We start from the raw sequence: 57,671 nt of genomic DNA, 5'->3' as shown, positions 1-57,671 counted from the left end.
GTGTGGGCAGGATTGGCAACGCTGGTGGTGCTTGAGCTAGTATTAGGCATCGACAACCTGGTCTTCATTGCGATTCTTGCTGAAAAGCTGCCGGAAAAACTGCGGGACAAGGCTCGTGTTGTCGGTTTATTACTGGCACTGCTGATGCGGTTCATCCTGCTCTCCTCTATATCCTGGCTAGTTTCCCTTACTAATCCGCTGGTTACAGCGCTGGATCACGCTTTCAGCGCCCGCGATATTATCATGCTGGTCGGGGGACTGTTCCTGTTGTTCAAGGCTACGATGGAGCTTAACGAAAGGCTGGAAGGCAAGGATCAGGGACAGCAGACTCAACACAAGGGCGCACGTTTCTGGCCGGTTGTCGCACAAATTGTCATTCTGGACGCTATTTTCTCTCTGGATTCAGTTATCACCGCCGTAGGGATGACAGAGCATCTGCTGGTTATGATGGCAGCCGTCACCATTGCTATCGGCTTAATGTTACTGGCCAGCAAACCACTGACTCGCTTTGTCAATGCGCATCCGACCATCGTCATTTTATGCTTGAGTTTCCTACTGATGATTGGTTTCAGTCTGGTGGCCGACGCTTTTGGTTATCATATTCCTAAAGGCTATCTCTATGCAGCCATCGGCTTCTCCGTGATGATTGAAATGCTCAATCAGATTGCGCAGTTTAACCATAAACGTTTCCTCTCTTTGTCTCTGCCGTTGCGTCAACGAACAGCGGAAGCGGTACTACGAATGCTACGGGGCGAACATAAAGATGCCGAACTGGATAACCAGACATCAGCCATGATTGCGGACAACACCGGCTCTGCCAGTCAATCAGTTTTCAACCGACAGGAACAACGGATGATTGAGCGGGTGTTGGGCATGGCTCAACGTTCAGTGAGTAGCATTATGACCTCGCGGCACGATATAGAAAATGTAGATATCGACACCGAAACTGAACATTTCCCTGCTTTGATGGAAAAAAATCAGCATACCCGGCTGGTAGTGACAGACAAAAATGTATCGAATGAACCACTCGGTGTCGTGCACATTATCGATTTGTTACGCCAACAGCTTAATTGCCAGCCTCTGGATCTGCGCAAGCTGATCCGTCAGCCGCTGATTTTTCCAGAACAGCTATCGTTGTTGTCAGCACTCGAACAGTTTCGTGAAGCCCATACACACTTTGCTTTCGTGGTGGATGAATTCGGCTCGGTAGAAGGGATTGTTACATTAAGCGACGTCATGGAGACCATTGCCGGGAACCTTCCATTGGAAGGTGAAGAGTTGGATGCTCGCCATGATATTCAGGAAAATGAAGATGGTACGCTGACCGCTAACGGTTATCTTCCCGTAGAAGATTTGATGATGTATGTCCCGTTACAATTGGATGAAAAGCGTGAATATCATACTCTGGCCGGATTGCTAATGGAGTACTCACAAAAAATCCCACAAGAAGGTGATGAAATCGTCATTGATGGATATCGTTTCAATGTGCTGACGGTCGAAAGTCACCGCATACTCAAAGTGTTAATTATTCAGGATACGCCACAGTCCGATTACGAGGTTTGAAATACAGCGTTTTAAATACACGATGGTGGCAAGTTAAACGGTCAATATGACTCTGCAGGCGTATATATCGCCTGCAGAGTTAATCACAACCCCTGCATCAGTTGCTTGATATCTTTATTCTTCTGGTACTGCTTATTTTTGCCTATCCATTCATTTAGTCGTTTCTTCATTTCATCTTGCAGACGATTGCGTAGAATTTGATCAACCTGAAGTTGGTAATTAAGGTTATGCCAAGAACCATACAAACGGAACGGTATCACGATATCCTGAAGCATCTGTACAACGTTTTTGTCACCTTGCCATCCTTGAGTGACCTTCACACCCAGGTTGACATCACAGCGCTGTGCTGGGAGGTCAAATGTACCCTCACCGGTCAGTGACAATATGTCGGAACGACCATCCAACGCCTGTAGCTGTAATTTACCCGCGCTAAGACGAGCTTTAGCGGTCATCTGCCGCACTTCGGTATAACGTTCATAATTGCCTTGGCTGTGGACGCTGCTGTTATTACGCTCAACCGCCTGCTGAATCATCTGTTGAATATTCAGGCCATTCAGCCGCAGACCCGTCGCCTGCAACGCGGCATTGCCATGCCACTGTGACATAACTGCGGCGGCAGAAAGTGAATTGCCACTCATATCCCCTTGCAGACTAAGCTTGCCACTTAGGGTTTCCGGCAAACCAAAAGCGTGTAGCAGTGGTGATAACGCTATATTTCGAAGATCCGGTTGTACGGTAATAGAGGGAGACGCATCTATATTCATCGATCCTGGCAACGAAAAACGCCCATCGCCTAAGGTACCCACTAAGGTGGGCACCGATAGTACCCCGCGTTGATTGGTCGCCTGTAGTGCAAACTGGGTAACATGCAAGCCGTGATAAATTAGCTCATCGGCATCAATGGCAACATGGGCGGTAAAACCTCTCAACACTTCATTATCTTTTTGACCTGTCACATCTTTAGAAATCACTGGTTTGGCTGCAATGGCTTTATCTGCCGGCGCATCGCTATCCTGGAACTGTGCCAGTCCCAGTAATTCGTCCAGATCCAGTCGCGTAGATTTCAGACTCAGTATGTAGTCAGGAACACTACCCAGTACTGCCGTCGCTGAGCCTGTCAACTGACTGTTATTAGCGCTCAAGGCAAATTGACTAATGGTCATTTTTTCTGGTTGCTGTTGGTAACTGGCATTCAGACTGCCTTTACCACTGATACCGGTCACCGGAATCCCAGCGCCCTGCAGCTGATAATCAAACTTTTCAATACTGGCGCTGACTTGTTGTGGGAAATGCTGCATGTCCATGCTGGCTGCCAACGTAAACGATAAGTCACGCTGATCACGGTTAATACGACTGGACAGCTCCAGCCGTAGCTGATTGGCGCTGTCACGCACAACTTTCAGATTAATGTCACGGACATTAATCAAATCATTATTAGTACGCTGGAAGACTAACAGGCTGTCGGCCACTTCTATACGGTTAATATCAAAGCGCCAGCCCGTTTCTTCTCCTGGTTCTGAAGGCCCAGGAGGAGCAATAGGTGCTCGACTCATCCGTTTAGCGGCACTTTCCGGTGTGAAGCGAATTACCGCACCTTTGAGCATCACCTGTTTTACTTCCAGCCGGTGGGAGAGCAGAGGCCATAACTTGACATCCAGGCGCATATTTTCTGCGCTGACCAGTGGTATCTCTGCCCCTGGAGCACTCAACGACATACTGCTGGAAAGAATGCTCAACTCCGGCCATACATGCCAGCGCAATTCGCCATCAAGCTTCAGTTTGTAACCACTGCGTGCTGCCACCTGATGCACCATATAATCACGGAAGTCGTTAGGATTGATCAGTACAATCAGCGAGGTCATTCCCACGACCAGCACCACCAGCAGAATAACCAGCGCTGTTAGAAATCTTCTCATGCCATCCTCATTACAATAGGCATACAGCAAACTGTCGGGAAGCTAGTCTTCATCAATCCGGCTTGCGACAGCACCTTTTTGATCTTTATATTTAGCGTCCTGACGACGATTATAAGGCCTTGCTGCCGGACCGGATAATGGTTCAAAACTCAGGGCACCAATCATCATGCCGGGGCGTAATGCCAACGGCAACTTACCTGAATTATAGAACTCCAGCACGATGAGTCCCTGCCAACCAGGATCAATACGGTGTGCCGTAACATGAACCATCAACCCCAAACGCGCCAGTGAGGAGCGGCCATCCAACCATCCAACCAGATTATCTGGCAGTGTTACCGACTCCAGCGTCACAGCTAACGCCAATTCTCCCGGATGTAGGAAAAAAGCTTCTTTTTCGGTCAGATTGATTTCGTCACTCATCACGCGATCCAACGCAGCACTGACTTCGTCTTTCGGACCACTTAAATCAATGAAAGGCGCCGTATGTCCACAAAATACGCGAAATTGATGGCCTAATCGGACATCCACTGTGGCACCATTAATTCGCTCTTGAGGGGGGCGAGGCGTAATCACCAATCGGCCATCATCCAGCCACCTTTCAATATCACGATCACACAGTCTCATTATTTTCTCCACTCAAGCAAGGTACCCACTAAAACGGCCACAGCCAGCCAAAAATCACCATGCCGACAATATATCCGTCATCTTTCAGGTGCAGGTGTGTTGGCATCATTCAACTCTGCCCCGACAGACTCATCATTCGAGCCATCTACTGATGTAGGCTTATCGGGATTTATTCTTTCACCGTCGTTCTGCATCTTGAAATCTATTGGGTCTACATACAATAATAAAAAAACAAATTATTCAAAGAATTGACTAATTTTTGCTTTCAAGATATCAATCGCAATCCGATTTTTTCCGCCCCGCGGGACAATAATATCGGCATACTGCTTGGATGGTTCGATAAATTGCAAAAACATCGGACGAACGGTTTTCTGATACTGCTCCATTACCGAATCCATCGAACGCCCGCGCTCATTAACATCACGGCGCATGCGACGCAGCAAGCAGATATCTAACGGTGTATCGACAAAAATAGAAAAATTCAGCTCTTCCCGTAACCGGGCATCCGTTAATAACAGAATGCCTTCCAGAATAATCACTTTCTTTGGTTCAAGCCGTACCGTTTCCTTTAGCCGGGTATGTTCCACATAGCTATACCGGGGCAATTCAATTGGCTGCCCTACCTTCAGCATTTTCAGATGCTGCAGCAGCAAACCATGATCCATCGCGCCAGGATGGTCATAATTAGTTTTAACCCGAGTTTCCATGGTCAGATGAGTCTGGTCCTTGTAATAACTGTCTTCCGACACGACACCAATATGTTCATTGCCAACCTGATCACGTAACTCACGGTAAAGCGTACTGGATATAAGACTTTTGCCAGATGCAGATGCTCCGGCAATCCCGATGATGACACACTGATGAGATTTATCAGTCATGGTAATAAAGACCTGATTCACAAAATAAAGGAGGGGATGCATCGCCAGGATGCCCTGGCGCAGGCAATTATAGGGAGTTAGCACAGTTCATGCCAGCGTTTCGCGGAAACATGGCATTCGGATGGTGGGTTTCCGCGCCCTCTGCCGATGACGCGGAATGATGTGATGCCAATTACAATGAGCGAACGGCTATCTCGGTGGGAATAACTTCACCCTGCCAGTACAGTTGAGCGGCCACACGATCGGCCAACTCACGATAAAGTGATGTAAACTCACTATCCGGGTGGCTGACCACTGTCGGCTCACCACGATCCAGATCCTCGCGCAAAGAAATGTGCAACGGCAACTGTCCCAATAGAACACAGTGATATTTATCTACCAGTTTCTGCGCACCACCGGTGCCAAAAATGGGCTCCAGATGACCACAGTTGCTGCAAATATGCACACTCATGTTTTCTACAACCCCCAATACCGGCACGTTAACCTTCTCAAACATGACGATACCTTTCATTGCATCCACCAAGGCAATATCCTGCGGCGTGGTGACTACGACAGCCCCCGTGACGGGCACGCTCTGTGCCAGTGTGAGCTGAATGTCTCCGGTTCCCGGCGGCATATCCAGCACCAGATAATCCAGATCCGGCCACAACGTATCCTGTAGCAGTTGCAGCAAGGCTTTACTGGCCATCGGTCCGCGCCACACCATAGCATTATCATCAGTAACCAGATAGCCAATTGAATTGGTTGCCAACCCATGTGCCATGATCGGTGCCATATGCTGACCGTCAGGTGACGTAGGACGTTCGTTGACCGCGCCCAGCATCGTCGGTATCGAAGGACCATAGATATCGGCATCCAAAATACCGACGCTGGCACCTTCCGCCGCCAGTGCCAGCGCCATATTCACCGCGGTGCTGGACTTCCCTACTCCACCCTTGCCGGAACTGACGGCAATAATATTTTTAACGCCTTTGATTCCTGGCTGGTCGTTCACCCGGCGCAACGTCGCAATATTATGTGATAACCGCCATTCCACTACTGTGGCACCACTCAAACGCAGCAATTCGGCGCTAACCGTTTCCTTTAATACTTCCAGGCCACTCAACCAGACAAACGGCATGGTCAGTTCAATATGTAATACGCCATCCAGCAACGCACAATGATGCAGTGCATTAAGTGTCGTCAGGTTATTTTTGAGTGTTGGATGCTTAAAAGTAGACAGCACTCCGGTAACCATAGCACGCAACGCATCAGGGCTCTGCTCGGAGAGTTTATCGTTCATCCCGGCTCCTTGAAATTTGGTTATTTACCGATAAAAGACCGCTATAGCATATCAGAACGCCACGGTCCTGATGTACTGAAGGTCAAAAAACCAGGAGATAAACGAAAACGTGTTCCGGGCACGGTGGCCACCACGGGGAGACGTATTCTCTTTGCCCCAATCTTCGTTTACACACACCAGCGGTTTACGTGCCAAGGCGCTATCGGTTAACATCAACACTTCGTCTCAATCACCATACAAAAAGCAAGTTCCCCACTATGACTCAAGTCGCAAAGAAAATATTGGTAACGTGCGCGCTACCTTACGCTAACGGTTCTATTCACCTCGGCCATATGCTTGAACACATTCAGGCAGATATCTGGGTTCGTTACCAGCGAATGCGCGGCAATCAAGTCAATTTCATCTGTGCAGATGATGCCCACGGCACCCCGATCATGCTGAAAGCACAACAACTGGGCATTACGCCCGAGCAGATGATTGCGGAGATGAGTCAGGAACATCAGCAGGATTTTGCTGGCTTTAATATCAGCTACGACAACTATCACTCGACACACAGCGAGGAGAATCGTGAGATTTCCAGCCTGATCTACCATCGGCTGAAAGAGAATGGTTTTATCAAAACCCGGACTATTTCCCAATTGTACGATCCAGAAAAAGGCATGTTTTTGCCGGATCGTTTTGTAAAAGGTACCTGTCCAAAATGCAAGTCACCGGATCAATATGGCGACAATTGCGAAGTCTGCGGTGCCACTTATAGCCCGACTGAACTTATCAACCCAAAATCAGCGGTTTCCGGTGCCACACCGGTGATGCGTGAATCTGAGCACTTCTTCTTCGACCTGCCGGCTTTCAGTGACATGTTACAGAGCTGGACCCGTTCCGGTGCGTTGCAAGAACAAGTCGCCAACAAAATGCAGGAGTGGTTTGATGCGGGGCTGCAACAGTGGGATATCACTCGCGACGCGCCTTACTTTGGCTTTGAAGTACCTGATGCTCCGGGAAAATACTTTTACGTTTGGCTGGATGCACCTATCGGCTACATGGGCTCCTTTAAAAACCTGTGTGATAAACGCGATGATCTGAATTTCGATGAATACTGGCACAAAGACGCCACTACCGATCTCTATCACTTCATCGGTAAGGATATTGTGTATTTCCACAGTCTGTTCTGGCCGGCGATGCTGGAAGGCAGTAACTTCCGTAAACCAACCAATCTGTTTGTTCATGGTTATGTGACGGTCAACGGCGCGAAAATGTCCAAATCGCGCGGCACGTTCATCAAGGCAAGTACCTACCTGAAACACCTGGACGCCGATTGTCTGCGTTACTACTACGCTGCCAAACTCTCCTCCCGTATTGATGACATCGACCTTAATCTGGAAGACTTCATACAGCGCGTAAATGCCGATATTGTTAATAAAGTAGTAAATCTGGCCTCACGTAACGCGGGCTTCATCAATAAGCGTTTTGGTGGCCAGTTGGCAGATCAATTGGCTGATCCGGCGCTGTATAAAACCTTTACCGATGCGGCGCAAAACATTGCCGATGCCTATAATAACCGGGAATCCGGGAAAGCAATTCGCGAAATCATGACACTGGCGGATATGGCCAACCGTTATGTAGACGAGCAGGCTCCGTGGGTGGTGGCAAAACAGGAAGGGCGTGACGCTGACCTGCAAGCGATCTGCTCAATGGGCATTAATCTGTTCCGTGTGCTGATGACCTACCTGAAACCGGTATTGCCCAAGCTGACCGAACGTGCAGAAACTTTCCTGAACACGGAGTTGACCTGGGATGCGATCGCCCAACCGCTGACCCACCACTCAATCAATGCGTTTAAGGCACTGTTTAATCGTATTGAATTGCCACAAGTACAATCGATGATTGACGCGTCTAAAGAAGATATTGCAGCAGCGTCTAACTCCGTAACGGGTCCACTGGCGGATAACCCGATTCAAGACGTTATCGGGTTTGATGACTTTGACAAAGTGGATATGCGTGTAGCGCTGATCACGGCAGCCGAACTGGTTGATGGTTCGGACAAATTGCTGCGTCTGACCCTGGACATCGGCGGTGAAACCCGTCAGGTATTCTCCGGTATCCGGGCCGCCTACCCAGACCCGGCCAAACTGGAAGGCCGACTGACGGTAATGGTGGCTAATCTGGCGCCTCGTAAAATGCGCTTTGGCGTTTCCGAAGGTATGGTCATGGCAGCCGGCCCGGGCGGGAAAGATATTTTCCTGTTAAGCCCAGATAGCGGTGCCCAGCCAGGTATGCAGATAAAATAGTACTGTCTCGGGCCGGAAAATATTCCGGCCCGTACTTTTCATTGGCCACTAGATTGGAATTGCGGCAATTGTTTTTTCCCCGACGCACTCCCCACGACGACGCTGCTTTTCCCTATATTGCCTTGGTATAGCAGATTCTCACTTCACGATTAGTCCAGTTGCAGAATGGAAACCCACATCGGGCCCTGACCAACCGCATAGCGCGCCAACGGATGCAACTCACCAGTTTGCTGATTGATGCGGTAAACCTCAATATGATGAGATTTCTGACCGGAAGAAATCAGGAAATTCCCGCTATGGTCAATATTGAAACCTCTTGGCTGGGCTTCTGTCGGCTGGTGGCCGGCTAACGTCAATACACTCCCTTCTTCCGAGACCTGGAAAAGACTCAACAGATTGGCAGTACGATCAGAGGTATAGAGATAACGGCCATCCGGTGTTATATGGATATCCGCTGCCCAACGGGTATCAGTAAAATCGGCAGGCATAGCATCCAGTGTCTGTACCCGAAGGATCTGACCATTGACAGTATGGCGCTGAAATACATCCACCGTGCTATTCAGTTCATTAACACAGTAGGCAAATTCGCAGTTTGGGTGGTAGGACATATGTCGAGGACCCGCACCGGTGACAGCCATCAACGCAGGTGGGTTATGTTCACTTAGCTTTCCGTCATCACCCAAATCATACAGTCGGATGCGATCTTCCTTCAGGCAGGGTGCCCACAGTACCTGATTGTCCGGGTCAATATTAGTAGAATGACAACCTTCCAGACCGTCAAGTTGCTGAATCGGCGCTTCCACCACACCACTGGCACCAATCAGGCTGACGCTGATACAGGCATTACTGTAAGACGCACTAAACAGAAAACGTCCGCACCGATCGGTAGAAAGATGTGTCGGACTACCCGGTAATGGTGCAGAACCGGCTTCAGACAGCAATCCTTGTGCATCAATACGATAGCTGATCACCCTGAACTCAGGACGAACGCCAACATACAGATGACGCTTATCCGGCGCAATTACCATCGGCTGTACTTGTCCAGGAACATCCACTACTTGCAAGAGCGTTAGCGCACCTTCAATACCCAACTGCCAAACATGGATCTGCTGGCTTTCCGGACTAGCGATATAAACAACTTGCTGCATGAGATTCTCCTTGTTACGCAAATTATGCGGCTGGACACCGACTCCAATGGGTGAATGGGGGTGTGCTCTGTTTGGCCGCAGCTCCGACTTGAAATGGCAAATAAAACAACCCTATTGGGATAGGTGAACATACAGTGTACCATCTGCTGAAAGACGACTTTATAACCTGATGAGATAATTATGACCTATCGTGTAATCGCGCTTGATCTAGATGGTACTTTACTGAACCAACAGAAAAAGATCTTGCCGGAATCACTAGCAGCACTGGCATTAGCTCGACAAGCCGGAATAACCGTACTGATTGTGACAGGTCGCCATCACTCGGCTATCCATCCCTTTTATCAGGCGCTACAGTTGGATACACCCGCAATCTGCTGCAATGGCACGTATCTGTATAATTATCAGACCAAACAAACGTCGGAAACCAACCCACTGACTGCCACACAAGCTAAAAACGTGCTACACCTGCTTGATCAGTTTGATATTCACGGCCTGATGTATGCTGACGACGCCATGTTGTATCAACATTCTACCGGCCATGTCACCCGATCACTGGCCTGGGCGGAAACACTACCCGAGCTGCAACGTCCTACATTTACCTATGTCAAAAACCTGTTCACCGCCGCAGATGATGCGCGCGCTATCTGGAAATTTGCTACATCACATGCGGACAGTACCGAACTGAATAAGCTTGCTGAATTGATAGAAAAAGAGCTGGGATTAACCTGCGAGTGGTCATGGCAGGATCAGGTCGATATCGCTCAGGCGGGCAACAGTAAAGGAAAGCTATTGCAGAAGTGGGTGGAATCACAGGGTATCGACATGAAAGAGGTGATTGCCTTTGGTGATAATTTTAATGATATCAGTATGCTATCAGTATCTGGGCTGGGTATTGCCATGGGGAACAGTGCCGATGAAGTGAAAGCGCACGCCGACCTGGTAATTGGTCATAATGAGCAGCCTGGGATCGCGGAAACGATCATGAAGCGGGTGTTGGCATAGAAAGGTTGATTCCTGCCTGAACACGCAGGCAGGAAAGGAAATCACCAGGACTACGGTGTTATCGATACACTTTTTATCTGTGCATACAGCCATTGATAAGGATGTAGTGCCAATTCATCCCGTGCCCAAGGGGTAATACGGGCCCACAGCACCTGATCACCGATCGACAGCTTAACCTCCACCTGCTCACCAACATCAATGCATTCCAGCACTTTGGCCGCCAATACGTTACGAATACTGCTGACCTTTGGTCGTTCCGTCACCAGTGATACATCGGCAGCATTGATACGGATACGCTGCTTCACATTCAGTGGCGAATCAATTTTACCCACCCACAGATGCTGTTCACCCAGTGACAATGCGGTCATTGCATAGCGAGGATGATGTTCCAGAACGGTGACATTCATAATGCTGCTTTGCTCCTCGCGCGGCAACCACGGACGCAACGCGTTACTAGCCCAGACAGCTTCCAGTTCACCTTGTGCCTTCACCTTCCCTTTATCCAGCACCAAAACGCGATCAGCTAACCGTAAAATCTCTTCCATGCTATGGCTGACGTACAGGATCGGCGTATTGACCTCTTTTGACAACCGCTCCAGATAAGGCATCAGCTCGCGCTTGCGGGGTAAATCCAGCGAGGCCAATGGTTCATCCATCAGTAACAGGTCGGGTGCCGTCAGCAGAGCTCGGCCGATGGCTACTCGCTGCTTCTCCCCGCCAGAGAGTGTCATCGGATAGCGCTTGAGCAACGGTTCAATACCCAATAACTGGACGATATCATCGAACTGACGACGCATAGATGCTGCCATGCCATAACGCAGATTTCCTTGCACACGGTAGTGTGGGAACAAGCGCGCATCCTGAAAAACATAACCAACTTTGCGCTGTTCCGGTGGCAGGAAAACACGTTGCCGGGTATCCACTAGCACCCGCTCATTAAGCTGAATATACCCTTCATCAAGGTGTGTTAACCCGACGATAGCATTAATCAATGAGGTTTTCCCGGCACCAGAAACACCAAAGATAGCCGTGATACCATTGGCTGGCAGGTTCGCTTTCACCCTGAGCGTTAAATCACCCAATTGCTGGTTAATATCGAGTTGTAGCATTATCCCCCCAACCGCCGTCGGCTCCAATGTGTCAGCCACTCCGACAGCAACAACGATATCAACGAAAGGACAATCGCAATAACACATAGCCGCCCGGCCTGCATTTCTGCCCCTGGTGTTTCAATCAATGTGTACATAGCCAGTGGAATAGTGCGCGTTTCATCGGGAATATTGGACACGAAAGTGATGGTGGCACCAAACTCACCTAGCGAGCGAGCGAAAGCCAACACAGTGCCAACAATAACACCGGGTAACATCAGAGGAAGTGTAATCGTAAAAAATACCCGCCAGGGATTGGCACCTAGTGTGCGGGCTGCCAGCTCCAGCCGGGTATCGACGGCTTCCAGCGCCAGGCGAATAGCTCTGACCATCAAAGGGAAAGCCACTACGGCAGAGGCCAAGGCTGCCCCGCGCCAACTAAAACTGAAGCTGAAGCCAAACCAGTCATAGAGCCATGACCCAATAACACCACGCCGTCCCATCGCAACCAGTAAAAGATAACCAATCACCACTGGGGGTAACACCAGTGGTAAATGGATAACACTATCCAATAACGATTTTCCCGGAAAACGACAGCGAACCAAAATCCATGCTATCAGTATTCCCAACGGCAAGCTGCACACGACCGCCACAACCGAAACTTTAAGACTCAGTTCGACGGCCTGCCATTCATAATCACTTAGCAACATTAACGGGTGTAAATCCATAACGAACAAACACGCTGACAGCCTGTGGCGTTTTCAGGTAATCATAAAATGCTTTCACCGCCGGAGTATTATGACCTTTCACGATGGCCATAGGATACTCCACCGGTTTGTGGGTATTTGCCGGGAATATACCAACCACCTTGACTTTATTGCTGGCTATCGCATCTGAACCATAGACAATACCCAATGGTGCTTCTTCCCGTTCTACCAGCATCATGGCCGCGCGCACATCATTGGCTCTGGCCATCAACGGTGAGAGGGTGTCCCAGGCTTTCAGTTTTTGCAGTGCTTCCTTGGCATAAATCCCTGCTGGCACATGATCAGGATCGCCTACCGCCAGACGACCACCTTTCAACAGACTTTTCCAGTTAGTATTTTCATCAATTTTAACCCCTTTTATCGTGGCCGATTTAGGCGCGATAACCACCAGATCATTGCTCAACAACGTATAACGGCTGTTATTATCCATCAGTTGTTTATTCTGCACATAATTCATCCATTGCTGATTCGCAGAGATAAACATATCGGCAGGTGCCCCTTGCTCAATTTGCCGGGCAAGCGTAGATGACGAAGCGAAAGAAGTGACGATAGAAACCGATTTCCCCTGTTGATACTGCGTTGCAATGTCCTGTAACGCATTGGTTAACGATGCAGCTGCAAAAACAGTTATTTTCTCTTCTGCCGCAGATGCGGTTGCAGTAATACTGAAACTCAACGTCAAGGCCGCCAGCCATTTAGTCCATTGTTGCTGCATTGCTTTCTCCCAAAATATTTATCGTTGTGTAAGGGCTAATATAACGATAAAAAATAAAACTTCATCTGTTTTATACAAATGATCCTCCAAAAAAAAGTCCGGCAATATGCCAGACGTTTTGGAAACAGAAAGGAATCCTACAGATTATTTATGGATAGTATTTTCTTTGTCATGCCCAATACCGGAGAACACATTAAAGGCCTCTCCCAACCCATAAATGGCTCCCAGAATCAGCGCCATCATCAATGGCACCATCGCAATCGCGAACAACAGGCTTTCTAATAACTCCAACATATCTACCTCACTTATTGCAACGGCTGTATATTGAACACAGCTCAATACTCAAGATTATATAGTAAACTTTCTCACTATCATCATAGTGGCATAGTTTACCTGAACGAACAAAAATAATACGGCCATTAGTGCGATTTGCTCCCTCGGGGGAAAATAGCGACAATACAAGCTGTTAACCGCTTCTTTCACGGACATTCCGCCATGCAAGCAGAAATTCTTCTCACACTCAAACTCCAGCAACGCCTGTTTGCTGATCCCCGGCGTATCGCCTTACTCAAGCGGATTAAACAAACCGGATCGATCAGCCAAGGGGCGAAACTGGCGGGTATCAGCTATAAAAGCGCCTGGGATGCCATTAATGAAATGAACCAATTGGCCGAACAAACACTGGTCGAGCGTATGACCGGTGGGAAAGGCGGCGGTGGTGCCCAGGTGACTCGCTATGGTGAACGTTTACTCCAGCTCTATGATTTGCTGGAACAGATTCAGCAAAAAGCCTTTGACGTACTTCAGCAGGATAATCTGCCGCTGGACAGTCTTTTGGCGGCCATTGCCCGTTTTTCACTGCAAACCAGCGCCCGTAACCAGTTTTTCGGTACCGTACTGGCACGCAGCCAGCAACAGGTACAGCAGCATCTGGAAATATTATTGGCTGATGGGCAGACGCGCATTCAGGCGGCTGTTACCCAACAAAGCGCAGACCGTCTGCAACTAACCAGTGGTAAGGAAGTTCTGGTGCTGATTAAAGCCCCTTGGGTAAATATCACCGCCCTTTCTGCCCCGGTACCAACAGCAGACAATGTGTTATCAGGGCGCATTACTCACTTACAACCTGGGGAAGATCATAGTGAAGTATTACTTGCTCTCAACGGGGGAGAAACCTTATGTGCCACCGTCGCCAACACAGTTATTGAACAGTTGGGTTTACAGACGAATCAGCTAGTCAACGCCTGTTTTAATGCTGATCAGGTGATTATCGCCACGCTATGCTGATGCGCCACCACACGTTCACACATTGACAAGCAAAGAAGATATCGTAATTCGTCTAAAGAGCGGATTACCTCTAAAACGGAGTAGACATGTCATTACTGCACATCCACCAGGCATTGTTTCGCTTAAGTGATACCCGCATGTTACGTCTTGATGAACTGACAATTCAGCATGATCAATGCTGGGCCTTTGTCGGTGCCAACGGCAGCGGTAAATCCGCGCTGGCCCGTGCCTTGTCCGGCGACCTTGCGGCACTGGATGGTCAGCGTCAGTGCAATTTCCAGCGCGTAGCCAGACTCTCCTTTGAACAGCTTCAGCAACTGGTGTCGCAGGAATGGCAACGTAATAACACCGATATGCTCAGCGTGGGTGAAGACGATACCGGCCGCACAACTGCTGAAGTCATTCAGGACAACATGCTGGATCCGGCCCGTTGTGTACAGTTGGCTACCCAATTTGGTATTTCTCATTTACTGGAACAGCGCTTTAAATATCTGTCTACCGGCGAAACCCGTAAAACCATGCTGTGCCAGGCATTGATGTTACAACCGGATCTGCTGATTCTGGACGAGCCCTTCGATGGTCTTGACGTCACTTCCCGAACCCAATTAACGGCGCTACTTGCCGACTTGGTCACGCAAGACTACACGCTGGTGCTAATTATCAACCGGTTTGAGGATATTCCAGATTTTGTGAATCAGGTCGGCATTCTGGCTGACTGTACTCTCACCCGACAGGGCGAACGTGAACAAATCATGTCCGATGTTCTGGTGGCGCAGTTGGCCCATAGTGAAAAGGATCTGGCCACGACCCTGCCGGAACCGGAAGACCCCCGGCAGCAACCGATGTTACCGGCAGACCAGGCACGAATCATCTTGCGTAATGGTGTTGTTCAATATAACGACCGTCTGATTCTGAATGATCTGAGCTGGGAAGTTCTGCCCGATCAACATTGGCAGATTGTGGGTCCAAATGGTGCCGGTAAATCAACATTGCTAAGTCTGATAACCGGCGATCACCCACAGGGTTACAGTAACGATTTAACCCTGTTTGGCCGTCGACGCGGCAGCGGGGAAACCATCTGGGAAATCAAACGTCATATCGGTTATGTCAGCAGCAGTCTGCACCTGGATTACCGGGTCAGTATTAGTGTGCGCAACGTAATTCTTTCCGGCTTTTTCGATTCTATCGGTATCTATCAGGCCATATCTGATCGCCAGCGTCACCTCACTACACAATGGCTAGCATTACTGGGATTTTCTGACACGGTGGCCGATGCGCCATTTCAGTCACTGTCCTGGGGCCAACAGCGGTTGGTACTCATTGTTCGTGCGTTGGTTAAACATCCTGCGCTATTGATTCTGGATGAGCCGTTACAGGGGTTAGATCCTCTTAATCGCCAGCTCATACGCCGCTGGCTGGATATTTTGATCGGTGAAGGTGATACCCAGTTGTTGTTTGTATCACACCACGCTGAAGATGCGCCACAGTGCATCACCCATCGACTGACATTTATCCCACACCATAACGGACATTATGATTATCAATTTGAAGACCTGAATTTAGTCTAACCATCATCTCAGATCCATGAATGCTGTTCGTGAGTCTTAAAATGGTAACGTTACCATTTATTTTTCTTTTCTAACGGGTAGAATGGAAAACAAGCAATCAGCAGGATAATAATATGATGCTGTCCCAGAAAATACGCATTACTATTGCACTGATCACCGTTTTAAATGTTCACACATGTTACTTTTCAATTAATTCACCACAGCGGGAGTCATTATGAAGGTATTGGTTACTGGTGGAAGCGGTTACATAGGGAGTCATACCTGCGTACAATTAATCGCAGCGGGCCATCAGCCGATTATTTTAGATAATCTGTGTAACAGTAAAACCGGTGTGGTTGATACCATCGCACAATTGAGTGGTCAGACACCGGTTTTTTATCAGGGTGATGTTCGAGATCGTCACTTACTGGATGATATTTTTTCGCAGCATGTCATTGATGCCGTCATTCATTTTGCCGGCTTGAAAGCGGTGGGCGAGTCAGTGCGTGAACCCATCAACTACTACGACAATAACGTCTACGGTACGCTGACGCTGGTGGAAGCGATGAAAAAAGCGGAGGTCAACACGTTGATCTTCAGTTCATCCGCCACGGTTTATGGTGATCAGCCGCAAATTCCTTATCACGAAAGTTTTCCTACCGGCACGCCCTCCAGCCCTTATGGTCGCAGCAAGCTGATGGTGGAGCAAATTCTGCAGGACCTGCAACGGGCAGAGCCAGATTGGAGCATTGTCCTGCTGCGCTATTTCAATCCGGTCGGCGCCCATCCATCAGGTGACATGGGAGAAGACCCGCAAGGTGTCCCCAATAACCTGATGCCGTATATCGCGCAAGTCGCTGTAGGCCGCCGCGAATCATTAACAATATTTGGTAACGACTACCCCACCGCGGATGGCACTGGCGTCCGTGATTACATTCACGTGGTTGATCTGGCTGATGGCCACGTAGCCGCCATGAATATTTTGCATAAACGACCTGGCGTACATATTTACAATTTGGGGGCAGGTGTCGGCTATAGCGTACTACAAGTGGTTGAAGCTTTTGGAAAAGCTTGTGGCAAACCGATTCCTTACCATTTTGCACCGCGCCGTGACGGTGATCTGCCCGCTTACTGGGCTGATGCGGAAAAAGCCAACCGAGACCTTCACTGGCGTGTGAGCCGTTCACTGGATGAGATGGTAGCCGACGCCTGGCGTTGGCAGTCGAACCATCCCAATGGTTTTATTGGTTGATAATAAAAAAGGTATCACATGGTACATTTTGATCCTGTTGAACACCCACACCGTCGTTATAACCCGCTAACCGGACAATGGGTGCTGGTTTCTCCGCATCGTGCCAAACGCCCGTGGCAAGGACAGCAGGAGTCAGTATCCCCGATACAGCTTCCCCGGTATGACCCTGACTGTTTCCTTTGCCCGGGAAACACCCGTGTGACCGGAGACAAAAATCCGGACTATCAGGGTACATACGTTTTCACCAACGATTTTGCCGCCCTGATGTCGGATACGCCAGACGCTCCCAGCAACAATGATCCGTTGTTGCGTTGTCAAAGCGCACGCGGCACCAGCCGGGTAGTCTGCTTTTCCCCCGACCACAGTAAAAGTCTGCCGGAACTACCAGTACCCGCACTGGAACAGGTGATTATCACCTGGCAACAGCAAAGTGAAGAACTGGGCAAACACTACCCATGGGTACAGGTATTCGAAAACAAGGGTGCGGCCATGGGCTGCTCTAACCCGCATCCACATGGGCAAATCTGGGCCAACGATTTTCTGCCCAACGAAGCAGAGCGGGAAGATCGGATGCAGCGGGAGTACTTCCATCAGCACGGCATACCGTTGCTGGTTGATTATCTGAACCGCGAACAGCAAGAACAAGTACGCCATGTCCTGGAAACCGAACACTGGCTGGTGGTCGTGCCGTACTGGGCGTCCTGGCCATTTGAAACGTTACTATTACCCAAGGCTCATATTCTGCGCTTGCCGGATATCAATGCGGAACAGCGTCACGACCTGGCCATTGCCCTTAAAAAACTGACCAGCCGTTATGACAACCTGTTCCATACCTCCTTTCCTTATTCAATGGGCTGGCATGGAGCCCCCTTTAACCAGGATGATCAACGTCACTGGCAGTTACACGCCCACTTTTACCCGCCGCTGCTCCGTTCCGCCACGATACGCAAATTTATGGTGGGATATGAAATGCTGGCAGAAACTCAACGCGATCTGACCGCGGAACAGGCCGCCGAGCGGCTGCGGATGGTCAGTGATGTCCATTATCGTGATTCAGGAGCCTGATAATAATGACCTTATCCGAACGTACCCAGACGTTTTTTCAACAACAGTTCTCCTACCCTGCGACACTCACTGTACAGGCTCCCGGTCGTGTCAATCTGATTGGCGAACATACCGACTATAACGACGGTTACGTGTTGCCTTGCGCGATTAATTACTCCACAACCATCAGTATCGCCAAACGTGATGATCGGCTGATACGGGCGATTGCCATAGATTATGACGGCCAACAGGATCAATTTTCTCTTGATGCACCCATCCAGCCGCATGCGACCTGGCAATGGGCCAATTATGTTCGCGGGGTGATAAAACACCTGTTACAGCGCAGCGATGCCTTTGGCGGCGCTGATCTGGTGATCAGCGGTGATGTTCCTCAGGGAGCAGGGTTAAGCTCGTCGGCGTCACTGGAAGTTGCTGTCGGAAAAGCGTTACAGGCCTTGTACAATCTGCCACTGGATAATGTGGCACTGGCATTAAATGGTCAGGAAGCGGAAAATCAGTTCGTTGGCTGCAACTGCGGCATTATGGATCAGTTGATTTCCGCGTCGGGCCAGCGAGGTCATGCGTTATTGATCGACTGTCGCTCCTTGATAACACGTGCGGTGCCCATGCCGGATAATGTAGCGGTAGTCATTATCAACTCTAACGTCAAACGTGGTCTGGTGGGCAGTGAATACAATACCCGGCGCGAGCAGTGTGAGGCCGCCGCCCGCTATTTCCAGGTTCCCGCATTGCGTGATGTCAGCGAAGCCACATTTATGGCAGCCGCAGCACAACTAGACCCGGTGGTTGCCAAACGGGCACGCCATGTCATCACTGAGAACACCCGCACACTGGCGGCAGCGGAAGCTCTGACCAATGGCAATCTACAACAGATGGGGGTGTTAATGGCCGCCTCCCATGCGTCCATGCGGGATGATTTTGAAATTACCGTGCCCCCGATTGATATCCTGGTTGATATTGTCAAATCGGTGATCGGTGATGAAGGTGGTGTCCGCATGACCGGTGGTGGATTCGGTGGCTGTATTGTGGCACTGATCCCACAACATCAGGTTGAAGCGGTACAAAATGCGGTGATGCGAGAGTACCCGCTAAAAACAGGGCTACAACCTACCTGTTATATTTGTCAGGCATCATCAGGAGCAGGTTATGTTGAATGAAGCAGAATCAACAATGGCACCCGATGGTCAGCCGTTTCAACTGACCGTATTGCAAAACCGTGCCGGTATGCGTGTATGTGTGATGGATTGGGGAGCCACCTGGCTCTCATGCCTGTTACCGCTAGCCAGCGGTGAAATCCGCGACGTATTGCTGGGATGTGCGCCAGAACAATATCCGCAGCAGAATGCTTACCTTGGTGCCTCTGTGGGTCGGTATGCCAACCGTATTGCCAATGCCACTATCGGCCAGGGAAGCGATATTATTCCACTGGTTGCCAATCAGGGAAGCCATCAGCTTCATGGGGGACCAGAAGGATTTCACACTCGGCGCTGGCAAACCCTTCATAAAGACAATAATCAGGTCTCTTATCAGTTGAATTCACCGGATGGCGATCAGGGTTTTCCCGGCAATCTCAATGTACAAGTTTCCTACCACCTGACCGAAAAGAATGCTCTGGAAATCGAGTACCGTGCAGTAGTGGAAAAACACTGTCCGGTGTGCATGACCAACCATGCGTATTTTAACCTTGATGACCATAATATGGATGTGCGTGAACATAAACTCCAGTTATTTGCCGACTACTTCCTGCCAGTGAACAGTGAGGGTATCCCTGACAATGAATTGCGTCAGGTAAATGGTAGTAGCATGGATTTCCGCCAGCCCAAGACATTGTTTAAAGACTTTTTATCCGATGAAGATCAAAAAGCCGTGGGCGGTTACGACCATGCGTTCCTTCTTCACCGCACTTGTGGCTCAACAGAAAGCCCGGCAGCTAACCTATGGTCATCTGACGGACAGATACAAATGTGCGTCTACACCAGCGCGCCAGCGTTACAGGTCTACAGCGGAAACTTCCTTGACGGCACACCCAACCGCGAAGGCGGCCACTATGAAAATTACGGCGGTATTGCGCTGGAAAGCGAATTTCTGCCGGACAGCCCCAATCACTTTGACTGGCCGCAACCCGACTGCTGGTTAAAACCGGGCAAACTCTACCGCTCCCTGACAGTCTATGAATTCCTTTATTGACTGACTCGCTCTTCGGGCCAGAAGTACGATGGCTGGCTCTTTACAAATTGGTGCAATTTTCTGCTTGCCAGACATGCAGCAACAAGTTTAAAGATTCACTGCTAATGCACCAAAAAAGCGGTGAACACGCCGTCGACACCAGTTGGCAGATTGACATTCGAGAAAGCAATATAGTGCGTGTTCACCCTAAAATGATAACCGTAGCCATCACTATGACTGGTGTTTTGCCTACGATTATATGGGGAGCTGGTTGCGGCTCAAAAATTGTGTGATGTATCGCCGCCCCATAATAGGTGGCATGATGGAGATCGTCATTACTGTTCATGCTGGTTATCCCGTCCGTGTTTTACTTCTGTACCGTCTTGTGACAGGAAACCCACAAGCTGAATCGTTCAAGCCTATCTGTTTTCGCGCCACCACTGCTGGCAATAAATCAGGTAGAGCAACGACTAGCGATTGCCGATAACCGCCCTCCCGCCATATAATGCGGACAGTAATCATAGAAATCTTAGGATCTGAAGGAGTTAAGCTATGGCTGTAACTAAGCTGGTATTGGTGAGACACGGCGAAAGCCAGTGGAACAACGAAAACCGCTTCACCGGCTGGATGGATGTTGATCTATCTGACAAAGGCCACACCGAAGCCAAACAGGCCGGTAAATTGCTGAAAGAAGAAGGTTATGCCTTCGATTTTGCCTATACCTCCGTGCTGAAACGTGCCATTCATACCTTATGGAGCGTACTGGATGAACTGGACCAAGTCTGGTTGCCAGTAGAAAAATGCTGGAAATTAAATGAGCGTCACTACGGTGCTCTGCAAGGTCTGAACAAAGCCGAAACCGCAGAAAAATATGGTGATGAACAAGTTAAGCAATGGCGTCGTGGTTTTGCCGTTACACCACCGGAACTGACCCGTAATGACGAACGTTTCCCGGGACATGACCCACGTTATGCTTCCCTGAGCGACAAAGAACTGCCGTTGACAGAAAGCCTGGCACTAACGATTGAGCGAGTGGTTCCTTACTGGAACGAAACCATTCTGCCTCGCATCAAGACCGGTGAGCGCGTTATTATTGCTGCTCACGGCAACTCGCTTCGTGCGCTAGTCAAATACCTGGATAACATGGGCGAAGATGAAATTCTTGAGCTGAACATTCCGACCGGTGTACCGCTGGTTTATGAATTTGACGAAAACTTCAAACCAATCAAACATTACTATCTGGGTAACGCTGACGAAATTGCGGCCAAAGCCGCAGCAGTAGCCAATCAGGGTAAAGCGAAGTAATTCTACCAAATAAAAAGACCACCTCCAGAGGGGGTGGTCTTTTTACTTTCCTTACATCAGCCACGGCGCTGACGTACTGCCGCCGCTAGTTGCCGTAGCAAGTTTTCCGTATCATCCCAGCCAATACAGGCATCAGTAACGCTTTTGCCATAGACTAACGGCTCACCGCTTTCCGGATTCTGGTTACCTTCCACCAGATGGCTTTCCACCATTACACCCACAATGGCTTTTTCACCACTGCTGACCTGGTGACTGACATCATCACAAACATCCATCTGTTTTTTATACTGTTTACTGCTGTTAGCATGACTGAAATCGATCATTATCTGTGGAGGCAGGCCCGCTTTTTCCAGGCCGACTTTGACTGCCTGAACATGATCCGCACTGTAATTCGGCTCTTTACCGCCACGCAGGATAATATGACAATCATGATTACCGCTGGTACTGACAATGGCAGAGTGGCCCCATTTGGTTACCGACAGGAAGCAATGTGGCGCTCTGGCAGCATTAATGGCATCAATAGCGATCTTAATCGTGCCATCAGTACCATTTTTGAATCCAACCGGGCAGGACAGGCCAGAAGCCAGCTCTCGGTGTACCTGAGACTCGGTGGTGCGTGCGCCGATCGCTCCCCAACTCATCAGATCAGCCAGATATTGTGGCGTGATCATATCCAGAAACTCACCGGCGGCAGGCAGACCAGAATCATTAATCTCCAGTAACAACTGACGGGCAATACGCAAGCCGTCATTAATCTGGAAACTGTGATTCATGTGTGGGTCATTAATCAGCCCTTTCCAACCGACTGTAGTCCGTGGTTTTTCAAAATAGACACGCATCACCACTTCAAGATCATCACTCAATTCCTGCCGTAATTTGAGCAGGCGATCAGCATATTCTTTGGCCGCTTTAGTATCGTGAATGGAGCAAGGTCCAATCACTACCAGTAACCGGTCATCATTGCCATTGAGTATTTTGTGAATTGCAGTCCGTGCCTGAAAAACGGTTTCAGCGGCACGTTCTGTTGCCGGGAATTTTTCCAGCAGGGCAACTGGCGGTAGAAGTTCCTTAATCTCTTTAATTCTCACATCGTCATTTTGGTAATTCATAGTGGTTCCATCGATCTGAAACGATACGCTTAACCCATCGTCAACGCACGTCCCAGGGGTAAAAACTACAGTCATAAAAGGCGTAGTGCATATTGCAAGCTGGCTATTATAAGTCAAGAAGACGAAACAATGACGCTAAAATCATTCGATTTTGCATAATCTCCTGCGTCATAAGGCAATTTTTGCAAATTCACACGCTTTCCAATGTATTAAGCAGGCATAGGTTTTCCTTTACATTTACAGTAAAGTAAAACGGATATACCACTGGTGATTGGTAACTCAGGACGAACTATGACTCATTCACATTCCGCGGGGCAAGGCAGCAGTAGACGCCTGCTGGCGGCTTTTATCGTTACGGCCCTATTCATGGTGGCTGAAGCCATCGGCGGTTTTCTATCTGGCTCTTTGGCGCTATTGGCCGATGCTGGACATATGCTGACAGATACTGCAGCACTATTGATTGCACTGCTGGCGGTACGCTTTGCCCAGCGGAATCCCACAGATCGCCACACTTTCGGCTATCTACGTTTGACCACGCTGGCCGCTTTTGTCAATGCCATCACACTGTTAGCCATTACCTTTTTTATTTTCTGGGAAGCCATCCAACGTTTCTATCATCCACACCCTATTGCCGGTACATTGATGCTGCTGATTGCTATCAGCGGTTTGCTTGCCAATATAGTAGCGTTTTGGCTCTTGCATCACGGCAGTGATGAAAAGAATATGAATGTACGGGCGGCCGCAATACATGTACTGGGCGATCTACTCGGCTCTGTCGGGGCGATTGCCGCGGCACTCATCATCATGTTTACCGGCTGGACACCAATTGACCCTATTTTGTCAATTTTGGTATCTGGATTAGTATTGCGCAGCGCCTGGTCATTAATGAAAGAGAGCATTCATGAATTGCTGGAAGGGACGCCTGACAAAATTGATGTTGATGAGCTAAAAAAGAGACTACAACTGGATATCCCGGAAGTGCGTAACATTCATCATGTACACTTGTGGCAAGTTGGCGAAAAACCATTAATGACGCTTCATGCTCAGGTGATCCCACCTTACGATCATGATGCGCTGCTGCTACAGATTCAAAACTACCTGCTTGAGCATTACCAGATAGAACATGTTACGATTCAAATGGAATATCAGCAGTGTGATGACAACCATTGCCATATCCAGCACACAATGGAACATCATCACCATCATCATTAGTCACTGTACTTTCTGGTCACAACTTTCTGGTCACAAGGTACGCGCCAACGGTTGGGAGTGATTCTCCCGCGCTCCTTTAATCCACAGCCAGGAACCATTGAGCGCGATCAGCGTCAGAATGGCATATTGCAACGACATGGCATATACCCCTTGATAAGCGAATATCACTACGCTGATAACGTCAATCACCACCCACAACAACCAGTTTTCAACATATTTACGCGTCATTAGCACCATCGCCACGATGGAAAGAACCGTCATTGTGGAATCCCAGAATGGAAATGCATCCGGTTGCAACTGTGGCAATTGCGCATCAATCCCTACCGACTGCATCAAAGAAACGGCGATGGATGATAATACTGCAAAAACCGGATCAATATAGGCGCTCATCAACCCAATAGCGACAACACATACTGCTCCCCATACCAGTGTTTGCGGCAACGACAACCAACGGATCTTCAGCTCCGACTCATGACTACTGGTTTTCCGGCTCCAGGCATACCAGCCGTACAGGTTTGCACCAAAGAAAAAGATTTGCAGCAGCAGGCTGGCGTAGAGTTGAATCTGAAAAAAAATCAGCGCAAACAAGGTGACATTAATCAGGCCAAACAGGTAATTAATGGTTTTTTCCAGACTTGCCAGCCAAATACATAACAAACCAAAAATGGTTCCCAACGCTTCTACCCAAGAAAGGGCGTAACCATTTGTTCCCAGAGGGATATAAACCAAAATGTTGCTGGTACTGAAAAAATCCATATTTTCTTTACTCCGAATAAAAACGCTGTTTACCAGTCCCTTGTTGTTACTCAAACCAATTACCAGCAAAACACGGCCGTGTGACATTCAGTGAGATATTTCACGCCATAATCGGCTTCAGCCTTTTGTTTTTTTCACTGAACAACATGGTGCCAGATGCTGGGTTCTTTCCACATTTACACAGAAATAAGTCAACGAGTTATCAGCTATGTTTACTGCTTACCCCCTGAGTTTAGCAGCAAAATCGAGCATCCTGTTCAACGGAAGCAGCGCACGTTCTCGCACCAGTGAATCCACATGAATTTCATGGTTTACACCACCGTTTTCCAACGCAGTGGTAATCGCTTGTAGTCCATTCATCGCCATCCACGGACAGTGCGCACAACTACGGCACGTCGCGCCCTCGCCAGCAGTTGGTGCCTCTAATAAGGTTTTATCCGGACATGCTTGTTGCATTTTGTAAAAGATACCCCGATCAGTCGCCACAATAAGCTCTTGATTGGGTAACCGTTTAGCTGCCTGAATAAGTTGGCTGGTCGACCCCACCGCATCAGCCATATCCACTACGCTTTGCGGCGACTCAGGATGCACCAGAACAGCAGCGTTCGGATAAAGCGCCTTCATGCGTTTTAGTGATTGATTCTTAAATTCATCATGAACAATACAGGCTCCTTGCCAACACAATACATCAGCACCCGTTTGCTTCTGTACATAGCGCCCAAGGTGACGATCGGGTGCCCAGATGATTTTTTCACCCAGACTATCGAGGTGATCGATCAGCTCCACAGCAATGCTGGATGTTACCACCCAATCAGCGCGAGCCTTTACTTCTGCCGATGTGTTGGCGTAAACCACCACAGTGCGTTCCGGATGATTATCACAAAAATCACTGAATGCCTGAGCCGGACACCCTAAATCCAGCGAACACTCAGCATCCAGTGTCGGCATCAATACCGTTTTCTCAGGATTAAGAATTTTGGCAGTTTCACCCATAAACCTTACGCCAGCCACAATCAACGTGGAGGCCGGATGTGTATTACCAAAACGCGCCATTTCCAGCGAGTCGGCGACACAACCCCCGGTTTCTTCCGCTAATGACTGAATTTCCGGATCGGTATAATAATGCGCTACCAGCACGGCATTCCGTTGAATCAACAGCGCCTTTATTTGGTCGCGATAATGCACCTTTTCATCAACTGAAAGTGGTTTGGGTTTGACAGGAAAGGGATAATCGATTTCTTGGCTATCTAAGAATAGGCTCATGATAAATTCCGCACGGTTACATTAGCCCCTAACATCATCATTGGGCCACTTGTTTTGTATCCTAAACAAATTACCGTAGAAAAGCGATAAAGTCGCTTTATTTTTCCCAGTATGGGTGAAATTTGTTTACTGGATTAAAACGATAATCGGCAGAAAGGTATTATTGATTGATATTATGGGGGAATAACAAAAGCTGACCCGGAATAAAGGCCAGCGATAACAGTAATTAACCGAATAACTGATGCCAATACAACGACAACGGGATGATGAGTATCAGTGCAGGCAGGAAATTTACCACAGCAAACGTTTTTATCTGAGCAATACGCAATCCCACAGCCATCATGATAATGCCACCGCAAGCAGAAAAATCCCCCATCGTGATAACCGTCATCACAGGCATAATCAGTTTGGCTGAAAAGAATAACAGCATCTGGACAATGAACTGAGGAATAGCAATAGACATGACCGCCATCCCCAGAGTAGTAGCAAAAATGAGTGCGGTAAAAACATCCAATACCGATTTAATTATGAGGAGTTGGTAATCTCCCGTCAGACCTTCCGTCAATGCGCCTACCACGCCTGTACCACTGGCGCAAAACAATACAATTAACGCCGTAAAGTTCTGCGAATAGACGTCCTGAGGTAATCTATGCTCAGGTGGTGGTACAAACCGACTCAACGTCCGCTCAACAAAAATACCTGCCTTCTGTACACCCAACTCTAAACGTAACAACTCGCCGATACCCACGCCGATGACAATAGACAATGCCACTGCCGGAAGTTGTTGAACCTTCACAACTAACGTTACTCCCATGGCAATAGAAACCATTGCAAATGCAGGCGGCAAACCATCTCGCATACGTTGGGGGATAAAACGACGCAATAAAACACCGAAGCCGCCACCGATTAAAATGGCAGAACCATTAATAAATGGACCAATCATTAAACGACCTTACTTGTGGGCTTGTCTGACTACTACATGAGTATTTCAGATACAGTAAAATCCCGAGAGATTAAACAGAAGGATGAAACAGTCATTATAACGCAAACAGGCAGCCGGCAAGCCAGGAAAAAGGGTAATACCTGATACTGATCAGGAATAGCATTTTGTTTTGTCGGTCTATTCGGCAATCGACGACTGTCGACGTCGATTGCGTGACAAACAGCGGCCATATCAGATGATTAGCGGCATGTCCTCCATTCGACACGCTGCCACTGAGCTACCGTAGCTCACTTTGCCAGCGGGAGCGTTTCGTGCACAAACGTCCCGAACAGGGCTTCCTTGCTCAACTAATAACGCTCTAGCAGCCTTAATTGTTGGTGTGATGATCGCCGTGGCGACGTTCTGGATCATCCTTCCAGCCACACCGTCTGTTCGTAGCATGCTGTTAGCGAGGAGGATCGTCCGACTAACCTTGCAACTTTCTAAAAATCGGGACGCCGCGTCTGCCAAGGCCATGCGGCAAAATCTACGCAACGCTTTGGCAAGACTGCTCTATTTCACGAAGCCACAGAGCGCAATTTTTCTGGCCGCTCAGGAATGTCTCGCAGCCGCCAGCCAAATGATGGCAACGAAGAACCAAGATCAAACCACATCAACCTCATCTCCAAACGTACCAGCGTACGACTCTGCCGCGAGGCAAGCTGCCGCCCCAGATCAAAGACACCTTCTTTCAGGTCTCGCCGGATTCCTATTATCCGCCGATGCGGGGCAAAGACATCTTCTTCAACGGTGACGGGCTTGTATCAGCCTTCAAATTCGAGAACGGCCACGTCAGCCTGCGCCGCTGTTACGTTCAGACTGACAGGCTGAAGGCACAATGGAAGGCGCGACGTTCCCTCAACGGCATCTACCGCAACATCTACACCAACGATCCGCTGGCAGCCGGACCTGCCACAACGCTTCGGTGTCCTACCGCGTGACGGCAGCAGTGAGGATGTTATGTGGTTCCACGGACCGAAGGACGGCTTCCAGGGGCATACCCTCAACGCTTACAAGGAGGATGGTTTACTACGAGTCGACATACCGGTAACGAACAGCAACGTCTTTTATTTCTTCCCACAGGCCGACGGTTCCGTTCCCTTGCCAGAGGGCTTGAGTTCGCAGCTCATGCGATGGACATTCAATCTCAACGGTCCGGGAGAATCAGGGACTGGCCAACAAACTCTCCAGCCACAACCTCTCACATCGTTCCCTTGCGAGTTCCCCCGCTGTGATGAACGCTTCACCGGCAAGCCATATGAGCACGGTTTTGTCCTTGCCTTCGACCCGGCCCTGCCCTTCGACGAGACACTGGGCGAACGGCCATTTCAGTTCTTCAACCAGCTTGCCCATGTCAACGTAAGGACCAGCGAGACTGAAACCTGGTATCCCGGTAATGCGCAGTGCTTTCAGGAACCGATTTTCGTTCCCCGTTCACCAGATGCGCCCGAGGGCGATGGCTATGTGATCGCGTTGCTAAATCATCTCCACGGCAACGATACCGAATTAGTGGTGCTGGACTCGCTGAAGATAGCTACCGGCCCTGTCGCCCGCATCAAGGTTCTTCCGTCTACGCATGTCACTGCATGGCAACTGGACCCCGGCAGAGGCGCTGGAGGGCACCCAATCCGGCCGGTAACTCGGCAATTAGACACAGTCAGAGGTAGATCACGCATGGCTGGCATCAACACAGACTCTCCTTGCAGAGGATTGTTGTGAGCGGTGCCAGTTTTACAGGACTGCAATTCGTGCGCAGTTCCACCATCACGATATGTGCAACATGCCGTTTCGATGGAATAAAGATAACCAGAGTAATTTGAAATGGTGGGTCGTGCGGGATGATTCGGCCTTTGGCCTCACCCTTCGGGCCAACGCTATCGCGTTGTTGTCTCGCTTTCGCTCGGCTCGAACCTGAACGCAGGTTCCCACCCACACGATATGTGCAACATGCCGTTTTGATGGAATAAAGATAACCAGAGTAATTTGAAATGGTGGGTCGTGCGGGATTCGAACCTGCGACCAATTGATTAAAAGTCAACTGCTCTACCAACTGAGCTAACGACCCGCAATGCGGAATTCTGCAAAGAAAAAATAGCATTTCTTGAAATTTGGTGGGTCGTGCGGGATTCGAACCTGCGACCAATTGATTAAAAGTCAACTGCTCTACCAACTGAGCTAACGACCCAAATTTACTGCTGCTTTAGCGATTCAGTCTTGCCTTGGCAACGGCGGCATATATTACTAATATAATTTCTCAGTGCAACCTATTTTCCACCCAAAAGGTCCGACTGCTTGTTCTTCACGCAATAAAGCACAAAAATCACACGAGATGAGTGATTTTTGTGCTTACCGGAAAGAATCACAAAGCCGCCAAACGCTTCCGTGCCTGTTTGGCGCCTTCAGTGTTGGGATAGATTTTAATAACCTGCTGATATACTGCTTTTGCCTTATCTGGCTGACCTTTTTCTTGCATGATTACCCCAACCTTGAATAACGCTTCAGATGCTTTGGGGGATTTAGGATAATTTTTGACAACATTAGCAAAATAATATGCCGCATCGTCTTTTTTACCTTTGGTGTAATACAGTTGTCCAAGCCAATAGTTGGCATTTGGCTGGAAAGTAGAATCAGGATATTTCTTGATAAAATTTTGGAATGCAACAATAGCTTGATCATACTGCTTTTTTTCAAGCACTAAAGCTACGGCTTCATTATAATCGCTGTTTGCATCCCCTGAGCTGGCAGGCACAGAGGCCGGAGAAGTGCTGCTGGTATTTGTTGCGCCAGCGCCAGTACCAGGTGTCGTTGCTGCGCTGCCTCCCGCTGCCGCAGAAGGCGACTGTCCCCCTTTGGAACTCAGTCCATCAATTTGTTGATATATTTGCTTCTGTCGCTCAACAACCTGCTGCAACTGATACTGATTTTCCTGAATTTGGCCACGTAAGCTATCAATCTCGTCTTGAGTCGCCGAGACTTGTTTCTGAAGTTCGGTTAAAAGCTGACCACGAGCGTTAGAGATACGCTCAAGTTCAATGACTCGATCTTCTATCGAGCCGGAGCCGGCATTACTGATTGGTGCCTGGGCAGTAGCGACCCAAGGGGTCGCTACGCCAATCAGTAACGACAGACTCAACAGATGATGTCTGAAGTTACTGTTCATGCGATTCTCTTAATATACCAGGACAGCACGACGGTTTTTAGCGTAAGCCGCTTCATCATGACCCAGAACAGCGGGTTTTTCTTTACCGTAAGACACGATAGAGATTTGGTCAGCCGAAACGCCTTTACCTTGCAAATACATCTGTACCGCGTTAGCACGACGTTCACCCAACGCGATATTGTACTCTGGAGTACCACGTTCATCCGTGTAACCTTCGATAGTCACTTTGTAAGACGGATTATTACGCAGGAAGGCAGCATGCTCGTCCAGCATCTGCGCAAAGTCAGAGCGGATATCATACTTGTCCAGATCAAAGTAAACGGTATTGTTGCGCTGCAATTTTTGTATCTGCAAGCGAGCCTGTTCAGCAGATGACATATTGCCATTGTTTTCCATTCCCATTCCCGTTCCGTCCGTAGACGATTGGTCATTGTTAGCATGTTTATTAGAGCTACATGCGGCAACGGCCAGCACCGGCAAAGCCAACATGAGGCCTTTCAGTACTTTATTGAATTGCATTTTTATGTCCTTTGAATAGGTTATACATATTTGTTTGCATTTATAAATACGGCGACCAAGCAGGAGAGTTAACCTGTCCATCAGTAGCCGGAAGGCGCGCTTTGAAACGTCCATCAGTCGAGACTAACTGAAGCACGGATCCCAATCCTTGTTCAGAACTGTAGATCACCATGGTACCGTTAGGCGCAATACTTGGCGTTTCGTCCAGGAACGAGTCCGTTAATACTTGAACAGCGCCCGTTACCAGATCTTGCTTGGCAATGTGTTGAGCACCATTGTTAGTGCTCACCATCACCATAAATTTACCATCATTACTGATTTCCGCCTCTTGATTCTGAGGCCCTTCCCACGTCAGACGCTGAGACGGTCCACCGTTAACGCTAATCTTGTATATCTGGGGACGCCCGGTCTGGTCAGAAGTATAGGCCAGTGTCTGGCTATCTGGAAACCAAGTCGGCTCCGTATTATTACTGCGACTATTCGTTATCTGGCTAATCTGTCCAGAACTCAAATTCATGACATACAGATTCAGGCTTCCACTTTTGGAAAGTGCAAACGCCAATTTAGTGCCATCAGGAGAGAATGCGGGTGCGCCATTGTGACGAGGGAATGAAGCGACCTGACGGATAGCCCCATTAGCCAGCGTTTGGATAACCAATGCCGAGCGACCACTTTCAAACGTTACATAGGCCAGTTTGCTGCCATCCGGCGACCAGGCTGGTGACATCAAAGGTTCAGGAGAGCGATGAACGACAAACTGGTTGTAGCCATCATAATCAGCTACACGCAGCTCATAGGGATATTTACCGCCATTGGTTTGAACCACATAAGCAATACGGGTACGGAACGCGCCCTTAATACCGGTCAGTTTTTCAAATATTTGATCACTGGCGGTATGTGCCGCATAACGTAACCATTGTTTCGTTACCTTAAACTGGTTTTGTGACAGGACGTTACCCGTGCTGCCGGAAACATCGACAAGCTGATAGGAAATTACATACCCATCAGCACTCGGTTGAACCTGGCCAATAACCACATCATCAATACCCAGTGCAGTCCATGCCGCTGGCGTGATTTCAGCAACACTTCCTGGTTGTTGAGGCATACGACTCGGATCAATTGGATTGAATTTCCCACTGTTACGCAAGTCCGCCCCTACAATGCCACCAATGTCTGCCGGCGCAGCACCAGGGCCAACCCATTTGAACGGAACAACACCAATCGGGCGTGCAGAGTCGACACCCTGGGTTATTTCTATACGCACTTCTGCATGTAGTACAGATGCCCACAGCATTAAAAAACTCAACGCAACTTTAAATGCCTGCTTCATTTTATCTCCCTTATCCAGGCTATTAACCTATGATAAACAGCAGAATCTCAACAAACCAATATCAACAAAACACTATAACCCAGCCCACTTACCATAGTAATAGTCTCAAACCCATACTGGTAAGTGACATAATTATTGCGGTTTAAAATCTATCGGCGCGTTTTTAAAAGCTTCGTACACTTCCCGGCTAGGTGGCTTAGGAATTCTGGCCTGCTTAGCCGCAGCAATAGCGGCCTGACATAAAGCGGGATCGCCACCTTCAGTCTGAACATCAACCAGTAAACCATCTGGCGCCAATTTCACCCGTAATGTACAAGTACGCCCCTTATATGACTCCCAATTATAGAATTTACTCTGAATAGCTGTTCTGACCTGACTGCCATAGCTGTCAAGTGCAGCACCAGAAGCACCACTTTTCTTGTTGTTGCCAACACCAGCGGGTGCATTACCAGCATTTGCCGTCGCACTACTACCACTTTTGGGGGCATTCTTCGAAGAAGCCAGACCACCTAGCAAATTATCAACAGTATTGGCTTGTTTAGCCGCTTCAGCAGCCGCTTTCTTTTTCTCTTCAGCCGCTTTTTTCCTGGCGGCTGCCACTTCGGCTTTTTTGGCTGCATCTGCCGCGGCTTTTTCTTTGGCTGCTACGGCTGCTGCTGCCTTGGCTTTTGCTTCTTCTTGCGCTTTTTGTTTTGCTAACTCTGCTGCTTTTGCCTTGGCAACATCTTCCGCTTTTTTCTTCGCTTCCGCTGCTGCCTGTTTCTTGGCTTCATCTTCAGCTTGTTTCTTCGCTGCCGCCGCTGCTTTCGCCTGCTGTTCAGCCTCAGCCTTCACCTTGGCGGCTGCCGCTTCAGCTTGTTTTTGCTGTTCTTTGGCTTGCAGTATCGCTTCTTCTGCTTGTTTACGTTGTTCAGCCTGCTGCTGAGCCTGCTTTTTAGCCTCTTCCTGAGCTTGTAGGCGTTCTTTCTCCAACTCTTTCAGACGCTGCTGCTCAGCTGCCTGTTTTTCCTGTAACTCGACAGCCTGCTGTTCAGCTTGTTTTTGGCGTAACTGTTCAGCACGTTTGGCATCGGTCTGTTGCTGTTGCTGGCGGTTATATTGTTCAACAACCGCATTGGGATCGACCATGACCGCATCAATCGATGAACCGCCGCCGCCGCCACTAGCATCCATATTCTGGTTCGATGAACTCAGAACCAGCAACACAATCAGAATGATGTGCAAAACTGCCGAGACAATTACGGCACGTTTTAACTTGTCGTTTTGTTCGTTTGCCTTTAGCACAAGTGGTTTCCAAAAACAGTGTTGCCAGAAAAATGACTAACGCTCATTAACAAACCAACCTATTTAAATCGGTTGCGTCATCAAGCCTACAGATTTCACACCAGCCTGATGTAACAAATTCAATGCTTTGATAATTTCGTTATATGGAACATCTTTCGCTCCGCCAATCAAAAATATCGTTTTGGGATTCGCCGATAAGCGGGACTGCGCTTCTGCTACAACCTGCTCCGGCGGTAACTGCTCCATACGATTATGATCAATGACCAAGCTGTACTGCCCGACGCCAGATACCTCAACAATCACTGGAGGGGTGTCATTGCTGGAAACCGTTTTTGACTCTGTTGCATCCGGCAAATCGACTTCCACACTTTGGGTAATAATCGGTGCCGTCGCCATAAAAATGAGCAGCAATACCAGCAATACATCCAACAATGGAACAATATTAATCTCGGACTTCAGCGCCCGGCGACCACGACGTACACGTGCCATGCTATCCTCCTGATTAACGACTATTTTCGCTGGAGAATGCCTGACGATGCAGGATGGCAATAAACTCTTCCATAAAGTTATCGTAATTCTGCTCGAGCCTGTTTACCTGCTGATTCAGGCGGTTAAATGCCATCACAGCCGGGATGGCAGCAAACAAACCGATAGCCGTGGCAATCAATGCCTCGGCGATGCCCGGAGCCACCATCTGCAACGTTGCCTGTTTTACCGCACCAAGAGCAATAAAAGCATGCATGATCCCCCATACAGTACCGAAAAGCCCGATATAGGGGCTAATGGAACCCACGGTACCCAAAAACGGAATATGCGTTTCCAAACTTTCCAGTTCGCGATTCATGGAAATACGCATCGCACGGGATGCACCCTCAACCACAGCTTCTGCCGCATGGCTGTTTGCCCGGTGCAGGCGAGCAAACTCTTTAAAGCCGGCATAAAAAATTTGTTCTGTTCCCGTCAGACTTTCCCGGCGAGTCTGACTCTCCTGATAAAGACGTGATAATTCAATACCCGACCAGAATTTGTCTTCAAATGCTTCAGCATCACGAGCCGCCGCATTCAGAATACGCGTACGCTGAATGATGATTGCCCAGGAAGCGATAGAAAAACAGATTAAAATTAGCATGATAAGTTTAACCAGAAGGCTAGCCTTCAGGAACAAATCAAGGATATTCATGTCAGTCACTGCTTAAACTCCGCGACAATAGACTTAGGAAGCGCAATCGGCTTCATTTGATGTGGATCGATACAGGCGATCAAAACCTCAGCATGGCTTAGCACACTACCATGTAAATTGAGAATACGCTGAGCGAAAGTCAGAGAAGCTCCACGCATCAAAACGATCTCGCTTTGCACTTCCAACAAATCGTCAAGACGCGCTGGAGCAAGGTACTCCACTGCTATTTTACGAACAGCAAAAGCAATGTGTTCTTCCAATAGCGACTGCTGATAAAAACCATGCTTACGCAACATTTCTGTCCGAGCCCTTTCATAAAAGGCAACATAACGGGCGTGGTAAACTACCCCACCTGCATCAGTGTCTTCAAAATAGACGCGTACTGGCCAGCGGAACACCTTATTACTCACTTTACATCCCAGCAATGCGATAAACTTCGTTACTATACGCAAGAGGGATGGTGTTTGGAATCGGAAGTATGTACAGGAAAGTAAATAATTATGGGTTGTTTACAACCCATAACAAAAAGGAATTAAAGATTCGTTTACAAGAAGTAGTAATACAATCCTGAGGCAAGAATCACAAATGCAGGAAGAGGAGAGAAGATAGCTCGCCACCGCAATCGTTGCGGTCGGTAACCCGTCCCATGGACGACACCAGCACACACGGCCCAAACCAGTAAAAAACCTTGCCAAACAGCAAGAGAACTGGTTTTGGCAGCGAAACGTGCCGGTTCCCAAAACACGCACCCAGCCAGCAAAAGCGCCATGATCAGGGAAAAGGCCCGAAACGGGCCTTTGTCCATTAAACGATAGAGATTATCAACAAGACGACTCATTGTGATTTATCTTTCACCGCTTTGCTTGCTTCACTCTGCTCAAGCGCCAGGGCAGTAACAATTCCCAGCGAACAAGCAAGAAGCGTTCCTAGTATCCAGGCAAAATACCACATAAATTATGCTCCTTACTTAATACAGCGAATGGGAGTTCTGCTCAACATGCTCTTTGGTAATACGACCACGCATCTTGTAGTAACACCAGCAAGTGTAAGCCAACATAATCGGCACGAGGATAATCACCACGACAGTCATTACCTGCAGCGTTAACAGACTAGATGTCGCATCCCATATGGTCAGGCTAGCATTCGGCATGGTTACGGACGGCATAATGAATGGGAACATAGCCGTACCGGCTGTCAAAATGACACCCGCAATACTCAGTGATGAAAACAGAAATGCCATTGCATCTTTTTCCAACCGGGCCATCATTGCTGACAATAACGGTGAGATCACCCCTAACAGCGGAATAGCCCACAGCACCGGATATTTATTGAAATTAATCATCCATGCTCCCGCCTGACGAACAACTTCTTTGTGTAGCGGGTTAGATTCGGCAGCCGTATTCACCACAGAGGTAATAACATAGCCATCAATACCATAAACAATCCATACGCCAGCCAATACGAATGTAACCACCAACAGAAGTGATGACACCTGAGCCGCGACTTTGGCACGAATGTGCAACTCGCCAGTAGTGCGCATCATCAGGTAAGTTGCGCCTTGAGCCATAAACATACTCAGGCTGACGATACCAGCCAGTAATCCAAACGGGTTCAGGAGCTGGAAGAAGTTACCGGTGTAGTACAGACGCAGATATTCATCAACATGGAATGGAACGCCTTGCAGCAGATTACCGAAAGCCACGCCAATAACAACTGGCGGGATAAAGCTACCGGCAAAAATGCCCCAATCCCACATATTGCGCCAACGTGAGTCTTCAATCTTGGAACGGTAGTCGAAACCGACCGGACGGAAGAACAATGAGGCCAACACCAGAATCATCGCAACGTAGAACCCAGAGAACGCAGCAGCATAAACCATTGGCCATGCAGCAAACAATGCACCACCAGCGGTTATCAACCACACCTGATTGCCATCCCAATGGGGAGCGATGCAATTGATCATCACCCGGCGCTCGACATCATTTCGGCCCATCAAGCGAGCCAGGATGCCCACACCCATGTCAAAACCATCGGTGACCGTAAAACCGATCAGCAACACGCCAATCAGCAGCCACCAGATAAAACGCAATACTTCATAATCAAACATAGCGGACTCCTGTTACCGTGCGTCCTGCGCAGCTGTAATCGGCTGTTCAAAGTGGTATGCACCCGTTTTCAGGCTACTGGGACCGAGACGCGCATACTTGAACATCAGATAGGTTTCTGCGACAAGGAATAACGTATACAGACCACAAATCAGCCCCATAGAGAACAGGATATCTCCGGCCGTCAACGACGAGTTGGCAACTGCGGTTGGTAATATTTCACCAATTGCCCAAGGTTGACGACCATACTCGGCGACAAACCAACCTGATTCGACAGCAATCCACGGCAGTGGGATACCATACAATGCCGCACGATGCAGCCACTTTTTATGACCAATTTTGTTCCTCAGCACTGACCAGAAGGAGAGGCCGAAGATCAGCAACATCAAACCGCCGCAGGCCACCATAATGCGGAAGGCGAAATACAACGGAGCAACACGCGGAATAGAATCTTTTGTTGCCTGCTTGATTTGATTCTCAGTTGCATCGGATACATTGGGCGTATAGCGTTTCAGCAGCAGACCATAACCCAGATCTTTCTTGGCTTTATTAAAGGCTTCACGTACTGAGGGATCAGTATTACCTGCACGTAACTGTTCCAGCAATTGGTAGGCTTTCATACCATTGCGGATACGGACTTCGTGTTGTGCCATAAGCTCTTTCAGACCGGTAACCGTTTTATCGGTAGAACGGGTAGCGATCAAACCAAGCACATAAGGGATCTGGATAGAGTATTTATTCTCCATCGAATCCTGATTTGGCAGGCCAAACAGCGTAAAAGCAGCAGGTGCCGGCTGGGTTTCCCACTCAGCTTCAATGGCAGCCAGTTTGGTTTTTTGTACGTCACCCATTTCATAACCGGATTCATCACCCAGCACAATAACGGACAACACGGCGGCCATGCCAAAACTGGCTGCAATTGCAAATGAGCGTTTGGCAAAAGCGACATCTCGGCCTTTCAGCAAATAGAAAGAACTGATACCAAGAACAAACATCGCACCCGTACAATAACCTGCAGCCACAGTATGAACAAACTTCACTTGGGCTACCGGGTTCAATATCAGCTCACTAAAACTCATCATTTCCATGCGCATGGTTTCGAAATTGAAATCAGAGGCGATGGGATTCTGCATCCAGCCATTAGCAACCAGAATCCATAGTGCAGAGAGGTTAGATCCCAGAGCGACCAGCCAGGTAACCGTCATGTGCTGAACTTTGCCTAGACGATCCCAACCGAAGAAGAACAACCCGATAAACGTGGATTCCAGAAAGAATGCCATCAGGCCTTCAATCGCCAGAGGTGCACCGAAGATATCCCCGACATAATGCGAGAAATAAGACCAGTTAGTACCAAACTGGAATTCCATGGTTAGCCCAGTGGCAACACCGAGTGCAAAGTTAATTGCAAACAGTTTGCCCCAAAACTTCGTCATATCTTTATAGATTTGTTTACCAGACAGGACATATGCCGTTTCCATGATCGCCAATATAAACGTCATACCTAACGTTAATGGAACGAACAGGAAATGATACATCGCTGTTAAGGCAAACTGTAAACGCGACAGTTCGACTATATCTAACATCTTGACTCCTTGCTCCTCGCAGGAAGGTTTTAGCTTTCAGTATAGACAAGCTGCTAAACACCCGGCAGTAATACCCGAAAAAGCACAAAAAATGCTTCAGCGCAGGCTGATACCCATGATCTTTCAAGTTACAGTAATGTAGCGTCGTTCACTCACCCGAATCACTTATTTAAGTAAGCTCATCAGACCTCATTCACTTGCCACCTTCCTGCATCATGAAATCTATCAAGTATATACACATTGCAAATAAGTATAGTAAATCCAACAAGTAGACTCAAAAGAGAACATTGGTATTACAAATATCATACCCGAACAGAGTAACCGTATATTACGCCTCTAATTATCTACAATAAATAAGTTTTTACGTGATGTAGATTGGGTTTTTGATTCTATATCAACCCTTCTCACATATACACCCCATAATGCAATTGATCTGGCGCAATTTAGCATTATCAGAGAAATAACATTGGGTCGATTTTGTTGATCTGAAACAATTATTCACGTTTATGTTAACTATCGATGTTATTTAATTTTTTATTAGCCGCATTGTTAATTTTATGTAATTCTTAAGTTTCAAATCATCGCTATCGATAATATATTTTTTACTTAAATTAAAAAAAATGTGCGTTGATCCCAATTATCAAAATTTATAATTAATAATCAATATTGTTATAACAATGTTGCACATTTGATATATTTTAATTTCACAAAAGTTATTTATATGCATATTAATAATAACGATACAAAAAAGGCCACTCGAAGGTGGCCAAACATGTCGAACTTTAAAAATATTACACACTAGCTTAGGAATATATCCTGTAGTGTGGCTCTAGCGTGTCAGCACAGACTTTACTGCGTCGCCAATATCAGCCAGACTACGAACCGTTTTAACACCGGCAGCTTCCAGTGCTGCAAATTTATCATCTGCAGTTCCTTTACCACCGGCAATAATTGCCCCAGCATGACCCATTCGTTTACCTTTTGGCGCGGTCACCCCGGCGATGTAGCCGACGACTGGTTTTGTAATATGCTCTTTGATATAAGCAGCGGCCTCTTCCTCGGCAGTACCACCAATCTCACCGATCATCACGATAGCCTCGGTTTGGGGATCCTGCTCAAACAGCTTCAGGATATCAATAAAGTTTGAGCCGGGGATCGGATCACCACCAATGCCAACACAGCTCGACTGCCCCAGACCAATATCCGTCGTTTGCTTCACGGCTTCATAAGTCAATGTACCTGAGCGGGAGACGATGCCCACCTTACCTGGCAGATGAATGTGACCCGGCATAATACCGATTTTACACTCACCTGGAGTAATGACGCCCGGACAGTTAGGTCCAATCATACGAACACCGCTTTGCTCCAGCTTGACCTTTACGCTCAGCATGTCGAGGGTCGGGATCCCCTCGGTGATACAGATAATCAACTGAATGCCAGCATCAATAGCTTCCAGGATAGAATCTTTACAGAATGGAGCCGGTACATAAATAACTGATGCAGTGGCACCAGTGGCCTCTACCGCTTCGCGCACAGTATTGAACACCGGCAGTCCAAGGTGCTCGGTACCACCTTTACCCGGCGTTACACCGCCGACCATTTGTGTACCATAAGCAATCGCCTGTTCAGAGTGGAAGGTACCCTGGCTACCAGTCAAACCCTGGCAGATAACTTTGGTGTTTTTATCGATCAGAATGGACATTATTTACCCTCCACAGCAGCAACCACTTGCTGAGCCGCATCGGTCAGACTGGTCGCAGCAATGATATTCAAACCGCTGTCCGCCAATTTCTTCGCTCCCAGCTCTGCATTGTTACCTTCGAGACGCACAACGACAGGCACGTTTACACCCACTTCTGCTACCGCCCCGATAATACCGTCAGCGATCAAATCACAACGCACAATGCCACCGAAAATGTTCACCAGCACCGCTTTTACCTTGTCATCCGATAAAATAATTTTAAAAGCTTCTGTTACACGCTCTTTCGTCGCACCACCGCCAACGTCCAGGAAATTAGCTGGCGCACCACCATGCAATTTGACAATATCCATGGTGCCCATTGCCAAACCGGCACCATTCACCATACAACCGATGTTGCCATCCAGAGCCACATAATTAAGCTCCCACTGGGCAGCATGCTCCTCACGCGGATCTTCTTGACTGGCATCATGCATCTCACGTAATTCCGGCTGACGGAACAAGGCATTGCCATCAACGCCCAGCTTGCCATCCAGACACACCAGATCACCCTGTTGAGTGATGACTAATGGATTGATTTCCACCAATGCCAGATCACGTTCCAGGAACATGGTTGCCAGACCCATAAAAATCTTGGTGAACTGAGCAACCTGTTTACCGCTAAGACCCAGCTTGAACGCCAACTCACGCCCTTGATAAGGTTGAGGACCAGTCAGCGGATCCAAGGCAGCTTTATGAATCAAATGCGGCGTTTCTTCAGCCACTTTCTCAATCTCAACGCCACCTTCAGTGGAAGCCATGAAGACAACACGACGACTGGCACGGTCAATCACTGCACCCAGATAGAGTTCTTTATCAATGTCGGTAGCACTTTCCACCAGAATTTGGCTTACTGGCTGACCATTGGCATCAGTCTGGTAAGTCACCAGACGCTTACCCAGCCAATTTTCCGCAAAGGCGCGGATGTCTTCTTTACTTTTTACGACCTTGACGCCGCCAGCCTTGCCTCGACCACCGGCATGAACCTGACACTTGACCACCCAGGGACCAGCACCAATTTTTGATGCAGCTTCTTCTGCCTCACGCGGCGTGGTGCAGGCATAACCGGTGGGTGCGGGTAAACCATACCGAGCAAAGAGTTGTTTTGCCTGATACTCGTGTAAATTCATGATGTTCTATCCATTTAAGTTTGAAGATAAGTCCCGGGACTTTCTTATATTTTGGATAAAGCCGTTATGAAAACGGCCTGCATAGCACTCTCGACAGGCGGCATAAAGTTGATTATGCCGCCCAAACAGCTTTATACGTCCAACAACAAACGAGCCGGATCTTCCAGCATCTCTTTTATGGTAACCAGGAAGCCAACAGACTCGCGTCCATCAACCAAACGGTGATCATAGGAAAGCGCCAGATACATCATCGGCAGGATCACTACCTGACCGTTAATCGCCATCGGACGATCCTTAATGGCATGCATACCCAGAATAGCGCTCTGCGGCGGGTTAATAATCGGGGTAGACATCAGCGAACCGAACACACCACCGTTAGTAATGGTAAAGTTGCCACCGGTCAACTCTTCAACCGTCAATTTGCCGTCACGACCTTTTACAGCCAACTCTTTGATTTTTTTCTCGATATCGGCCATACCCAAAGCGTCAACATCTTTCAGAACCGGAGTCACCAGGCCACGCGGCGTTGAAACCGCAATACTGATGTCAAAGTAGTTGTGATAAACCACATTTTCGCCATCAATCGACGCATTCACTTCCGGGTAGCGTTTCAGCGCTTCAACAACGGCCTTGGTGTAAAAAGACATAAAGCCAAGACGAACACCATGACGTTTTTCAAACGCTTCACCGTATTGACGACGCATGTCCATAATCGGCTGCATGTTGACTTCATTAAACGTCGTCAGCATGGCAGTACTGTTCTTCGCTTCCAGCAGGCGTTCAGCAACACGCTTGCGCAGACGAGTCATCGGGACTCGTTTTTCACTGCGGCCACCTAGCACCGGTGTCTCTACGGCATCCGTCACTGGCGTCGGTGTCACTGTCTTCTTACTTTCCTTACTTTGGGCGGCGAGGTGTTTTTCCACATCTTCACGCGTGATGCGACCACCAACTCCACTGCCTTTAATGGCTGTAGCATCCAGATCATGTTCAGCAATCAGGCGACGAATAGCCGGACTGAGCGCATCATTATTTTCTTCTTCCAACGCCGCGGTGTAACGTTGGGCAGGTGTAGACTCTTTGCTCTGTGGTTTTTCACTGCTTTCTTTACCCGTACTGTCTCCCGGACGAAGACGCCCCAAGACCTGACGGGAAGTTACCGTTGCGCCTTCATTTTCCAGAATGACATCAAGAATGCCCGCTTCAGTAGCCGGAACCTCTAAAACCACTTTATCCGTTTCGATCTCAACCAACACTTCATCGCGCTGAACACTATCACCCGGGTTTTTATGCCAAGTGGCTACGGCAGCATCTACAACCGATTCAGGCAGGTCAGGAACGAGAATATCTACGCTACTCATTATTTATCCTTCTAATTTAATCAACGTTCAGCGCGTCATTAACCAGATCTTGCTGCTGTTTCTGGTGTACGGACATATAGCCGACGGCAGGTGAAGCAGAAGCCGGACGCCCGGCATACCGTAAAGATGCTCCGAAAGGAATCACCTCACGTAAATGATGTTGGCTGCAATACCAGGCTCCCTGGTTAAGCGGTTCCTCCTGACACCAGACAAAATCATGCACATGAGCAAAAGCTTCCAGTGCCGCTTGTACATATTGATGCGGGAACGGATAAAGCTGCTCAATGCGAACAATCGCCACATCTTTCTGCTCATTTTTACGACGCTGTTCCAATAAATCATAGTAAACCTTACCGGAACAGAGGACGACGCGCTTCACTGCCTTTGGCTCCAACGCGTCAATTTCAGCAATTGCAGGCTGGAAATGCCCATTAGCCAGCTCATCCAGTGAGGACGTAGCCAGTGGATGACGCAGCAGTGATTTCGGTGACATTACCACCAGCGGTCGACGCATGCCACGCAGTGCCTGACGGCGTAGCATGTGGTAAACCTGAGCTGGTGTTGATGGAATACAGACCTGCATATTCTGTTCAGCACATAATTGCAGATAACGTTCCAGACGTGCGGAGGAGTGTTCAGGCCCCTGCCCCTCATAGCCATGCGGCAATAACATCACCAGGCCACACATCCGCCCCCATTTTTGCTCACCAGAACTGATGAACTGGTCAATCACCACCTGAGCACCATTGGCAAAGTCACCAAACTGGGCCTCCCAGATAGTCAACGTACGGGGTTCTGCTGTTGCATAACCATATTCAAAGGCCAGAACTGCTTCTTCAGACAGTACTGAATCCCATACTTTGAATTCGCCCTGGGAATTATGAACATGCGCCAGCGGAGTATACGTCGAGCCATTTTTCTGGTTATGCACGACGGCATGACGGTGGAAAAACGTACCACGCCCGGTATCTTCGCCAGACAAGCGTATCGGAATACCTTCATCAACCAATGTAGCGTAAGCCAGCGTCTCGGCACCACCCCAGTCAAAAAGTTTCCGACCCTCGGCCATTTCCGCGCGATCCTTATAAACCTTAATGACACGCGGCTGCATCTCTATGGCTTCAGGAATTTCACTAATTCGTCTGGCGAGTTCCTGTAATCGTTTCATCTCAACTTTATGTGGATACTCTTCATCCCATTCATGGTTGAGATACGGTGACCAGGTGAAAGAGTGCATATCCATCGGCTGCCACTCTTCAACAACGCATTCACCCTCATCCAGCGCATCACGATAGAGATTAACCAACTCAGTGGCATCCTCCAGCGTAGCAATCTTCTGCTGTTCCAGGCGATCGGCGTAAATCTTGCGTGGTGTCGGATGTTTTTTGATCTTCTGATACATCATCGGTTGGGTAGCACTGGGTTCATCTGCTTCATTGTGACCATGACGGCGATAACAGACCAGATCGATGAATACATCACGCTTGAAGGTGTTACGGAAATCCAGCGCTAAACAAGTGACAAAGGCCACAGCTTCTGGATCATCGGCGTTCACGTGGAAAATGGGTGACTGCACCATTTTGCCGATATCGGTACAGTATTCGGTAGAACGCGCATCAAGCGGATTAGATGTGGTAAAACCGATCTGATTGTTGATCACGATACGGATCGTACCACCGACTTCATAACCGCGAGCTTTGGACATGTTCAGGGTTTCCTGAACCACACCCTGACCGGCCATTGCCGCATCACCATGAATAGTGATTGGCAAAACCAACGAACTACTTGGCTGATCGAGACGGTCAATACGGGCGCGAACCGACCCTATCACCACCGGGCTGACAATCTCCAGATGGGAAGGATTGAACGCCAACGCCAAATGCACTTTACCGCCTTCAGTGTCAACGTCAGAGGAAAAGCCCTGATGGTATTTGACATCACCGGTGCCAAGATGTTCTTTATGCTTGCCAGAGAACTCATCAAACAGTTCCTGTGGCTGTTTACCCAGCACATTAATCAATACATTCAGACGACCACGATGTGCCATCCCCAATACGACTTCTCGCGTACCGTTTTTACCGGCATGGCGAATCATCTCTTTCAACATCGGGATCAGAGCATCTCCACCTTCCAGTGAGAAACGCTTGGCTCCCGGAAATTTGGCACCCAGATAACGTTCCAACCCTTCAGCAGCAGTCAACTCTTTCAGGAAACGCTTCCTTTCTTCAACGCTGAAATTTGGTTGACCGACAACCGACTCAATACGTTGCTGAATCCAACGTTTTTCTTCTGTATTGGTGATATGCATGTACTCTGCACCAATCGAACCGCAATAGGTCTGTTTCAGCGCAGAGTAAAGATCACCCAGTTTCATGGTTTCCTTGCCAATCGCAAACGAACCCACATTAAAGGTTTCGTTCAAGTCATCTTCCGTCAGATGATGATAGGCGAGATCCAGGTCAGGAACGATTTCCCGTTTCCATAAACCAAGCGGATCAAGATCAGCAAGCTGATGACCGCGGAAACGGAAAGCATTGATAAGTTGCAATACCTTAACCTGCTTGGCATCACTGTCCGGATCGTTTACCGAAGAAGTATAGCGTGTTGTATCTTTCGCCAGGCGGCGAAAGTATTCCCGGGTTTTAGAGTGAAGTTGGTCCGGTTTGACCCCAGTGGTAGGCAATTGTTGAAAAATCGAACGCCAGCTGAGATCGATAGAATCCGGATCAGTTAAAAAATCTTCATAGAGCTGCTCTATGTAGGACTGGTTCGCGCCCGCCAGATAGGAGGAATCCAGCCAGGCCTTCATTGCGCCGTTCTGCATTATGATCCCTTAAGCTAATAAGCTTCAGTTTTCGCCATGGTTAACATGTTTATTGTGCCGTATAAAAAACAGGTTGCCGTAAAAACGGTTCACTTATCGCGCCTGCTTATTGCAGGCTGAGGATATCTTTAACCTCTAAGGAACCTTTAAAAATCGGTTCGGCACATAAGCCGGTTTTTAAAGGTTTCCTGTCGCTCCTCTGCAAAAAACACAGAGGAGCGAACATGTTACTCGCTACGATTTACCGTCAGGCACTACGTTGCAGTAGCATTGACTTGATATGACCGATAGCTCGTGTCGGATTCAGTCCTTTCGGGCATACGCTGATACAATTCATAATACTGTGGCAACGAAAGACACTGAAAGCATCGTCCAAATCATCCAAACGTGCTTGAGTTTCCGTATCACGACTATCAATCAGGAAACGATATGCCGCCAGTAATCCGGCCGGACCGATAAATTTGTCCGGATTCCACCAGAATGATGGGCATGACGTAGAACAGCAAGCACACATAATGCACTCATATAATCCATCCAGTTTTGCCCGTTGTTCTGGGGATTGCAAATGCTCACGTGCCGGTGGATTTCGTCCATTATTCAACAAGTAAGGTTTTATTTTCTCATACTGGGCATAGAATTGCCCCATGTCCACTACCAAATCACGTACTACTGGTAAACCAGGAAGAGGACGAATCACTATCTTGTTGTTACCGCGCTGCAAGGAAGAAATCGGCGTAATACAAGCCAGCCCATTTTTTCCGTTCATATTTACTCCGTCTGAACCACAGACACCTTCACGGCAGGAACGACGGAATGCCAACGTGGGATCCTGTTCTTTCAACTGAATCAGCGCATCCAGTAGCATCATGTCACGCCCAGCGTCAACATCCAGGCTGTAATCCTGCATATGCGGCGCATCATCAACATCTGGGTTATAACGATAAATGGAAAATTCGAGTTTCATCGCTTAATCTCCGCAATTAATAAGTACGCACTTTCGGCGGGAAAGCCGGGCGCAGTTTAGGCTGCATGTTCACCTTACGGCGCGTCATGCTTTCGGTTTGCGGTTGATAGAGCGTATGACACAACCACTTATCATCATCACGATCAGGATAATCGAAACGACTATGCGCACCACGGCTCTCAGTGCGGAAATTAGCCGAAACAGCGGTGGCATAGGCGGTTTCCATCAGGTTATCCAACTCCAGACATTCAATACGCTGTGTATTGAAATCGCTGGAAGTATCATCCAGACGAGCATTCTTCAAACGCTCACGAATCACCTTAAGCTCTTCCAAACCTTTTGCCATGGCATCACCTTCACGAAATACCGAGAAGTTGTGTTGCATACAGGCCTGTAGTGCTTTACGAATTTCCACCGGATCTTCACCGGAACGGGTACTGTTCCAGCGATTAAGGCGATCAAGAGAAGCCTCGATATCAGAATTGCTGGCATCACGGGTAGCACCCTGTTCTTCCAGTGACTCCTGCAGATGCATACCGGCTGAGCGTCCAAACACGATCAAGTCCAGCAGTGAATTACCGCCCAGACGATTCGCCCCATGTACAGATACGCAGGCAATTTCACCGACAGCAAACAAACCGGGGATAACCACATCCTCACCTTGTTCATTCACGGCCAATACCTGACCGGTCACCTTGGTCGGGATCCCCCCCATCATATAGTGACAGGTTGGAATAACCGGAATAGGCTCTTTAACTGGATCAACATGGGCGAAAGTACGGGAAAGTTCCAGGATACCTGGCAGACGGGATTCCAAAACGTCTTTACCGAGATGGTCTAGTTTCAATTTGGCATGAGGACCCCATGGGCCATCACAACCACGACCTTCACGGATTTCGATCATGATTGAACGAGCAACAACATCACGACCCGCCAGATCTTTGGCATTCGGCGCGTAACGTTCCATGAAGCGTTCGCCGTGCTTATTGAGCAAATAGCCACCTTCACCACGACAGCCTTCAGTAACCAGCACACCAGCACCGGCAATACCTGTTGGATGGAACTGCCACATTTCCATATCCTGAACCGGCACACCGGCACGCAATGCCATACCAACACCGTCACCGGTATTAATGTGGGCGTTCGTCGTGGATTGATAAATGCGTCCGGCACCGCCGGTTGCCAGCACGGTGGCACGAGCCTTGAAATATACGACTTCACCGGTTTCGATACAGATGGCGGTACATCCCATCACCGCACCATCCTGATTTTTCACCAGATCCAGTGCATACCACTCAGAAAATATCGTCGTGTGATTCTTCAGGTTCTGCTGATAAAGGGTATGCAACAAAGCATGACCGGTGCGGTCCGCCGCCGCCGCAGTACGCGCCGCCTGCTCACCGCCAAAGTTTCTGGACTGACCACCAAACGGTCGTTGATAAATACTGCCATCATCCAGACGGGAAAAAGGCAACCCCATGTGTTCCAGTTCCAGAACCGCTTCCGGACCAGTTTTACACATGTATTCAATAGCATCCTGGTCACCGATATAATCGGAGCCTTTCACCGTGTCATACATATGCCATTCCCAGTTATCTTCATGGGTATTACCAAGCGCAACGGTAATCCCCCCCTGGGCGGAAACGGTGTGGGAACGGGTCGGGAACACTTTGGATAGCAGGGCGCAGGAAAGGCCCATCTGGGAAATTTGCAATGCAGCGCGCATACCTGCGCCACCTGCACCGATAACAACAGCATCAAACTCTCTGACTGGCAGATTCATTACGCACCCCACACTACAACAGTTCCATAAATGACATACACCATCAGCACAACCACGATCGCTAACTGCAAAGTTAGTCGGACGGCCAGCGGTTTAATGTAGTCGGTCAATACCTGCCACATTCCAATCCAGGCATGAACCAGGATCGAGAACAGTGTTAACAGGGTGAAAACTTTAGTGAGATGCATGGCGAAAAAACCATGCCAGACTTCATAAGTTATGTCATTAGCGCTGACAATGAAGCCAACGATATAAAGCACATACAGCACGATGACAATGGCAGAAGCGCGAAGTAATAACCAATCGTGTACGCCATTACGTCCCAATGCAGAGGCATTACTTACCATACGAGGACTCCAGCCAAAAATGAAAGCACGACAGTAATAATGAAAGAAAGATTTGCAGAGCGAGTTCCTGAGACGAGATCTTCTTCGATATATCCAAAATCCATCAGCAGATGACGCAGACCACCAGCAATATGGTAAGACAATGCAGTCAAGATGCCCCAGACGATAAATTTCACGATGAAGCTGTCCATGATGGCAGCAGCCTGCATGAAACCTTCCGGAGAAGAGAGGGAAATGCCCAGCAACCACAATAAAATACCGACGGCGACAAAAGTAATAACGCCGGAGGCACGGTGAAGAATTGATGCGATCGCAGTAATAGGAAATCGGATCGTTTGCAGATCCAGGTTGACAGGTCGTTGTTTTTTCACAGATTCGCCCACACAGCTTTTATTATTTTCTTCCTCCGGACCTGTTGTGGGGGGTCAGACAGCATAAAAGGTGGAATCAGTTTCATATTCCTTTGCTCACGCCGCTCTTACATATCAATGTCGAATGTTCAAACCGCGCAGACCTATCATACTGGGTGCTCCTACTGCAGGGTATTCCGGAGACCTGGCGGCAGTATAGGCACTTCACATTCTCATTACAATTACCACACAAACGGTTTGGACACATTTCCCCTGAACAGTGATTTAGATCACGATTTTCACAATTTATATAAAATCAATTATCTGATTTGACAAAAGATCAACATTTAAATTACAACTAGTGACTGGATTTCTTATGCTGTGCTAAAGGTCAACAGTGGCCCTTTCCCATCTGCACAAGTTATGTAACAGTGGGTAAATAACGTCCCCGGGAAAATCATCGTGCATCGTTAATGACTACAATGAATTCAGAACATGGTTAATATCCACACTGGGAGAACAACTTGTTCATCCTGAATGAAACCTGCCTGACGCACATAGTTTCGACTCTGTGCCCTATTGGTGCTGCGCATCCCTCTACAGAGTCAGGCATGACAATGTTTCTACGGTGGAAAATATTTAAAATCAAAGCGCTAAGGAGACTATAATGGTTGATAAAAAAGCGACGCTTATCATAGATCAAGAGCAGATTGAGCTTGATGTCCTGACAGGTACGCTCGGTAATGACGAAATTGATGTTCGTGCCCTCGGTTCTAAAGGCTATTACACCTTCGATCCTGGCTTTACTTCTACCGCATCGTGCGAATCCAAGATTACCTACATCGATGGCGACCAGGGGATTTTGTTACACCGTGGCTTTCCTATCTCTCAGCTAGCTGAAAAATCGACCTATCTGGAAGTCTGCTATATTCTGCTGTTTGGCGAAGCACCGACTCAAGAGCAGTATGATACTTTCAAGACCACCGTTACCCGCCACACCATGATTCACGAACAGATCACCCGTCTGTTCCACGGTTTTCGTCGTGACTCCCACCCAATGGCCGTGCTGTGTGGGGTAACTGGCGCTCTGGCTGCCTTCTATCATGATTCACTGGATATCGGTAACGAACGCCATCGTGAAATTGCAGCATACCGTTTGCTGTCAAAAATGCCGACCGTGGCGGCCATGTGTTACAAATACTCTATCGGCCAGCCTTTTGTTTATCCGAAAAACGATCTCTCTTATGCCGGTAACTTCCTGTACATGATGTTTTCTACTCCGTGTGAAGAATACAAGGTGAACCCGGTACTGGAGCGTGCGATGGATCGAATCTTGATCCTGCACGCTGACCATGAACAAAATGCGTCTACTTCCACGGTACGTACCGCAGGTTCGTCTGGCGCAAATCCCTTTGCCTGTATTGCCGCAGGTATTGCTTCATTGTGGGGACCGGCACACGGTGGCGCCAATGAAGCCTGTTTGCGCATGCTGGAGGAAATCAGTTCTGTTAAACACATTCCGGAATTCATTAAACGTGCGAAAGACAAGAATGACTCTTTCCGTTTGATGGGATTTGGTCATCGTGTATATAAAAACTATGATCCCCGTGCCACCGTAATGCGCCAAACCTGTCATGAAGTGCTGAAAGAGCTGGGTACGAAAGACGATCTGCTTGAAGTGGCAATGGAACTGGAAAATATTGCGCTCAACGATCCGTACTTTATTGAGCGTAAACTGTATCCGAATGTGGACTTCTACTCTGGCATCATTCTGAAAGCCATGGGAATTCCTTCCACCATGTTTACTGTTATTTTCGCTATTGCCCGCACCGTTGGCTGGATTGCGCACTGGAGTGAAATGCACGGCGACGGTCTGAAAATCGCCCGTCCGCGCCAGTTGTATACCGGTTATGAACAGCGCGACTTCGATTCATCGATAAGCAAACGCTGATCCTGTTTGTATTAACTCGTGTCATAAGGGCCGGATAATCCGGCCCTTAACTATTTTTAATACAACAAATAACAACTGTAGCAAGTACCAGACAATGCCAATATTCTCTCAAGAACATAACCATTGTGGTGCTTATAGAGCGGGCGCCCATGTGTTCATAGCAATCGTAACGCTTTCCATCTCGCCAATTCAGACCTACTGCGCACTGACCCGAATCCCGTATTGGGTAAAACTTTGCCGTAGTTTCCGCGCAAAAATCAACGCATGATCACCATCGCCATGCAGACAAACCGTATCGGCCTGAACCGTGACCCAGCTTCCGTCACTGGCCCGCACCCGCTGACGCTGAATCATCTCCAGTGTCTGCGCCAATGCCAGTTCGTCACTGTTAATTAATGCCGAAGGCTGCCCACGCGGCACCAATGTTCCATCAAGCTGATAACCCCGATCGGCGAAGACCTCATGGCGGGTTTTAAGTCCAGCCCGTTTTCCAGCCCATATCACCTCACTACCCGCCAAACCAACCAAACACAAGCCAGGATCAACAGCCTTGACCGCTTGTGCAATAGCATCCGCTAACGCTGGATCCCTGGCTGCCTGGTTATAAAGCATGCCATGAGGCTTCACATGGAACATCCGCGCTCCTTCTGCTTTAATGATCGCGGATAATGCCCCCAGTTGATAAACCACCTGCGCATAAACCGTTTCCGGTGGTAACTGCATGGCAGTACGACCAAAGTTTTGCCGGTCTGGAAAACTGGGGTGAGCACCGATGGCTACACCATATTTTATTGCCCAGAGAACTGACTGGCGCATGCTCAGCGCATCTCCGGCATGAAATCCACAGGCGATGTTGGCAGAACTGACCAACTGTAATAATTCCTCATCATATTGGCCACCTTCTCCCAGGTCGGCATTTAAATCAATTATCATGTAGCCTCCAAGCCAATTGTTCCAGATAACGCTGTTGCTCCTGCAACGTTCGCCGAGCATCCTCAAGCGAGCAGTGAATAAAGTGTACCGGCTCACCGAGGCGAATTTGTGCCAAATTGTAAAGATCGGCTTCGATTACACAGGCAATGCGCGGATATCCCCCGGTGGTTTGTGCATCGGCCATCAATACAATGGGTCTGCCGTTGTGAGGTATTTGCACCACGCCTGGCAACACGCCATGAGATAACATTTCACGTGATATATGGCGCTCAAGCGACGGTCCCTGTAAACGGTATCCCATACGATTACTTTGCGGACTAAGATGCCAGTCAGCACGCCAGAAAGTATTACGTGCGTCTTCACTAAACTCCTGATATTCCGGCCCCGGCAATGCCCGTATACGATTACTGAACAGTAACTGCTTCACACCAACCTGTTTTTTAGGCAACACGATGGGTTTACCTAGCCGAAGCTGGTCACCGTCTGCCAGCAAACGTCCATCCAGGCCGCCGAATCCAGCTTTTAGATCTGTACTGGATGATCCCAGTATTTCGGGTACCTGGATACCGCCAGAAACCCCCAGATAGCTGCGCATACCATGTCGTGGTGCTCGCAAGCGCAATACCTGACCGGGTTCAACTGCAAAGCGCCATCCCGTCCACAACGGCTTTCCATCCAGGTCTGCATGGCAATCAGCGCCGGTCAGCGCAATCCAGCAATTTGACGTAAACGAAACTACCAACTGCCCCAGCGTAATCTCCAGCGCGGCGGCACCACTATCGTTACCAACCAGCAGATTGGCAATTTTCAATGCAGGAATATCCAACGCACCACACTGACTGACACCTGACCGACGCAAACCGAAACGGCCGGTATCCTGCACCGAGGTATATAAACCGGCCCGGATAATATTCAGCATATTCCCTCCGGCTGGGGAACAAAACGTACCCGATCCCCTGGTCTTAACAAAGTAGGGGGATTGTCTGTCGGATTGAATAAAGACAAAGGGGTATGACCGATAAGCTGCCAGCCACCCGGTGTCGACAGAGGATAAATACCGGTTTGATGACCGCCAATACCAACAGAACCCGCTGGCACGTACAACCGCGGCTCGGCCCGGCGTGGGGTATAAAGCTGTTCATCCAGTCCGCCCAGATAAGCAAAACCAGGCTGAAAGCCAAGAAAATAGACGATATAGTGGCCTGCGGAATGACATGCCACTACCTGTTTTTCACTCATTCCACAATGATCGGCCACCAACGACAAATCGGGTCCACTATCACCGCCATAGACAACCGGAATAGCAATATCCCGTGACTCCATCTCCAATAATTCACTCGCTTCCCACCAATGCTGCAACCATTCAATAGCATCCAGCGCCACTTGCTGAGGGTGTTCCAGTACAACCGTAATATTATTCATACCGGGAATGACTTCTCTCACATCTTCGTGATAATTCAGACGTTCAGCCAATCCCCAGATACGCTGCTGGCTTTCCAGTAGTACCGGGGGTTCCAGTTCCAGCACTACAGCCTTCTCCCCCAACAGATAACAGCGTGCCCGTTGCATCCTTCCTCCACTATTGACGAATGGCCGGCCACCAATGGCCCCAACCTCATATCATGACTGAACGGTTCTTACGCCGGGTTAGGTATATCAATAAAAGTCACGTCAAAGCCGTGATGTTGAGCCAACCACTCTCCCAATGTACGAATGCCGGCTCGCTCCGTGGCATGATGACCTGCGGCATAGAAATGAATGCCCATCTCACGCGCGGTATGAATGGTTTTTTCAGACACTTCGCCGGTGATGAAGGCATCGACGCCAAAATCGGCCGCTTGGTCAATAAAACTCTGGCCACCACCGGTGCACCAGGCAATCCGTTTAATTACCGCTGGCGCATTATCGCTACAGTGCAGCACCGTCCGGTCAAGCAGGACTTCCAGCTTTTGGCATAGATCTTCACCACTCTGTGGCTGACGCAGTTCACCATATGGCAGATACATCTCGATTTCGCCTTGGACGTCAATATCCAGCATTGCTGCCAGCTTAGCGTTATTCCCCAGTTCAGGATGGGCATCCAATGGCAAATGGTATCCGTACAGGTTGATATCATTGGCTAACAATGTTTTCAGACGCTGGCGTTTTATGCCGCGAACAGAGACGGGCTCGTTTTTCCAGAAATAGCCGTGGTGTACCAGTACCGCATCCGCATTCCTCTCCACTGCGACATTCAGCAATGCCTGACAAGCGGTGACACCCGTAATAATGCGTTTGACCTCAGGCCGCCCTTCAACCTGTAACCCGTTCGGAGCGTAGTCCTGAAACGCCGCGACATTCAGTAACTGGTTAATCAGTGTTTCCAGTTCGGTATTACGCATAAACACGCCTCCTTTGTTATTTGTCACCACCAGGGTTGACATCTTTTGCCGCCTTAAAAGCGGCCAACGCCCGCAAGCGGGCCTGTTTGTGCTCAACTATAGGCTGAGGATAGTTCAACTGACGACGCTGACTTTCCGCCCAGCGGTGAGGTTGATGAATCGACTTTCCTGGTACTAGCGCCAATTCTGGTACCCAGTGTCGAATAAATGTCCCTTCAGGATCAAAACGTTCACCCTGAACAGTTGGGTTAAAAATACGAAAATAAGGCGCGGCATCCATTCCTGTCGAGGCCGCCCACTGCCAGCCACCATTGTTAGCGGCCAGATCGCCATCCAGCAGTTGCATCATGAAATAATGTTCGCCTTCCCGCCAATCGATCAACAAATCCTTCACCAGAAAACTGGCACAAATCATACGCAAACGGTTATGCATCCACCCCGTCTGATTGAGTTGCCGCATGCCGGCGTCCACAATGGGATACCCGGTATCCCCCGCTGCCAGGCAGCTAACCCATGAGGATCCTGACGCCAGACAATCTGTTGGGTCCAATCGATATAGGGTTGCCGTTTACATACAGATGGATTGAATACCAGCACGTGGCGATAAAACTCCCGCCAAATCAGTTCATTAAACCAGACAAATGCTCCCGCCTCACGTTGCTGTAACCAGTCGGGCTGTTCTATCTGCATACGGTTAATGCATTGCCGTGGCGACAACACGCCCAGTGCGAGATAAGGAGAAAGCTTACTGGTAGCCGCTTGGGCCGGGAAATCACGTTGTTGGTGATAAAACTGAATCTGTTCGTGGCAGAAATCACGTAACCGCTGTAATGCGGACTTTTCCCCCGCTGGATATGCGTCGTTTATTGTTTGCAGGGGATAACTGAATGGTGTCAACGGCCGTAGTGGAAGAGTGGTTGCCATTGTGCGCGGCACCGGGGCGGGAACACAATGGATATCGCTATGTAGCAATCGTTTGATGAACGCCTCACGAAATGGTGTAAATACCTTATACATCTCACCATCTCCAGTCATAACACTACCCGGCGGTAGCAATACACTGTCGTCAAACCCCTGACAAATTACCTGTCCGGCCAATTCCTGCGCCAGCGAAAGATCCCGCTGGCGCTCGTTCAATTCATATTGATAGTTATAGAACAGATGGGTAACTCGCTGTTGCCGGCAATATTCCGTCAGCCAGCGAACGCTGTCTGTAAAATCAGCACATTGGTGATAGTGCAGTTCAATGCCGATGTCATGCAAAGACTGTTGCAACACATGCAGATTTTCCAGTAAAAAGGTGGCCTGACGCGGCGACATATCATGACTGGCCCACTGCGCCGGAGTGGCAATAAACAGGGCTATCACGTTGACCGTCGGATCCTGACAGGCCGCATGTAATGCCAGATTATCGGTAAGGCGTAAATCGTTACGAAGCCAGACCAGATGTGTGGTCATGAACCATCCTTTTCACTGAAAACTAATGACCATAACGTAAACGCAACGCTTCCGGATAGGGTTCAAAATAACGCTGCTGAGACAAATAAGCATCCGGATACTCAGATAGGTAGTGACGTAACAACGTGATGGGAGCCAATAGCGGCTGCATACCCTGACGATACCGCTCAATAAGATGAGCCAGCTCCTGTCGTTGCAGTGTTGTCAGCTGGCGACGGAAATAGCCCTGCACATGCATCAGCACGTTGGTATGGTTACGCCGACTGGCCGGATGCGATAACAGCTCCATTAGCCGTAAACGGTATTCCGCAGCAAAATCTGCCAGCGAATCCCACTGTTCCATCGCGGCCACGAAACGCCCCAATTCTCGGTATCCCGGTTGAGAGTGCGCTAACAGCAGCAGTTTGTAACGGCTATGAAAATTCACTAACGCCCCACGACTTAACCCCTGTTGCCATAGTCGATTCAATTCATACAACGTGAAAACCCGCTCGATAAAATTTTCACGTAGCACCGGATCATGCAGACGTCCATCCTCTTCAACCGGTAACCACGGCATTAACGTCATAAGTTGCTGAGTGAACAACCCTACGCCACTTTTACGTGCATTCTTCTGAGATTCGTCATAAACCTTCACCCGCTCCATACCGCAACTGGGGGACTTGGCACAAACGATGTAACCACATAAATGCATAAGCTTCTGTGTGGACTCCGTTGCAAACAGCTGCATTTTTTCGGTGACATCCAGCGGCGCACCATTACTGGCACGCATAGTGACCATGCCCTGGTCATCCTTCACCAGCCGCAGCGCCGGACGAGGCACTGGCAACCCTATCGCCATTTCCGGACATATCAATTCAAAACCAAAATAAGGAGTCAACTGCTCTACCGCGAAAGAAAAACGCTTGTGGCCACCATCAAAACGTACCGGATTTCCAAGCAGACAAGCACTAATACCAACGGGAATCTGATCAAGTGTCATTATGGTGACCTCGTTAAAAGATAGAGCTATCTCAATAGCATAGCGGATTTATGTCCGTTGCTGTGAAGAAGGGACAGAAAATAACGTAATAAATAATGAGACTGACTGGCAGGAAAAGGGCAAACAAAACCCTCGCTTATATGAACAGTGTGGTGTCCCAGCAAGGGCTGAAAAATAACAGTGCAGTTATCAATAAAGATCGTTAATAACACTCTCTGACTGTGCCAGCCATACCGGTTTGTCACTGGTTTTCAGCCAGACGCAGTGTAAATAGCTATAAACGCGGGCGCGATCTCGCCAGAAAAGCAGCGCCGGAAACATCAGCGCACCAATTATAATCACCGTTATACGGCGCAGAAAAACTCGACGCCAGGAATAAGCAGTATAAAGAGACATGACAATCCTCGATGTAAGGCAGTCAGGAACGATAAACCCCCGACTGGCGATGAATGTCTACATTGGTAATGTCGATCAAAACTCTACCATGCGGATAAAATCTTATCACTTGATAGCTCAAAAAATATGCAATTTATTACTTGATTATTCAGCGACTCTTTTGTTGCATAGTAGTGAATAACGTTACACTTCACGAGTTCTTCCCTCCGCAAGTGCTCATTTCGCAGTCCGGCATTTTTATACTTTTTTTACGCTGGTCCTTGTCAAATTTGCACTTTCTTTTTTTCCATCCGGGTAGCCTGACGATCTCTCGCTCTGACAGCACCGTTGGGGGTGTATTGTGAATTTCGGAACCATCATAGGCAGCATTCTGGTTGTGCTGCTATTGGTTTATCTGTTCTATGCCTTATTGAAGGCGGAGGATTTCTGATGGCCTCGGATGCTTTTTTACTGATTGCCAGTCTACTGGTGACAGTAATATTGCTGGCTCAACCCCTGGGACAATTTTTGGCTCGTCTGATCGAAGGGGAAACCGGTACGGTACTACAGCGGTTCGAACTGACAGTGGCACGTGGCTTCGGTTTTAATACGGATGAAATGTGCTGGCAACAATATACGTTGGCCATACTGGTGTTTAATCTGACTGGCGGATTGTTGTTGTTTTTCCTGCTGATGTTTCAGGATCACTTGCCGTTAA

Annotated in this window: 52 protein-coding genes, 2 tRNA genes, 1 other RNA gene and 1 pseudogene (2 of these 56 cut by a window edge); 14 read left to right on the top strand and 42 right to left on the bottom strand. The window is 48.6% G+C overall.

The window, feature by feature from the left end; all coding sequences use genetic code 11:
• On the top strand, positions 1-1,563 hold the 3' portion of the coding sequence (locus tag PCO85_07555; GenBank protein WJV55253.1) for a TerC family protein. 24 nt of this gene lie to the left of the window's left edge; 1,563 of the gene's 1,587 nt are visible here — the last part of the coding sequence; its start codon lies off the left edge, out of view; it ends in the stop codon at positions 1,561-1,563.
• 83 nt (positions 1,564-1,646) lie between these two features.
• On the opposite strand, the gene asmA is transcribed toward PCO85_07555, so the two are convergent.
• The 4 genes from asmA to apbC form a co-directional block, all read right to left on the bottom strand.
• Positions 1,647-3,479 (bottom strand): outer membrane assembly protein AsmA, encoded by a 1,833-nt coding sequence (gene asmA / locus PCO85_07550; protein ID WJV55252.1) that lies wholly within the window; start codon positions 3,477-3,479, stop codon positions 1,647-1,649.
• Between the two features lie 42 nt (positions 3,480-3,521).
• A complete protein-coding gene (gene dcd / locus PCO85_07545; GenBank protein WJV55251.1) occupies positions 3,522-4,103 on the bottom strand; it encodes a dCTP deaminase in 582 nt (193 codons plus the stop codon).
• Positions 4,104-4,339: 236 nt separating this feature from the next.
• The gene (udk, locus tag PCO85_07540) at positions 4,340-4,981 is read right to left on the bottom strand and encodes a uridine kinase (GenBank protein WJV55250.1); all 642 of its coding nucleotides are present in this window, start codon (positions 4,979-4,981) and stop codon (positions 4,340-4,342) included.
• A 172-nt stretch (positions 4,982-5,153) separates the two neighbouring features.
• On the bottom strand, positions 5,154-6,263 hold the full coding sequence (gene apbC, locus PCO85_07535) for an iron-sulfur cluster carrier protein ApbC (GenBank protein WJV55249.1): 1,110 nt from the start codon (positions 6,261-6,263) through the stop codon (positions 5,154-5,156).
• Between the two features lie 257 nt (positions 6,264-6,520).
• Between apbC and metG the strand changes: the two genes are divergently transcribed.
• Complete coding sequence (gene metG / locus PCO85_07530) at positions 6,521-8,551, top strand: methionine--tRNA ligase (protein ID WJV55248.1); 2,031 nt, start codon at positions 6,521-6,523, stop codon at positions 8,549-8,551.
• Positions 8,552-8,700: 149 nt separating this feature from the next.
• Here metG and pgl read toward each other — a convergent pair whose 3' ends face one another.
• Entirely contained in the window at positions 8,701-9,699 is a 999-nt protein-coding gene (pgl, locus tag PCO85_07525; GenBank protein ID WJV55247.1) for a 6-phosphogluconolactonase, read from the bottom strand.
• A gap of 180 nt (positions 9,700-9,879) precedes the next feature.
• On the opposite strand from pgl, the gene PCO85_07520 reads away from it, so the two are divergent.
• On the top strand, positions 9,880-10,701 hold the full coding sequence (locus PCO85_07520) for a pyridoxal phosphatase (GenBank protein WJV55246.1): 822 nt from the start codon (positions 9,880-9,882) through the stop codon (positions 10,699-10,701).
• A 50-nt stretch (positions 10,702-10,751) separates the two neighbouring features.
• Here the strand turns inward: PCO85_07520 and modC are convergent, their stop codons facing one another.
• The 4 genes from modC to PCO85_07500 form a co-directional block, all read right to left on the bottom strand.
• Positions 10,752-11,810 carry a molybdenum ABC transporter ATP-binding protein ModC gene (modC, locus tag PCO85_07515; protein ID WJV55245.1) on the bottom strand — a complete coding sequence of 353 codons (1,059 nt, stop codon included), beginning with the start codon at positions 11,808-11,810 and terminating at the stop codon, positions 10,752-10,754.
• Entirely contained in the window at positions 11,810-12,499 is a 690-nt protein-coding gene (gene modB / locus PCO85_07510; protein ID WJV55244.1) for a molybdate ABC transporter permease subunit, read from the bottom strand. The genes modC and modB overlap by 1 nt, the downstream gene beginning before the upstream one ends.
• On the bottom strand, positions 12,486-13,271 hold the full coding sequence (gene modA / locus PCO85_07505) for a molybdate ABC transporter substrate-binding protein (protein WJV55243.1): 786 nt from the start codon (positions 13,269-13,271) through the stop codon (positions 12,486-12,488). The genes modB and modA overlap by 14 nt, the downstream gene beginning before the upstream one ends.
• A gap of 144 nt (positions 13,272-13,415) precedes the next feature.
• Positions 13,416-13,565, bottom strand: a complete 150-nt coding sequence (locus tag PCO85_07500) for an AcrZ family multidrug efflux pump-associated protein (GenBank protein ID WJV55242.1) — start codon at positions 13,563-13,565, stop codon at positions 13,416-13,418.
• 201 nt (positions 13,566-13,766) lie between these two features.
• Between PCO85_07500 and modE the strand changes: the two genes are divergently transcribed.
• The 7 genes from modE (at position 13,767) to gpmA (ending at position 21,893) form a co-directional block, all read left to right on the top strand.
• Positions 13,767-14,558 carry a molybdenum-dependent transcriptional regulator gene (gene modE / locus PCO85_07495; GenBank protein WJV55241.1) on the top strand — a complete coding sequence of 264 codons (792 nt, stop codon included), beginning with the start codon at positions 13,767-13,769 and terminating at the stop codon, positions 14,556-14,558.
• An 86-nt stretch (positions 14,559-14,644) separates the two neighbouring features.
• The gene (modF, locus tag PCO85_07490) at positions 14,645-16,126 is read left to right on the top strand and encodes a molybdate ABC transporter ATP-binding protein ModF (GenBank protein ID WJV55240.1); all 1,482 of its coding nucleotides are present in this window, start codon (positions 14,645-14,647) and stop codon (positions 16,124-16,126) included.
• A 214-nt stretch (positions 16,127-16,340) separates the two neighbouring features.
• Positions 16,341-17,357: a UDP-glucose 4-epimerase GalE gene (gene galE, locus PCO85_07485; GenBank protein WJV55239.1), complete on the top strand. Its 1,017-nt coding sequence runs from the start codon at positions 16,341-16,343 to the stop codon at positions 17,355-17,357.
• A gap of 18 nt (positions 17,358-17,375) precedes the next feature.
• Positions 17,376-18,422: a galactose-1-phosphate uridylyltransferase gene (galT, locus tag PCO85_07480; protein ID WJV55238.1), complete on the top strand. Its 1,047-nt coding sequence runs from the start codon at positions 17,376-17,378 to the stop codon at positions 18,420-18,422.
• 5 nt (positions 18,423-18,427) lie between these two features.
• Positions 18,428-19,579, top strand: a complete 1,152-nt coding sequence (galK, locus tag PCO85_07475; protein ID WJV55237.1) for a galactokinase — start codon at positions 18,428-18,430, stop codon at positions 19,577-19,579.
• A complete protein-coding gene (gene galM, locus PCO85_07470; protein WJV55236.1) occupies positions 19,569-20,609 on the top strand; it encodes a galactose-1-epimerase in 1,041 nt (346 codons plus the stop codon). Before galK ends, galM begins: the two co-directional genes overlap by 11 nt.
• A 531-nt stretch (positions 20,610-21,140) precedes the next feature.
• Positions 21,141-21,893 (top strand): 2,3-diphosphoglycerate-dependent phosphoglycerate mutase, encoded by a 753-nt coding sequence (gene gpmA / locus PCO85_07465; protein ID WJV55235.1) that lies wholly within the window; start codon positions 21,141-21,143, stop codon positions 21,891-21,893.
• A 56-nt stretch (positions 21,894-21,949) separates the two neighbouring features.
• Here the strand turns inward: gpmA and aroG are convergent, their stop codons facing one another.
• Positions 21,950-23,002 carry a 3-deoxy-7-phosphoheptulonate synthase AroG gene (gene aroG, locus PCO85_07460; GenBank protein ID WJV55234.1) on the bottom strand — a complete coding sequence of 351 codons (1,053 nt, stop codon included), beginning with the start codon at positions 23,000-23,002 and terminating at the stop codon, positions 21,950-21,952.
• Between the two features lie 291 nt (positions 23,003-23,293).
• On the opposite strand from aroG, the gene zitB reads away from it, so the two are divergent.
• Positions 23,294-24,214: a CDF family zinc transporter ZitB gene (gene zitB, locus PCO85_07455; protein WJV55233.1), complete on the top strand. Its 921-nt coding sequence runs from the start codon at positions 23,294-23,296 to the stop codon at positions 24,212-24,214.
• 30 nt (positions 24,215-24,244) lie between these two features.
• Here the strand turns inward: zitB and pnuC are convergent, their stop codons facing one another.
• The 3 genes from pnuC to PCO85_07440 all read right to left on the bottom strand — a co-directional run bounded on the left by pnuC (position 24,245) and on the right by PCO85_07440 (position 27,176).
• Positions 24,245-24,970 carry a nicotinamide riboside transporter PnuC gene (gene pnuC, locus PCO85_07450; protein WJV56024.1) on the bottom strand — a complete coding sequence of 242 codons (726 nt, stop codon included), beginning with the start codon at positions 24,968-24,970 and terminating at the stop codon, positions 24,245-24,247.
• Between the two features lie 219 nt (positions 24,971-25,189).
• Positions 25,190-26,233, bottom strand: a complete 1,044-nt coding sequence (nadA, locus tag PCO85_07445) for a quinolinate synthase NadA (GenBank protein ID WJV55232.1) — start codon at positions 26,231-26,233, stop codon at positions 25,190-25,192.
• Positions 26,234-26,459: 226 nt separating this feature from the next.
• On the bottom strand, positions 26,460-27,176 hold the full coding sequence (locus PCO85_07440; protein WJV55231.1) for a DUF554 domain-containing protein: 717 nt from the start codon (positions 27,174-27,176) through the stop codon (positions 26,460-26,462).
• 948 nt (positions 27,177-28,124) lie between these two features.
• On the opposite strand from PCO85_07440, the gene PCO85_07435 reads away from it, so the two are divergent.
• Positions 28,125-28,934, top strand: coding sequence for a carotenoid oxygenase family protein (locus PCO85_07435; GenBank protein ID WJV56023.1), 810 nt, complete (start codon positions 28,125-28,127; stop codon positions 28,932-28,934).
• Between the two features lie 103 nt (positions 28,935-29,037).
• Here PCO85_07435 and PCO85_07430 read toward each other — a convergent pair.
• From PCO85_07430 to sdhC, 22 genes are all read right to left on the bottom strand, one after another.
• Positions 29,038-29,164, bottom strand: a non-coding RNA gene (locus PCO85_07430) — RtT sRNA.
• A gap of 40 nt (positions 29,165-29,204) precedes the next feature.
• A tRNA-Lys gene (locus tag PCO85_07425) sits at positions 29,205-29,280 on the bottom strand.
• Between the two features lie 44 nt (positions 29,281-29,324).
• Positions 29,325-29,400, bottom strand: a tRNA-Lys gene (locus PCO85_07420).
• Between the two features lie 174 nt (positions 29,401-29,574).
• A complete protein-coding gene (cpoB, locus tag PCO85_07415) occupies positions 29,575-30,375 on the bottom strand; it encodes a cell division protein CpoB (protein WJV55230.1) in 801 nt (266 codons plus the stop codon).
• Between the two features lie 9 nt (positions 30,376-30,384).
• Positions 30,385-30,894, bottom strand: coding sequence for a peptidoglycan-associated lipoprotein Pal (pal, locus tag PCO85_07410; GenBank protein ID WJV55229.1), 510 nt, complete (start codon positions 30,892-30,894; stop codon positions 30,385-30,387).
• Between the two features lie 40 nt (positions 30,895-30,934).
• Positions 30,935-32,224 (bottom strand): Tol-Pal system beta propeller repeat protein TolB, encoded by a 1,290-nt coding sequence (gene tolB / locus PCO85_07405; protein WJV55228.1) that lies wholly within the window; start codon positions 32,222-32,224, stop codon positions 30,935-30,937.
• Positions 32,225-32,356: 132 nt separating this feature from the next.
• Positions 32,357-33,508: a cell envelope integrity protein TolA gene (gene tolA / locus PCO85_07400; GenBank protein WJV55227.1), complete on the bottom strand. Its 1,152-nt coding sequence runs from the start codon at positions 33,506-33,508 to the stop codon at positions 32,357-32,359.
• A 63-nt stretch (positions 33,509-33,571) separates the two neighbouring features.
• The gene (gene tolR / locus PCO85_07395; protein ID WJV55226.1) at positions 33,572-33,997 is read right to left on the bottom strand and encodes a colicin uptake protein TolR; all 426 of its coding nucleotides are present in this window, start codon (positions 33,995-33,997) and stop codon (positions 33,572-33,574) included.
• A gap of 13 nt (positions 33,998-34,010) precedes the next feature.
• Positions 34,011-34,697, bottom strand: a complete 687-nt coding sequence (tolQ, locus tag PCO85_07390) for a Tol-Pal system protein TolQ (GenBank protein ID WJV55225.1) — start codon at positions 34,695-34,697, stop codon at positions 34,011-34,013.
• Positions 34,694-35,098, bottom strand: a complete 405-nt coding sequence (gene ybgC / locus PCO85_07385) for a tol-pal system-associated acyl-CoA thioesterase (GenBank protein ID WJV55224.1) — start codon at positions 35,096-35,098, stop codon at positions 34,694-34,696. The genes tolQ and ybgC overlap by 4 nt, the downstream gene beginning before the upstream one ends.
• Positions 35,099-35,232: 134 nt before the next feature.
• Positions 35,233-35,526 carry a cyd operon protein YbgE gene (ybgE, locus tag PCO85_07380; protein ID WJV55223.1) on the bottom strand — a complete coding sequence of 98 codons (294 nt, stop codon included), beginning with the start codon at positions 35,524-35,526 and terminating at the stop codon, positions 35,233-35,235.
• Positions 35,523-35,639: a cytochrome bd-I oxidase subunit CydX gene (gene cydX / locus PCO85_07375; protein WJV55222.1), complete on the bottom strand. Its 117-nt coding sequence runs from the start codon at positions 35,637-35,639 to the stop codon at positions 35,523-35,525. The genes ybgE and cydX overlap by 4 nt, the downstream gene beginning before the upstream one ends.
• Positions 35,640-35,655: 16 nt before the next feature.
• Positions 35,656-36,795 carry a cytochrome d ubiquinol oxidase subunit II gene (cydB, locus tag PCO85_07370; GenBank protein WJV55221.1) on the bottom strand — a complete coding sequence of 380 codons (1,140 nt, stop codon included), beginning with the start codon at positions 36,793-36,795 and terminating at the stop codon, positions 35,656-35,658.
• A gap of 12 nt (positions 36,796-36,807) precedes the next feature.
• Entirely contained in the window at positions 36,808-38,376 is a 1,569-nt protein-coding gene (cydA, locus tag PCO85_07365) for a cytochrome ubiquinol oxidase subunit I (GenBank protein WJV55220.1), read from the bottom strand.
• A gap of 829 nt (positions 38,377-39,205) precedes the next feature.
• A complete protein-coding gene (gene sucD, locus PCO85_07360; protein WJV55219.1) occupies positions 39,206-40,078 on the bottom strand; it encodes a succinate--CoA ligase subunit alpha in 873 nt (290 codons plus the stop codon).
• Positions 40,078-41,244, bottom strand: a complete 1,167-nt coding sequence (gene sucC, locus PCO85_07355) for an ADP-forming succinate--CoA ligase subunit beta (protein WJV55218.1) — start codon at positions 41,242-41,244, stop codon at positions 40,078-40,080. The genes sucD and sucC overlap by 1 nt, the downstream gene beginning before the upstream one ends.
• Positions 41,245-41,375: 131 nt before the next feature.
• Positions 41,376-42,605: a 2-oxoglutarate dehydrogenase complex dihydrolipoyllysine-residue succinyltransferase gene (gene odhB, locus PCO85_07350; protein WJV55217.1), complete on the bottom strand. Its 1,230-nt coding sequence runs from the start codon at positions 42,603-42,605 to the stop codon at positions 41,376-41,378.
• A gap of 16 nt (positions 42,606-42,621) precedes the next feature.
• Complete coding sequence (sucA, locus tag PCO85_07345) at positions 42,622-45,429, bottom strand: 2-oxoglutarate dehydrogenase E1 component (GenBank protein ID WJV55216.1); 2,808 nt, start codon at positions 45,427-45,429, stop codon at positions 42,622-42,624.
• A 247-nt stretch (positions 45,430-45,676) separates the two neighbouring features.
• Positions 45,677-46,393, bottom strand: a complete 717-nt coding sequence (locus PCO85_07340; protein ID WJV55215.1) for a succinate dehydrogenase iron-sulfur subunit — start codon at positions 46,391-46,393, stop codon at positions 45,677-45,679.
• 16 nt (positions 46,394-46,409) lie between these two features.
• Positions 46,410-48,176: a succinate dehydrogenase flavoprotein subunit gene (gene sdhA, locus PCO85_07335; protein ID WJV55214.1), complete on the bottom strand. Its 1,767-nt coding sequence runs from the start codon at positions 48,174-48,176 to the stop codon at positions 46,410-46,412.
• Positions 48,176-48,523, bottom strand: coding sequence for a succinate dehydrogenase membrane anchor subunit (sdhD, locus tag PCO85_07330; protein ID WJV55213.1), 348 nt, complete (start codon positions 48,521-48,523; stop codon positions 48,176-48,178). Before sdhD ends, sdhA begins: the two co-directional genes overlap by 1 nt.
• Positions 48,517-48,906, bottom strand: a complete 390-nt coding sequence (sdhC, locus tag PCO85_07325; GenBank protein ID WJV55212.1) for a succinate dehydrogenase cytochrome b556 subunit — start codon at positions 48,904-48,906, stop codon at positions 48,517-48,519. The genes sdhD and sdhC overlap by 7 nt, the downstream gene beginning before the upstream one ends.
• A gap of 634 nt (positions 48,907-49,540) precedes the next feature.
• Here sdhC and PCO85_07320 point away from each other — a divergent pair.
• On the top strand, positions 49,541-50,824 hold the full coding sequence (locus PCO85_07320) for a citrate synthase (protein ID WJV55211.1): 1,284 nt from the start codon (positions 49,541-49,543) through the stop codon (positions 50,822-50,824).
• Positions 50,825-51,019: 195 nt separating this feature from the next.
• On the opposite strand, the gene pxpA is transcribed toward PCO85_07320, so the two are convergent.
• From pxpA to PCO85_07285, 7 genes and pseudogenes are all read right to left on the bottom strand, one after another.
• Entirely contained in the window at positions 51,020-51,757 is a 738-nt protein-coding gene (gene pxpA / locus PCO85_07315; GenBank protein WJV55210.1) for a 5-oxoprolinase subunit PxpA, read from the bottom strand.
• Complete coding sequence (locus PCO85_07310; protein WJV55209.1) at positions 51,747-52,676, bottom strand: biotin-dependent carboxyltransferase family protein; 930 nt, start codon at positions 52,674-52,676, stop codon at positions 51,747-51,749. The genes pxpA and PCO85_07310 overlap by 11 nt, the downstream gene beginning before the upstream one ends.
• Entirely contained in the window at positions 52,670-53,326 is a 657-nt protein-coding gene (gene pxpB, locus PCO85_07305) for a 5-oxoprolinase subunit PxpB (GenBank protein ID WJV55208.1), read from the bottom strand. Before pxpB ends, PCO85_07310 begins: the two co-directional genes overlap by 7 nt.
• Before the next feature lie 68 nt (positions 53,327-53,394).
• Positions 53,395-54,138 carry a type 2 GTP cyclohydrolase I gene (locus PCO85_07300; protein WJV55207.1) on the bottom strand — a complete coding sequence of 248 codons (744 nt, stop codon included), beginning with the start codon at positions 54,136-54,138 and terminating at the stop codon, positions 53,395-53,397.
• A 16-nt stretch (positions 54,139-54,154) separates the two neighbouring features.
• Positions 54,155-55,596: pseudogene (gene phrB / locus PCO85_07295) on the bottom strand (deoxyribodipyrimidine photo-lyase).
• A 22-nt stretch (positions 55,597-55,618) separates the two neighbouring features.
• Positions 55,619-56,578, bottom strand: coding sequence for a DUF523 and DUF1722 domain-containing protein (locus PCO85_07290; GenBank protein WJV55206.1), 960 nt, complete (start codon positions 56,576-56,578; stop codon positions 55,619-55,621).
• A gap of 189 nt (positions 56,579-56,767) precedes the next feature.
• Entirely contained in the window at positions 56,768-56,974 is a 207-nt protein-coding gene (locus tag PCO85_07285; protein ID WJV55205.1) for a DUF2517 family protein, read from the bottom strand.
• A gap of 429 nt (positions 56,975-57,403) precedes the next feature.
• Here PCO85_07285 and kdpA point away from each other — a divergent pair, with 429 nt between their 5' ends.
• Positions 57,404-57,671 carry the 5' end (the start) of a potassium-transporting ATPase subunit KdpA gene (kdpA, locus tag PCO85_07280; protein WJV55204.1) on the top strand. The gene runs 1,421 nt beyond the window's last position, so the window shows 268 of its 1,689 coding nt (coding positions 1-268); its start codon is at positions 57,404-57,406; the stop codon falls past the right edge of the window.

Origin of the sequence: Prodigiosinella aquatilis (assembly GCA_030388725.1) — a bacterium.
GTDB classification, from domain to species: Bacteria; Pseudomonadota; Gammaproteobacteria; order Enterobacterales; family Enterobacteriaceae; genus Prodigiosinella; species Prodigiosinella aquatilis.
This window is presented reverse-complemented; position numbering and strand designations above follow the sequence as displayed.

Coding starts and splice junctions, on each gene's coding strand:
- asmA (WJV55252.1), bottom strand. CDS start 3,479: ATGAGAAGATTTCTAACAGCGCTGGTTATTCTGCTGGTGGTGCTGGTC.
- dcd (WJV55251.1), bottom strand. CDS start 4,103: ATGAGACTGTGTGATCGTGATATTGAAAGGTGGCTGGATGATGGCCGA.
- udk (WJV55250.1), bottom strand. CDS start 4,981: ATGACTGATAAATCTCATCAGTGTGTCATCATCGGGATTGCCGGAGCA.
- apbC (WJV55249.1), bottom strand. CDS start 6,263: ATGAACGATAAACTCTCCGAGCAGAGCCCTGATGCGTTGCGTGCTATG.
- metG (WJV55248.1), top strand. CDS start 6,521: ATGACTCAAGTCGCAAAGAAAATATTGGTAACGTGCGCGCTACCTTAC.
- pgl (WJV55247.1), bottom strand. CDS start 9,699: ATGCAGCAAGTTGTTTATATCGCTAGTCCGGAAAGCCAGCAGATCCAT.
- PCO85_07520 (WJV55246.1), top strand. CDS start 9,880: ATGACCTATCGTGTAATCGCGCTTGATCTAGATGGTACTTTACTGAAC.
- modC (WJV55245.1), bottom strand. CDS start 11,810: ATGCTACAACTCGATATTAACCAGCAATTGGGTGATTTAACGCTCAGG.
- modB (WJV55244.1), bottom strand. CDS start 12,499: ATGTTGCTAAGTGATTATGAATGGCAGGCCGTCGAACTGAGTCTTAAA.
- modA (WJV55243.1), bottom strand. CDS start 13,271: ATGCAGCAACAATGGACTAAATGGCTGGCGGCCTTGACGTTGAGTTTC.
- PCO85_07500 (WJV55242.1), bottom strand. CDS start 13,565: ATGTTGGAGTTATTAGAAAGCCTGTTGTTCGCGATTGCGATGGTGCCA.
- modE (WJV55241.1), top strand. CDS start 13,767: ATGCAAGCAGAAATTCTTCTCACACTCAAACTCCAGCAACGCCTGTTT.
- modF (WJV55240.1), top strand. CDS start 14,645: ATGTCATTACTGCACATCCACCAGGCATTGTTTCGCTTAAGTGATACC.
- galE (WJV55239.1), top strand. CDS start 16,341: ATGAAGGTATTGGTTACTGGTGGAAGCGGTTACATAGGGAGTCATACC.
- galT (WJV55238.1), top strand. CDS start 17,376: ATGGTACATTTTGATCCTGTTGAACACCCACACCGTCGTTATAACCCG.
- galK (WJV55237.1), top strand. CDS start 18,428: ATGACCTTATCCGAACGTACCCAGACGTTTTTTCAACAACAGTTCTCC.
- galM (WJV55236.1), top strand. CDS start 19,569: ATGTTGAATGAAGCAGAATCAACAATGGCACCCGATGGTCAGCCGTTT.
- gpmA (WJV55235.1), top strand. CDS start 21,141: ATGGCTGTAACTAAGCTGGTATTGGTGAGACACGGCGAAAGCCAGTGG.
- aroG (WJV55234.1), bottom strand. CDS start 23,002: ATGAATTACCAAAATGACGATGTGAGAATTAAAGAGATTAAGGAACTT.
- zitB (WJV55233.1), top strand. CDS start 23,294: ATGACTCATTCACATTCCGCGGGGCAAGGCAGCAGTAGACGCCTGCTG.
- pnuC (WJV56024.1), bottom strand. CDS start 24,970: ATGGATTTTTTCAGTACCAGCAACATTTTGGTTTATATCCCTCTGGGA.
- nadA (WJV55232.1), bottom strand. CDS start 26,233: ATGAGCCTATTCTTAGATAGCCAAGAAATCGATTATCCCTTTCCTGTC.
- PCO85_07440 (WJV55231.1), bottom strand. CDS start 27,176: ATGATTGGTCCATTTATTAATGGTTCTGCCATTTTAATCGGTGGCGGC.
- cpoB (WJV55230.1), bottom strand. CDS start 30,375: ATGAACAGTAACTTCAGACATCATCTGTTGAGTCTGTCGTTACTGATT.
- pal (WJV55229.1), bottom strand. CDS start 30,894: ATGCAATTCAATAAAGTACTGAAAGGCCTCATGTTGGCTTTGCCGGTG.
- tolB (WJV55228.1), bottom strand. CDS start 32,224: ATGAAGCAGGCATTTAAAGTTGCGTTGAGTTTTTTAATGCTGTGGGCA.
- tolR (WJV55226.1), bottom strand. CDS start 33,997: ATGGCACGTGTACGTCGTGGTCGCCGGGCGCTGAAGTCCGAGATTAAT.
- ybgE (WJV55223.1), bottom strand. CDS start 35,526: ATGAGTCGTCTTGTTGATAATCTCTATCGTTTAATGGACAAAGGCCCG.
- cydX (WJV55222.1), bottom strand. CDS start 35,639: ATGTGGTATTTTGCCTGGATACTAGGAACGCTTCTTGCTTGTTCGCTG.
- cydB (WJV55221.1), bottom strand. CDS start 36,795: ATGTTTGATTATGAAGTATTGCGTTTTATCTGGTGGCTGCTGATTGGC.
- cydA (WJV55220.1), bottom strand. CDS start 38,376: ATGTTAGATATAGTCGAACTGTCGCGTTTACAGTTTGCCTTAACAGCG.
- sucD (WJV55219.1), bottom strand. CDS start 40,078: ATGTCCATTCTGATCGATAAAAACACCAAAGTTATCTGCCAGGGTTTG.
- sucC (WJV55218.1), bottom strand. CDS start 41,244: ATGAATTTACACGAGTATCAGGCAAAACAACTCTTTGCTCGGTATGGT.
- odhB (WJV55217.1), bottom strand. CDS start 42,605: ATGAGTAGCGTAGATATTCTCGTTCCTGACCTGCCTGAATCGGTTGTA.
- sucA (WJV55216.1), bottom strand. CDS start 45,429: ATGCAGAACGGCGCAATGAAGGCCTGGCTGGATTCCTCCTATCTGGCG.
- PCO85_07340 (WJV55215.1), bottom strand. CDS start 46,393: ATGAAACTCGAATTTTCCATTTATCGTTATAACCCAGATGTTGATGAT.
- sdhA (WJV55214.1), bottom strand. CDS start 48,176: ATGAATCTGCCAGTCAGAGAGTTTGATGCTGTTGTTATCGGTGCAGGT.
- sdhD (WJV55213.1), bottom strand. CDS start 48,523: ATGGTAAGTAATGCCTCTGCATTGGGACGTAATGGCGTACACGATTGG.
- PCO85_07320 (WJV55211.1), top strand. CDS start 49,541: ATGGTTGATAAAAAAGCGACGCTTATCATAGATCAAGAGCAGATTGAG.
- pxpA (WJV55210.1), bottom strand. CDS start 51,757: ATGATAATTGATTTAAATGCCGACCTGGGAGAAGGTGGCCAATATGAT.
- PCO85_07310 (WJV55209.1), bottom strand. CDS start 52,676: ATGCTGAATATTATCCGGGCCGGTTTATATACCTCGGTGCAGGATACC.
- pxpB (WJV55208.1), bottom strand. CDS start 53,326: ATGCAACGGGCACGCTGTTATCTGTTGGGGGAGAAGGCTGTAGTGCTG.
- PCO85_07300 (WJV55207.1), bottom strand. CDS start 54,138: ATGCGTAATACCGAACTGGAAACACTGATTAACCAGTTACTGAATGTC.
- PCO85_07290 (WJV55206.1), bottom strand. CDS start 56,578: ATGACACTTGATCAGATTCCCGTTGGTATTAGTGCTTGTCTGCTTGGA.
- PCO85_07285 (WJV55205.1), bottom strand. CDS start 56,974: ATGTCTCTTTATACTGCTTATTCCTGGCGTCGAGTTTTTCTGCGCCGT.